At 69.9% G+C, this 56,233-nt stretch carries 53 protein-coding genes, 2 tRNA genes and 1 riboswitch (1 of these 56 cut by a window edge); of the genes, 30 read left to right on the plus strand and 25 right to left on the minus strand.

All coding sequences use genetic code 11. The annotated features are described in order from the left end of the window. The 3 genes from ABZV77_RS15625 to ABZV77_RS15635 form a co-directional block, all read left to right on the plus strand. Positions 1-1,073: AIM24 family protein (locus ABZV77_RS15625; RefSeq protein WP_356256108.1), on the plus strand; the 1,073-nt coding region annotated here is incomplete at its 5' end. An 11-nt stretch (positions 1,074-1,084) separates the two neighbouring features. Next, positions 1,085-1,765 (plus strand): AIM24 family protein, encoded by a 681-nt coding sequence (locus ABZV77_RS15630; RefSeq protein WP_055563679.1) that lies wholly within the window; start codon positions 1,085-1,087, stop codon positions 1,763-1,765. Positions 1,766-1,781: 16 nt separating this feature from the next. After that, entirely contained in the window at positions 1,782-2,537 is a 756-nt protein-coding gene (locus ABZV77_RS15635) for an AIM24 family protein (protein WP_356256111.1), read from the plus strand. 118 nt (positions 2,538-2,655) lie between these two features. On the opposite strand, the gene ABZV77_RS15640 is transcribed toward ABZV77_RS15635, so the two are convergent. Together ABZV77_RS15640 and ABZV77_RS15645 are read right to left on the minus strand one after the other, a co-directional pair. Next, positions 2,656-3,180 (minus strand): NUDIX hydrolase, encoded by a 525-nt coding sequence (locus tag ABZV77_RS15640; protein ID WP_356256113.1) that lies wholly within the window; start codon positions 3,178-3,180, stop codon positions 2,656-2,658. Continuing rightward, positions 3,177-4,652: a zinc-dependent metalloprotease gene (locus ABZV77_RS15645; protein ID WP_356256115.1), complete on the minus strand. Its 1,476-nt coding sequence runs from the start codon at positions 4,650-4,652 to the stop codon at positions 3,177-3,179. The genes ABZV77_RS15640 and ABZV77_RS15645 overlap by 4 nt, the downstream gene beginning before the upstream one ends. Positions 4,653-4,843: 191 nt before the next feature. On the opposite strand from ABZV77_RS15645, the gene ABZV77_RS15650 reads away from it, so the two are divergent. From ABZV77_RS15650 to ABZV77_RS15665, 4 genes are all read left to right on the plus strand, one after another. After that, positions 4,844-5,956, plus strand: a complete 1,113-nt coding sequence (locus tag ABZV77_RS15650; RefSeq protein ID WP_356256118.1) for an SDR family oxidoreductase — start codon at positions 4,844-4,846, stop codon at positions 5,954-5,956. A gap of 102 nt (positions 5,957-6,058) precedes the next feature. Then, positions 6,059-6,523, plus strand: coding sequence for a molybdenum cofactor biosynthesis protein MoaE (locus tag ABZV77_RS15655; protein ID WP_356256121.1), 465 nt, complete (start codon positions 6,059-6,061; stop codon positions 6,521-6,523). A 140-nt stretch (positions 6,524-6,663) separates the two neighbouring features. Further along, positions 6,664-6,834, plus strand: coding sequence for a hypothetical protein (locus ABZV77_RS15660; protein ID WP_356256124.1), 171 nt, complete (start codon positions 6,664-6,666; stop codon positions 6,832-6,834). Between the two features lie 60 nt (positions 6,835-6,894). Continuing rightward, on the plus strand, positions 6,895-7,986 hold the full coding sequence (locus ABZV77_RS15665) for a PDZ domain-containing protein (RefSeq protein ID WP_356256126.1): 1,092 nt from the start codon (positions 6,895-6,897) through the stop codon (positions 7,984-7,986). Between the two features lie 83 nt (positions 7,987-8,069). On the opposite strand, the gene ABZV77_RS15670 is transcribed toward ABZV77_RS15665, so the two are convergent. Beyond that, positions 8,070-8,609 carry a PPA1309 family protein gene (locus tag ABZV77_RS15670; protein ID WP_356256128.1) on the minus strand — a complete coding sequence of 180 codons (540 nt, stop codon included), beginning with the start codon at positions 8,607-8,609 and terminating at the stop codon, positions 8,070-8,072. A gap of 148 nt (positions 8,610-8,757) precedes the next feature. Between ABZV77_RS15670 and ABZV77_RS15675 the strand changes: the two genes are divergently transcribed. From ABZV77_RS15675 to ABZV77_RS15690, 4 genes are all read left to right on the plus strand, one after another. After that, positions 8,758-11,757: a UPF0182 family protein gene (locus ABZV77_RS15675; RefSeq protein WP_356257578.1), complete on the plus strand. Its 3,000-nt coding sequence runs from the start codon at positions 8,758-8,760 to the stop codon at positions 11,755-11,757. 50 nt (positions 11,758-11,807) lie between these two features. Continuing rightward, positions 11,808-11,881: transfer RNA gene (locus ABZV77_RS15680), tRNA-Met, on the plus strand. A gap of 226 nt (positions 11,882-12,107) precedes the next feature. Beyond that, positions 12,108-13,964: a sel1 repeat family protein gene (locus ABZV77_RS15685; RefSeq protein ID WP_356256131.1), complete on the plus strand. Its 1,857-nt coding sequence runs from the start codon at positions 12,108-12,110 to the stop codon at positions 13,962-13,964. 123 nt (positions 13,965-14,087) lie between these two features. Next, a tRNA-Met gene (locus ABZV77_RS15690) sits at positions 14,088-14,161 on the plus strand. Between the two features lie 73 nt (positions 14,162-14,234). On the opposite strand, the gene ABZV77_RS15695 is transcribed toward ABZV77_RS15690, so the two are convergent. From ABZV77_RS15695 to ABZV77_RS15710, 4 genes are all read right to left on the minus strand, one after another. Then, the gene (locus ABZV77_RS15695) at positions 14,235-15,368 is read right to left on the minus strand and encodes an ABC transporter substrate-binding protein (RefSeq protein ID WP_356257581.1); all 1,134 of its coding nucleotides are present in this window, start codon (positions 15,366-15,368) and stop codon (positions 14,235-14,237) included. A gap of 23 nt (positions 15,369-15,391) precedes the next feature. Continuing rightward, positions 15,392-16,306: an ABC transporter permease gene (locus ABZV77_RS15700; RefSeq protein ID WP_356256133.1), complete on the minus strand. Its 915-nt coding sequence runs from the start codon at positions 16,304-16,306 to the stop codon at positions 15,392-15,394. After that, complete coding sequence (locus ABZV77_RS15705; RefSeq protein ID WP_356256136.1) at positions 16,303-17,115, minus strand: ABC transporter ATP-binding protein; 813 nt, start codon at positions 17,113-17,115, stop codon at positions 16,303-16,305. The genes ABZV77_RS15700 and ABZV77_RS15705 overlap by 4 nt, the downstream gene beginning before the upstream one ends. A 175-nt stretch (positions 17,116-17,290) precedes the next feature. Then, the gene (locus ABZV77_RS15710; RefSeq protein ID WP_356256138.1) at positions 17,291-17,707 is read right to left on the minus strand and encodes a Fur family transcriptional regulator; all 417 of its coding nucleotides are present in this window, start codon (positions 17,705-17,707) and stop codon (positions 17,291-17,293) included. 125 nt (positions 17,708-17,832) lie between these two features. Between ABZV77_RS15710 and ABZV77_RS15715 the strand changes: the two genes are divergently transcribed. Continuing rightward, complete coding sequence (locus ABZV77_RS15715) at positions 17,833-19,302, plus strand: catalase (protein WP_356256141.1); 1,470 nt, start codon at positions 17,833-17,835, stop codon at positions 19,300-19,302. A gap of 67 nt (positions 19,303-19,369) precedes the next feature. Here the strand turns inward: ABZV77_RS15715 and ABZV77_RS15720 are convergent, their stop codons facing one another. Then, a complete protein-coding gene (locus ABZV77_RS15720) occupies positions 19,370-19,774 on the minus strand; it encodes a CBS domain-containing protein (RefSeq protein ID WP_356256144.1) in 405 nt (134 codons plus the stop codon). A 192-nt stretch (positions 19,775-19,966) separates the two neighbouring features. Beyond that, a complete protein-coding gene (gene hisN, locus ABZV77_RS15725) occupies positions 19,967-20,767 on the minus strand; it encodes a histidinol-phosphatase (RefSeq protein WP_356256147.1) in 801 nt (266 codons plus the stop codon). Between the two features lie 149 nt (positions 20,768-20,916). Between hisN and ABZV77_RS15730 the strand changes: the two genes are divergently transcribed. Then, positions 20,917-21,522, plus strand: coding sequence for a TetR/AcrR family transcriptional regulator (locus tag ABZV77_RS15730; protein WP_356256150.1), 606 nt, complete (start codon positions 20,917-20,919; stop codon positions 21,520-21,522). 21 nt (positions 21,523-21,543) lie between these two features. On the opposite strand, the gene ABZV77_RS15735 is transcribed toward ABZV77_RS15730, so the two are convergent. The 4 genes from ABZV77_RS15735 to ABZV77_RS15750 all read right to left on the minus strand — a co-directional run bounded on the left by ABZV77_RS15735 (position 21,544) and on the right by ABZV77_RS15750 (position 25,108). After that, complete coding sequence (locus ABZV77_RS15735; protein WP_356256153.1) at positions 21,544-21,867, minus strand: multidrug efflux SMR transporter; 324 nt, start codon at positions 21,865-21,867, stop codon at positions 21,544-21,546. 111 nt (positions 21,868-21,978) lie between these two features. Next, entirely contained in the window at positions 21,979-22,989 is a 1,011-nt protein-coding gene (rsgA, locus tag ABZV77_RS15740; RefSeq protein WP_356256155.1) for a ribosome small subunit-dependent GTPase A, read from the minus strand. 17 nt (positions 22,990-23,006) lie between these two features. Beyond that, complete coding sequence (gene aroA / locus ABZV77_RS15745; RefSeq protein ID WP_356256158.1) at positions 23,007-24,353, minus strand: 3-phosphoshikimate 1-carboxyvinyltransferase; 1,347 nt, start codon at positions 24,351-24,353, stop codon at positions 23,007-23,009. A gap of 32 nt (positions 24,354-24,385) precedes the next feature. After that, the gene (locus ABZV77_RS15750; protein ID WP_356256161.1) at positions 24,386-25,108 is read right to left on the minus strand and encodes a M50 family metallopeptidase; all 723 of its coding nucleotides are present in this window, start codon (positions 25,106-25,108) and stop codon (positions 24,386-24,388) included. A gap of 61 nt (positions 25,109-25,169) precedes the next feature. Here ABZV77_RS15750 and ABZV77_RS15755 point away from each other — a divergent pair, with 61 nt between their 5' ends. The 10 genes from ABZV77_RS15755 to ABZV77_RS15800 all read left to right on the plus strand — a co-directional run bounded on the left by ABZV77_RS15755 (position 25,170) and on the right by ABZV77_RS15800 (position 35,278). Then, complete coding sequence (locus tag ABZV77_RS15755) at positions 25,170-25,985, plus strand: SOS response-associated peptidase (protein WP_356256164.1); 816 nt, start codon at positions 25,170-25,172, stop codon at positions 25,983-25,985. Between the two features lie 12 nt (positions 25,986-25,997). Then, the gene (locus tag ABZV77_RS15760; protein ID WP_356256167.1) at positions 25,998-26,639 is read left to right on the plus strand and encodes an alpha/beta family hydrolase; all 642 of its coding nucleotides are present in this window, start codon (positions 25,998-26,000) and stop codon (positions 26,637-26,639) included. Positions 26,640-26,870: 231 nt separating this feature from the next. Then, complete coding sequence (locus ABZV77_RS15765; RefSeq protein WP_055563701.1) at positions 26,871-27,554, plus strand: sigma-70 family RNA polymerase sigma factor; 684 nt, start codon at positions 26,871-26,873, stop codon at positions 27,552-27,554. Then, positions 27,551-27,862 (plus strand): mycothiol system anti-sigma-R factor, encoded by a 312-nt coding sequence (rsrA, locus tag ABZV77_RS15770; RefSeq protein WP_150216284.1) that lies wholly within the window; start codon positions 27,551-27,553, stop codon positions 27,860-27,862. Before ABZV77_RS15765 ends, rsrA begins: the two co-directional genes overlap by 4 nt. Positions 27,863-27,991: 129 nt before the next feature. After that, positions 27,992-29,350 carry an HD-GYP domain-containing protein gene (locus tag ABZV77_RS15775; RefSeq protein WP_356256170.1) on the plus strand — a complete coding sequence of 453 codons (1,359 nt, stop codon included), beginning with the start codon at positions 27,992-27,994 and terminating at the stop codon, positions 29,348-29,350. Next, a complete protein-coding gene (locus ABZV77_RS15780) occupies positions 29,347-30,618 on the plus strand; it encodes an HD domain-containing protein (RefSeq protein WP_356256172.1) in 1,272 nt (423 codons plus the stop codon). Before ABZV77_RS15775 ends, ABZV77_RS15780 begins: the two co-directional genes overlap by 4 nt. Positions 30,619-30,766: 148 nt before the next feature. After that, positions 30,767-31,747, plus strand: a complete 981-nt coding sequence (locus ABZV77_RS15785; RefSeq protein ID WP_055563704.1) for a hypothetical protein — start codon at positions 30,767-30,769, stop codon at positions 31,745-31,747. A 63-nt stretch (positions 31,748-31,810) separates the two neighbouring features. Continuing rightward, positions 31,811-32,467 (plus strand): peptide deformylase, encoded by a 657-nt coding sequence (gene def, locus ABZV77_RS15790; protein ID WP_356256175.1) that lies wholly within the window; start codon positions 31,811-31,813, stop codon positions 32,465-32,467. Between the two features lie 406 nt (positions 32,468-32,873). Then, on the plus strand, positions 32,874-33,905 hold the full coding sequence (locus tag ABZV77_RS15795) for a multidrug MFS transporter (RefSeq protein WP_356257584.1): 1,032 nt from the start codon (positions 32,874-32,876) through the stop codon (positions 33,903-33,905). After that, the gene (locus ABZV77_RS15800; RefSeq protein ID WP_356256178.1) at positions 33,902-35,278 is read left to right on the plus strand and encodes a cytochrome P450; all 1,377 of its coding nucleotides are present in this window, start codon (positions 33,902-33,904) and stop codon (positions 35,276-35,278) included. Before ABZV77_RS15795 ends, ABZV77_RS15800 begins: the two co-directional genes overlap by 4 nt. Positions 35,279-35,366: 88 nt before the next feature. Here the strand turns inward: ABZV77_RS15800 and ABZV77_RS15805 are convergent, their stop codons facing one another. From ABZV77_RS15805 to ABZV77_RS15835, 7 genes are all read right to left on the minus strand, one after another. After that, entirely contained in the window at positions 35,367-36,380 is a 1,014-nt protein-coding gene (locus ABZV77_RS15805) for a ribonucleotide-diphosphate reductase subunit beta (protein WP_356256181.1), read from the minus strand. Continuing rightward, entirely contained in the window at positions 36,380-38,797 is a 2,418-nt protein-coding gene (locus tag ABZV77_RS15810; RefSeq protein ID WP_356256184.1) for a ribonucleoside-diphosphate reductase subunit alpha, read from the minus strand. The genes ABZV77_RS15805 and ABZV77_RS15810 overlap by 1 nt, the downstream gene beginning before the upstream one ends. A gap of 130 nt (positions 38,798-38,927) precedes the next feature. Further along, a riboswitch (cobalamin riboswitch) is annotated at positions 38,928-39,064 on the minus strand. Positions 39,065-39,187: 123 nt separating this feature from the next. Further along, the gene (gene mctP, locus ABZV77_RS15815) at positions 39,188-40,816 is read right to left on the minus strand and encodes a monocarboxylate uptake permease MctP (RefSeq protein ID WP_356256187.1); all 1,629 of its coding nucleotides are present in this window, start codon (positions 40,814-40,816) and stop codon (positions 39,188-39,190) included. Further along, entirely contained in the window at positions 40,813-41,067 is a 255-nt protein-coding gene (locus tag ABZV77_RS15820) for a DUF3311 domain-containing protein (protein WP_356256191.1), read from the minus strand. Before ABZV77_RS15820 ends, mctP begins: the two co-directional genes overlap by 4 nt. 110 nt (positions 41,068-41,177) lie before the next feature. Further along, the gene (locus ABZV77_RS15825) at positions 41,178-41,354 is read right to left on the minus strand and encodes a YbdD/YjiX family protein (RefSeq protein WP_268775789.1); all 177 of its coding nucleotides are present in this window, start codon (positions 41,352-41,354) and stop codon (positions 41,178-41,180) included. A 17-nt stretch (positions 41,355-41,371) separates the two neighbouring features. Then, positions 41,372-43,522, minus strand: a complete 2,151-nt coding sequence (locus ABZV77_RS15830; RefSeq protein WP_356256194.1) for a carbon starvation CstA family protein — start codon at positions 43,520-43,522, stop codon at positions 41,372-41,374. A gap of 99 nt (positions 43,523-43,621) precedes the next feature. Then, positions 43,622-44,404, minus strand: a complete 783-nt coding sequence (locus tag ABZV77_RS15835; protein WP_356257587.1) for a GntR family transcriptional regulator — start codon at positions 44,402-44,404, stop codon at positions 43,622-43,624. A gap of 287 nt (positions 44,405-44,691) precedes the next feature. Here ABZV77_RS15835 and ABZV77_RS15840 point away from each other — a divergent pair, with 287 nt between their 5' ends. The 4 genes from ABZV77_RS15840 to ABZV77_RS15855 all read left to right on the plus strand — a co-directional run bounded on the left by ABZV77_RS15840 (position 44,692) and on the right by ABZV77_RS15855 (position 49,446). Beyond that, complete coding sequence (locus ABZV77_RS15840) at positions 44,692-45,966, plus strand: extracellular solute-binding protein (protein ID WP_356256196.1); 1,275 nt, start codon at positions 44,692-44,694, stop codon at positions 45,964-45,966. A gap of 146 nt (positions 45,967-46,112) precedes the next feature. Beyond that, positions 46,113-47,105: a sugar ABC transporter permease gene (locus ABZV77_RS15845; RefSeq protein WP_356256199.1), complete on the plus strand. Its 993-nt coding sequence runs from the start codon at positions 46,113-46,115 to the stop codon at positions 47,103-47,105. Next, complete coding sequence (locus tag ABZV77_RS15850) at positions 47,102-47,932, plus strand: carbohydrate ABC transporter permease (protein ID WP_356256202.1); 831 nt, start codon at positions 47,102-47,104, stop codon at positions 47,930-47,932. The genes ABZV77_RS15845 and ABZV77_RS15850 overlap by 4 nt, the downstream gene beginning before the upstream one ends. A gap of 8 nt (positions 47,933-47,940) precedes the next feature. Next, on the plus strand, positions 47,941-49,446 hold the full coding sequence (locus ABZV77_RS15855) for a glycoside hydrolase family 3 protein (RefSeq protein ID WP_356256205.1): 1,506 nt from the start codon (positions 47,941-47,943) through the stop codon (positions 49,444-49,446). A 94-nt stretch (positions 49,447-49,540) separates the two neighbouring features. Here the strand turns inward: ABZV77_RS15855 and nagB are convergent, their stop codons facing one another. Further along, positions 49,541-50,326: a glucosamine-6-phosphate deaminase gene (gene nagB, locus ABZV77_RS15860; protein WP_356256208.1), complete on the minus strand. Its 786-nt coding sequence runs from the start codon at positions 50,324-50,326 to the stop codon at positions 49,541-49,543. Positions 50,327-50,514: 188 nt separating this feature from the next. Further along, entirely contained in the window at positions 50,515-51,273 is a 759-nt protein-coding gene (locus tag ABZV77_RS15865; RefSeq protein WP_356256211.1) for an SDR family oxidoreductase, read from the minus strand. Between the two features lie 94 nt (positions 51,274-51,367). Between ABZV77_RS15865 and ABZV77_RS15870 the strand changes: the two genes are divergently transcribed. Next, entirely contained in the window at positions 51,368-51,985 is a 618-nt protein-coding gene (locus ABZV77_RS15870) for a TetR/AcrR family transcriptional regulator (RefSeq protein ID WP_356256214.1), read from the plus strand. Between the two features lie 334 nt (positions 51,986-52,319). Then, a complete protein-coding gene (locus ABZV77_RS15875) occupies positions 52,320-53,786 on the plus strand; it encodes a PAS domain-containing sensor histidine kinase (protein WP_356257589.1) in 1,467 nt (488 codons plus the stop codon). A gap of 206 nt (positions 53,787-53,992) precedes the next feature. Here ABZV77_RS15875 and ABZV77_RS15880 read toward each other — a convergent pair whose 3' ends face one another. Both ABZV77_RS15880 and ABZV77_RS15885 read right to left on the minus strand, forming a co-directional pair. After that, positions 53,993-54,250 (minus strand): WhiB family transcriptional regulator, encoded by a 258-nt coding sequence (locus ABZV77_RS15880; protein ID WP_016639615.1) that lies wholly within the window; start codon positions 54,248-54,250, stop codon positions 53,993-53,995. Between the two features lie 316 nt (positions 54,251-54,566). Beyond that, a complete protein-coding gene (locus ABZV77_RS15885) occupies positions 54,567-55,535 on the minus strand; it encodes a diacylglycerol kinase family protein (RefSeq protein WP_055563721.1) in 969 nt (322 codons plus the stop codon). 80 nt (positions 55,536-55,615) lie between these two features. On the opposite strand from ABZV77_RS15885, the gene ABZV77_RS15890 reads away from it, so the two are divergent. Continuing rightward, complete coding sequence (locus ABZV77_RS15890) at positions 55,616-56,074, plus strand: hypothetical protein (RefSeq protein WP_356256217.1); 459 nt, start codon at positions 55,616-55,618, stop codon at positions 56,072-56,074. 51 nt (positions 56,075-56,125) lie between these two features. Here the strand turns inward: ABZV77_RS15890 and ABZV77_RS15895 are convergent, their stop codons facing one another. Then, on the minus strand, positions 56,126-56,233 hold the 3' portion of the coding sequence (locus tag ABZV77_RS15895; RefSeq protein ID WP_356256220.1) for an RNA polymerase sigma factor SigF. It continues 918 nt past the right edge of the window; the window shows 108 of its 1,026 coding nt (coding positions 919-1,026); its start codon lies off the right edge, out of view; it ends in the stop codon at positions 56,126-56,128.

Genomic DNA, 56,233 nt, shown 5'->3' on the forward strand with positions numbered 1-56,233 from the left:
GGGCGGGTGCCTGCGGCGGCGCGGCAGCAGCCCCGGCCCCCGCGCAGCACTTCGCGCCGCCGCAGGGCACCACTCCGCCCCCGCCGCCCGCCCCCGTGGACCCGTCGGTGCACGCGGCGCAGACCGTCGTGGCCCCCTTGACCCAGCCGCCGGGCGGTGCTGTGCCGCCCCCGCCGCCCCCGGGCTACGGCCAGCCGGGACAGCCCGCCCCGCAGCAGCCGCAGTTCGGCCAGGTTCCCGGCCAGAGCGCGCCGCCGCCCCCGGGATACGGCCAGCAGCCGCCGGCCCCGATGCCTCCGCCCGGCTACGGTCAGCAGCCCGCAGCCCCGATGCCGCCCGGCTACGGCCAGCAGCCCCCGGGCGGCCAGTTCCCCGGCCAGCCCGCCGCCCCCCAGGGCGCGGCACCCCAGGGCGCCGGTGTGGCCGCGGCCCTCCAGAAGTACCGCGAGGCCCCCACGGGCCAGCGCTGGACGCAGCAGAACGAGAAGCTCGTCCGCGTCGACCTCGGCGTCGCCGAACAGCCGATCCTCGCCCGTCAGGGCAGCATGGTGCTCTACCAGGGCAAGGTCGAGTTCAGCTACAAGGGTGCGGGCTTCGCAGGACGCATCGTGGGCAACGCCACCGGCCAGGAGATGCAGCTGATGCGCTGCTCCGGCCGCGGTCAGGTCTTCCTCGCCGAGGAGGCCACCCACCTGCACCCCATCGAACTCCAGGGCGACGCGATCTGTGTCTCCGCGGAGAACGTCCTCGCCTTCGACGAGACCCTCCAGCACGAGGTGCGCAGGATCGAGGGCCACGGGATTCCCGGCGGCGCGCTGTTCGTCATGCAGTTCCAGGGCACCGGCACGGTCATCGTGAAGACCCACGGCGTGCCCGTCGTGCTGCCCGTCACGCCGACGACGTTCGCGGACTGCCACGCCGTCGTCGCCTGGTCGGCCGCCGCCCAGGCGATCGTCTCCAGCCAGGTCCGGCTGCGCAGCAACGCGTACGCGGGCTCCACGGGGGAGAGCGTGAACCTCCAGTTCCGTGGCGCGCCCGGCAATTTCATCGTCGTCCAGCCGTACGAGGTCTGAGGGAGCCCGTCATGAATCAGCAGCTCGCGGGCTTTGCTCCCGCACCCGTCGCCGCCCGCATGGAGAACCACGGCCATCACATGGTCAAGGTGGCCATGCAGACCGGCAACGACCTCCTCGCGCGCGTGGGCTCGATGGTCGCCTACGAAGGGTTCGTGCAGTACGAGCCGAATCCGCCCGCCGTCCGTCAGGTCGCGCGCGAGTGGATGACCGGCGAGGGCGCACCCCTGATGAAGTGCTCCGGAGACGGCCTCCTCTACCTCGCCGACTACGGAGCGGACGTCGTCCTGATCAACCTGGCGGGCGACTCCCTCTCGGTGAACGGCACCAACCTGCTCGCCTTCGACGCATCCCTCCAGTGGGGCGTCGAGCGGGTCAAGGGCATGGCCAAGTTCGCCGGACAGGGCCTGTGGAACATCAAGATCTCCGGCCAGGGCTGGGTCGCCCTGACGTCCCGCGGCACGCCGATCGTCGTCGACTGCGGCCGCGGCGACGACGAGACGTACGTCGACCCGGACGCCCTGATCGCCTGGTCCCCGAACCTCAAGGTGAAGGGCAAGCGCAGCTTCAAGGCCGGTTCCCTCATCGGGCGCGGCAGCGGCGAGGCCTACCAGATGGGCTTCTCCGGAGAGGGCATCGTCGTCGTACAGCCCAGCGAGGACAGCACCGACCGCCTCCGAGCACGGGGCTGAGGGGGAGCAACACACCATGCAGAGCCCACTTTTCGCGCACGCCGAACAGCAGACCCAGGAGCGCTACTCCGTCCAGAACCCGCAGCTGCTGCGGGTCGCCCTGGAGGGGCACGACGACGTCCTCGCCCGCAAGGGTGCGATGGTCGCCTACCAAGGGCTGATCGAGTTCGACGCCGAGTACCAGAGCCGGGGCAACCAGCGGGCCCGCGCGCACACCGGCGAGGGCCTGGACCTGATGCGCTGCCACGGCCAGGGCACGGTCTACCTCGCCAACCTCGCCCAGTACATCCACGTAGTGGATGTGGAGCAGGACGGGCTGACCGTGGACAGCAGCTACGTCCTCGCGATGGACTCGTCGCTGACCCACCAGGTCATCGCCGTGGACAGCCAGTACGGCATCTCCGGCTCCGGCAAGTACCAGCTCAACATCACCGGCCGCGGCAAGGTCGCCCTGATGACGTCGGGCCAGCCGCTGATGCTGCAGGTCACGCCGGAGCGGTACGTCAACGCGGACGCCGACGCGATCGTCGCGTGGTCCAACGGCCTGCGCGTCCAGATGCAGGCCCAGACCCACTCCTCGGGCGTGTGGCGGCGCCGCGGCAACACCGGTGAGGGCTGGGAGCTCAGCTTCATGGGCCAGGGCTACGCGCTCGTTCAGCCGAGCGAGATGCTGCCGCCGCAGAACGCGGTGGTCGGGCGGGGCGCCCAGGCACAGTTCGGGATGGGCCAGCAGGGCGCCCGGGGAGCCAACCAGGGCAACGTCTGGAGCTAGGCCCCGTCCGGGCAGGAGTGACCGAGGGGCGCGGGGATTTTCTGCGGGCCGCATGTGGCTGGTCGCGCAGTTCCCCGCGCCCCTTCGAGAGCCCCTTCGGGGCGCCTCGAAGCGGTCCCTACAGGCGTGCCCTTGTCGCCTCGACCAGTCGTACGACCGAGTCGTCCGCCACCCCCGCCACCTCGTCGTACGCGAACCAGCGCAGGTCCAGTGACTCGTCGCTGATCGTCTCCACCGCTTCGGCAGGGGCGAGCGCCGCGTACTGGACGTCGAGGTGCTGGGTGCACGGGCCCGGAATCGGGTGCCTGTCCAGGCGGACGGGCCCGCCCGCGAGCAGCGTCAGGCCCGGCACGCCGGACTCCTCGGTCGCCTCGCGCAGCGCGGCCTCGGCCAGCGTCGTGTCGCCCGGCTCGCAGTGGCCGCCCATCTGGAGCCACATCCTCAGCTTCTTGTGCAGGGTCAGCAGGACGCGTCCGCGGGACGGGTCGACCACCAGCGCGCTGGCCGTCACATGGCCGTCCGTGCAGGACTTCCACATGCCGTCGTCGCCGTGCGCGGCCAAGTGGTCCAGATAGGCCTGGCGCAGCTCGGGCTGGGCCTCGTACCCCTTGAGCACGAGGACCGTGTCGTCGTACAGGCTCACTTGCCGTCGGTGTCCTTACCGTCTGGGCCCGCTTGGCCCTCTTCGCCTTCGTCCTTGGTGAGGTCCGGCTTCGTGGAGCCGCCGCCCGCCGCCTCGCCGAGCATCTTGTCCAGCTCGGAGAAGTCCAGCTGCTCGTGGTGCACGAAACCGTCCGGGTCGTCCAGGTCGGAGGCCGTCGGCAGCATGTCCGGGTGCTCCCACAGGCCGTCACGGCCGTCGACACCGCGCGCGTCCGTGAGCGAGGCCCACAGGCGCGAGGCGTCCCGCAGACGGCGCGGGCGCAGCTCGAGGCCGATCAGCGTGGCGAACGTCTGCTCCGCGGGGCCGCCCGTCGCACGGCGGCGGCGCAGCGTCTCCCGAAGGGCGTCGGCGGACGTCAGACGCGGCTTGGCGGCGGCGTGGACCACCGCGTCCACCCAGCCCTCGACGAGCGCCAGAGCGGTCTCCAGACGGGCCAGAGCGGCCTTCTGGGCCGGAGTGTCCTCCGGCTGGAACATGCCCTGCTGGAGTGCTTCCTGCAGCTGTTCCGGGTTCTGCGGGTCGAGCTGGCCGACCACGTCCTCCAGCTTGGCCGTGTCGACCTTGATCCCGCGCGCATAGCCCTCGACGGCGCCGAACAGGTGCGAGCGCAGCCACGGGACGTGGGCGAAGAGCCGCTGGTGGGCGGCCTCGCGCAGCGCCAGGTAGAGCCTGACCTCGTTCTTGTCGACGCCCAGGTCCTTGCCGAAGGCCTCGATGTTCACCGGGAGCAGCGCGGCCTTGCCCGCGGGGCCGAGCGGCAGGCCGATGTCGGTGGAGCCCACGACCTCGCCCGCGAGCACGCCCACGGCCTGGCCGATCTGCTGGCCGAACATGGCGCCGCCCATGGAGCGCATCATGCCGATCAGCGGGCCCGCCATGGCCTGCATCTCCTCGGGCAGCACATCGCCCATGGCCAGGCCGACGCGCTCGGCGACCGGGTCGACGAGCTCCTTCCAGACCGGCAGGGTCGCCTCGACCCACTCGGCCCTGCTCCAGGCCACGGCCGTGCCGGAACCGGAAGGCAGCGACGTCGCGTCGTCGAGCCACAGGTCGGCCAGGCGCACGGCCTCCTCCACGGCGGAGCGCTCGGCCGGACCGACGCTGGCGTCCTTGGTGCCGTCCGCCGTGCCCTGCGACACGGTCTGGCGCGCGATGTCCTTGGCCATGTCCCAGTTCACGGGGCCGCCCTCGTACGAGAGCATCTGGCCCAGCTGCTGGAACGCGGCACCCAGGTCGTTCGGGTTCATGGAACCGAACATCGCGGCGAACGGGTTGTCACCGCCGCCGGCGCCGCCGGCTCCGGGGAACCCCCCGAAACCGAACGGGTTCGCGGGTCCACCTGCGCCCTGGCCCCCGCGCTGTCCCTCTCCAGGGGATTCCTTCTTCTTGCCCTCGTCGCCGTCTTCCGGCTCCTCCGGCGGAAGGCCGAATCCGAATGGGGTGTCACTCACGGGATTCCTCGGCTCGTCAGGCCGCCGGTTTCGTTCCGACGGCGGCTGCCCTACAACACCACCCAGCGTAGACACCGTGACGGGATCGGGCCTCGGTGCTTCGCCGACTCATGGCCTGCGGCAGGATGGATGCCACCTGGTACGTACGCGTCATTCGCGTACCTACTGAAGACAACCGCTGGAGACGCCCGGTGAGTTCCCCAGATCCACAGGTTCGCGCAGCGCGAAACCCGTCAACCCCGGCGCCCGTCCGGGGGCCCGTAGTCGCCGTCACCGGCGCCGCCTCCGGTGTGGGCGCGCTGCTGACCGAGCGCCTTGCCACGTCGGAGGCGATCAAGCAGGTCATTGCCATCGACGAGCGCAGGGGCGACTGCTCGCAGGCCCAGTGGCACATCCTGGACGTGCGGGACCCGGCCATCGCCGAGAAGCTGCGCGGCGCGGACGTCGTGGTGCACCTGGCGCTCGATCTCGACCTGGAGACCGACGGCGCGGCCCGCACCGCGTACAACGTGCGCGGCACCCAGACCGTCCTGACCGCTGCCGCCGCCGCGGGCGTCCACCGCGTCGTGCTGTGCACCTCGGCGATGGTCTACGGAGCGCTGCCAGACAACGAACTGCCCCTCTCCGAAGACGCCGAATTGCGTGCCACGGCCGAGGCCACCGGCGTCGGCGACCTCCTGGAGGTGGAGCGGCTCGCCCGTCGGGCGCCCCGCGCGCACCCCGGCCTGAACGTCACCGTCGTACGGCCCGCGACGCTGGTCGGCGGCACGGACACGGCCCTCACGCGCTACTTCGAGTCGCCGCGGCTCCTGGTCGTCGCGGGCTCGCGGCCCGCCTGGCAGTTCTGCCACGTCGAGGACCTGTGCAGCGCTCTGGAGTACGCCGTCCTGGAGAAGGTCGACGGCGAGCTCGCCGTCGGCTGCGAGGGCTGGCTTGAGCAGGAGGAGGTCGAGGAGCTCAGCGGGATCCGGCGCATGGAGCTGCCCTCGGCGGTCGCGCTCGGCGCCGCCGCCCGGCTGCACCGCATCGGCCTCACCCCGTCACCGGCCGGTGACCTGGCGTACACGATGTACCCCTGGGTCGTCAGCGTCAGCATGCTGCACGACGCCGGATGGCGGCCGCGATGGACCAACGAGGAAGTCCTCACGGAACTGCTGGAGGAGGTCTCCGGGCGGCGCACGGTGGCCGGTCGGCGGCTCGGCCGCAAGGACGCGACGGCTGCGGGTGCGGCGGGCGCGACGGTCGCCCTGCTGGGCGCGGCGGCGGTCGTGCGCAGGGCGCGGAAGGCCCGCCGGAGGATCTGAGGCGCACGGCGCCCCGCCTGTAGGGAGCTCCAAGGGGGGACACGCGCGTGCCGGGGGAAAGGTCTATTCCGTGATGTGCGTGCCGTGCGGCACCATGGCCGCATGGCACGCACCACGATGGACCACCCCGGCGAGCAGGCCGCGCAGGACCCGATCCGCCTGCTCGCGATCCGTGACACCCCGCTCTCCCTGGACGAGGTCTTCCAGGCCGTCGGCGACGACGCGGCAGGTGGCACGGCGCTCTTCGTGGGGACCGTGCGCAACCACGACGGCGGCGCGGACGTCGACGAGCTGGGGTACTCGACCCACCCCAGCGCCGAGGCCGAGATGCGCCGGGTGGCCGAGAAGGTCGTCGCCGAGTACCCCGTGCGCGCCCTGGCCGCCGTGCACCGCGTCGGGGACCTCGCCGTCGGGGACCTCGCGGTGGTCGTGGCCGTCTCCTGCCCGCACCGCGCGGAGGCCTTCGACGCCTGCCGCCAGCTGATCGACGACCTCAAGCACGAGGTGCCGATCTGGAAGCACCAGCGCTTCTCCGACGGCAAGGAGGAGTGGGTCGGGGCCTGTTGAGTCGAGGCCCGGCCCCTGGGGCGCGATTGACCCGTGCGGCTCCGGTTGCGTAACCGGACCCCTGCCGTGAGCGTTGACCATGCGGATGGTTAATCTGCTGATCTGTCAGTTGAGATGGCTCATGGGGTCGGGAGGTCGACATGGCATCACTCGCGTGGTTGCTGATTCCGCTCCTGGCTGCCGTCGGTGCGGGTCTTTGGGGCAGCTGGGCCGCCCGGGCCCGCAAGTCCGGACGGACGGGCGACGTCACCGAACTCAACGGCTACGCGGCGTTCCGCGAGGCGATGGAGAAGTCCCACTCCGGGACGTGACCTCCCCGTACGGCCCGGCCCCGGGGGTGCTCTCACAGGCAGGTCCCGTACTGTCGTTCCATGCCACGCCGCACCGCGACGATGCTCGCCTCCACCTTGATGCTGATCGCGCTGCTCTGCGCCGGAGTCCTCATCAAAGTGCCGTACTCGGAGATGTCTCCCGGACCCACGGTGAACACCCTCGGCGACCACGACGGCGAGCCGGTGCTGCAGATCTCCGGACGCAAGACCTATCCCACGACCGGGCACCTCAACATGACGACGGTCAGGGTCACCAGCGCCGACTACAACATGAACCTCGCGGAGGCCGTCTACGGCTGGCTGGCCCACGACAACATCGTGGTGCCGCACGACACGCTCTACCCGGACGGCAAGACCGAGCAGCAGTCCTCCCAGGAGAACGCCGAGGAATTCAGCCAGTCCCAGGAGAGCGCCAAGGTCGCGGCGCTCAGGCAGCTGGACATCGAGGTGAAGTCCCAGGTCATCGTCGCCACCGTCTTCAAGGGCGACCCGGCGGAGGGCAAGCTGCACGCGGGCGACGTCATCAAGAAGGTGGACGGCAAGCCCGTCAAGGAGATGACGGACGTCGCGAAGCTCGTCACCCAGCGCAAGCCCGGTGAGCCCGTCACGTTCACGGTCGTCCCGGTCAAGGCCGCGGCAGCCGCCGAGAAGGCGGGCAAGGAGGCGACCGAGACCGAGGAAATCAAGATGAAGACGAAGGCCGCGGAGGGCGATCCCAAGCATGCGGTCGTCGGCATCAAGGCGGGCACCGACCACACGTTCCCGTTCACGATCGACATCAAGCTGGCCGACGTCGGCGGCCCCAGCGCCGGTCTGATGTTCGCACTCGGGATCGTCGACAAGCTGACCCCGGACGACCTCACCGGCGGCAATTTCGTGGCCGGTACCGGCACCATCGAGGACAACGGCAAGGTCGGCCCGATCGGCGGCATCGAGATGAAGACCGTCGGCGCGCGCGAGAAGGGCGCCGAGTACTTCCTCACGCCGAAGGACAACTGCACGGCCGCCGCGCGCGACGTTCCCGACGGCCTGCAGCTCGTCAAGGTGGACACCATCGCCGACGCCGTGAAGTCCCTGAAGAAGATCCGCAAGGGCGACACCGCCCACCTGCCGAAGTGCAGCGCGAGCTAGCGCCTGCCTGACGGACGGCCCCGGAACAGCGGTACGCGGGTGGGGAAGCCCCACCCGCGTACTGAACGGAAAAAGACGTACCGCTAGGCGAACGTGGCCGCGAGCGCCTCGGCCAGGCCGGGCACCAGGTCCGAGCCGGTGAGGACCTCGGTCGCCGAGTCCTTCTCGCGCAGCCGCAGCGCGGACTCGCGCGCACCGTCACGGAGCACCGCGACCGTCATGCGGACCTCCTGGCGGTCCGGGTGCTCGGCCACCCACTTCGCGAGCTGCGACTCGCTGAGGCCGTCCGGGACGGACGCCTCGGCGGACGGCGGCAGCATCAGGCGCTCCACCGTGAGGGCGCAGCCCGTCACCGCGTCCGGCCAGGCGATGGTGCCGAGGAACTCGTCCAGCGGCTTGCCCGCGGGAATCTCCTCCTGCTCGATGGGGGTGTAGCCGGCGTGTTCCACGCCGTCGTCGAGGCCGAGCTGTGAGGCGAGGCCGGGTTCCTGGGTGCGCAGTCGCGCCGTGTCGACCAGCGCGAAGAGGCGGGCGGGCCGGTCCCAGCCGAGGCCGGATACGTACTCGTCGATCTCGAGGACCGCCCGAGTGAGGGGGCTCGCTGCCATGGGAGTGTTGGACATAGTCACAATCCTGCCTCGTTAGTCCCGAGAAACGGGAACCGAGTAAAGCGTAGGTAAGTTGCATAGGTGTGGGTCCGCGATCTCGGGGGCCTGACGGACCAACAGCGAATCAACAGCGAACTTCGAGGTGCGCACCTTGGCTTTCCAGATGCCGGACCGCGGCGGAGGCCCGACGGGGCCACGGATCAGAGTGGGCCGACCCTCACGGCGCGTCCGGACCCTGCTCATGACACTGGGGGTGCTGGCCGTACTGGCCATGGCCTTCGTCATGTTCTCCGGGTTCTGGACGGACTGGCTGTGGTATCGGTCGGTCCACTATTCGTCGGTCTTCACGACGACCCTGTGGACCAAGATCGGCCTGTTCTTCGTCTTCGGCCTCCTCATGGCGGCCGCAGTCGGCGTGAACATCTGGCTGGCGCACCGGCTGCGCCCGCCGCTGAGCGCCATGTCGATGGAGCAGCAGAGCCTCGACCGGTACCGCATGGGCATCGCCCCGTACAAGAAGTGGCTGCTCATCGGAGTCACCGCTCTCGTGGGGCTGATCGCGGGCGCATCCGCCGCGGGACAGTGGCGCACCTGGCTCCTGTGGGTCAACGGCGTGTCCTTCGGCCAGAAGGACCCGCAGTTCCACATGGACGTGTCGTTCTTCGCGTTCGACCTGCCCTGGTACCGCTTCCTGCTCGGCTTCGGCTTCGCGGCCACGGTGCTCTCCCTGGTCGCCGCCGCCCTGACGCACTACCTGTACGGCGGGCTGCGGATCACCAGCCCCGGCGCGCGCGCGACCGCCGCGGCCACCGGCCACCTCTCGGTGCTGCTCGGTGTCTTCGTGTCGCTCAAGGCCATCGCGTACTGGCTCGACCGGTACGGCCTCGCGGTGAAGTCCAGCGACTTCAAGGCGACCGGTAACTGGACCGGCCTGCGGTACGTCGACGCGAACGCGTACCTGCCCGCGAAGACGATCCTGTTCTGCATCGCCGTCATCTGCGCGATCCTCTTCTTCGCGACGCTCTGGCGGCGCACCTGGCAGCTGCCGGTGATCGGCTTCGGCCTCATGGTGCTCTCGGCGATCCTCATCGGCGGGCTCTACCCCGCGATCGTCCAGAAGTTCCAGGTCCAGCCGAACGAGCAGGCCAAGGAAGCCCCGTACATCGAGAAGAACATCGAGGCCACCCGCGATGCCTACGGCATCAACGGCGTGAAGCCCGAGGAGTACAAGGGCGGCGGCAGGGTCGACGAGGACCCGAAGAAGAAGCGCGAGAACGCGGACACGGCGGCCAACTACCGGCTGAACGACCCGAACATCGTCTCGCCGACCTTCCAGCAGCTGGAGCAGGAGCGCAGCTACTACCAGTTCCCGAAGACGCTGGACGTGGACCGGTACAACGGCCAGGACACCATCGTCGGCCTCCGCGAGATCGACGTGAACAAGCTCGACAAGCGGAACTGGATCAACGACCACTTCGCCTACACCCACGGCTACGGCATGGTCGCCGCCAAGGGCACGGAGACGAAGAAGGGCTCCAAGGGCGCCCCGGCGTTCACCGAGTCCGGTCTGCCCACCAACGGTGAACTCGGTGAGTACGAGCAGCGGATCTACTACGGCGAGAAGACCAGCCAGTACTCGATCGTGGGCGGGCCCCAGAAGGAGCTCGACTACGAGGAGAACGGCGGCGGTCAGAAGACGTACAGCTACAAGGGCGACAGCGGCGTCAACCTCTCCAACCCGATCAACCGCGCCGCGTACGCGGTGTCCTTCGGAGAGCCGCAGATCCTCTACTCCGGAGCCATCGGCGACGGGTCGCGGATCCTGTACAACCGCACCCCCAAGGAGCGCGTCGAGGCGGTAGCCCCGTGGCTGACGATCGACGGCGACGTCTATCCGACGGTGGTCAACGGCCGCATCCAGTGGGTCGTCGACGCCTACACGACGAGCAACGGCTATCCGTACGCCTCGCGGACGACGCTCGGCGACACCACGGCGGACTCCCTGTCGCAGGCCGACAGCCAGCGCACGGTGATCGCCCAGCAGAACCAGGTCAACTACATCCGGAACTCGGTGAAGGCGACCGTCGACGCGTACACCGGTGACGTCAAGCTCTACACCTGGGACGACAAGGACCCGGTCCTGAAGACCTGGAAGAAGGCGTTCCCGGGCACCGTCAAGGACAAGAGCGAGATCCCGCCGAAGCTCATGGACCACCTGCGCTATCCGCAGGACATGTTCAAGGTGCAGCGCGAACTGCTGACGAAGTACCACGTCACGGACCCCGGCCAGTTCTACAACGCGAGTGACGCCTGGCAGGTGCCGAACGACCCGACGAAGAAGGACGACAGTGCGGTCCCGCCGTACTACCTGTCCTTGAAGTCGCCGGGACAGGCGCAGCAGCAGTTCTCCCTGACGACGACGTTCACCCCGAGCGAGCGACCCAACCTACGGGCGTTCATGACGGTCGACGCCGATGCCAGAAGCAAGAACTACGGCAAGATGCAGTTGCTCAGAGTCCAGGGCGACGTCGACGGACCCGAACAAGTGCAGAACAAGATGAACTCCATGACGGAAGTCGGCAACTTCGTCCGTGACATGAAGGGCGCCGACTCCGACGTCCTCTACGGCAATCTGCTGACCGTGCCACTGGACGACGGTTTCCTTTACGTCGAACCCGTCTACGTACAGGGACGCAAGTCGGCGTATCCCCTTCTGAAGAAGGTCGCCGTGTCGTACGGCACGGAGACCGCCTTCGCGGACACCCTCGGTGAGGGCCTCAACCAGGTCTTCAGTACGGAGGGCGCCACCAAGCCACCGGGCGACCAGGACGGCGACGGGACGACCAAGCCACCGAAGTCGAACGACCCGACGGTGCAGGCCGCGCTCGACGACGCCCAGAAGGCGTTCGAGGACGGCGAGAAGGCCATGAAGGAAGGCGACTGGAAGAAGTACGGCGAGGCGCAGGACCGCCTCCAGGAGGCCCTTGAGCGGGCCGAGGAGGCCTCGTCGAAGGCCGCCGAGAAGAGCGACAAGGCCGCCGACAAGCCCGCCGACAAGAACGCCGACAACGCAGCCGACAAGGCCGCTGACAAGAGCGGCGACAAGGCCGCCGACAAGGAAGCGGACAAGGACGCAGGTCAGAAGGGGGATCAGACCGGATAGTGAGTGGTCGGGCAGCCCCCTCGCGCCGTGGTACGGTTTGAACACAACGGCGCGGGGTGGAGCAGCTCGGTAGCTCGCTGGGCTCATAACCCAGAGGTCGCAGGTTCAAATCCTGTCCCCGCTACTGCAAGGTGAAGGCCCGGATCCTTACGGATCCGGGCCTTCGTCGTGTGTGCCGGTGCCTGTCGTGTGCGGGAGGCCTATGCCAACACACGCGAACGGTGCGCAGGCGGGGGAGAGTTGAGGGATCTGTGTTTGACTTATCTCTCTGTGGGCATGTCGACAAAACGCTGAAGTGACCTCACTGGCTGCGGTATACCGGATGTACCCAGGTTGCAGGTGGTGCGACGATGGACGTTATGGGGGACAAGGCAACTCTGTTGGAGACAGGGCGGTTTGTGCAGCCGGCCGACCGGGAGGATCCCGGGGCGGCCGCCGAGGAGATGCGCCACCGGCTGGCCGCCGAGGCCGGCGACGTGGATGCGATGAGCGTTCTCGGAAGTCTTCTGCTGCGCCGCGGTGATCTCGACGGGGCCGAATCTCTGCTGCGCGCGGCGACCGCCGAGGGCGACCGCGCCGCCGCCAACAACCTCGGAGTCCTCCTGCACCAGCGCGGGTACGCCGACGAGGCGGCCGGCTGGTGGCGGGTCGCCGCCGTCGCCGGGTCCGCCGCCGCCGCGCACGCGCTCGGACGGCACCACCGCGAGCGCGGCGACGAGCCCGCCGCCGAGTACTGGCTGCGCCAGTCCGCCGAGCAGGGCCACACCCTCGGGGCGTACGCGCTCGCCGACCTCCTGGAGCACCGCGGCGACGTCGGCGCGGAGCGCTGGCTGCGGGTCGCCGCCGAGCGCGGCCACCGCGAGGCCGCCTACCGCCTGGCACGCGCGCTCGACCGGCGTGCCACCACGGAGCGCACCGAACGCGCCGAGCGCACTGCCGCGCCCGCGCGCCCAAGCCGCGCCGACCGCGCCGGCCGCGCCGACGATGCCGTGCGGTCGCCCGCCGACGAGGCCGAGCAGTGGTACCGCCAGGCCGCCGCCCGCGGCCACCGCAGGGCCGCGCTGCACCTCGGCGCGATCCTGGAGCGGCGCGGCGAGCTGAAGGAAGCAGGCCGCTGGTACCTCAACTCCGCCAAGGACGGGGAGTCCAGGGCGGCCTGCGCCCTCGGGTTCCTGCTCCGGGACGCGGGCGACGAGGAGAGCGCCGCCGTGTGGTGGCTCAAGGCCGCCCAGGACGGCGACGGGAACGCCGCGAACGCGCTGGGCGCGCTGCACGCCGAGCGGGGCGAGACGCAGACCGCCGAGCGCTGGTACCGCGCCGCCATGGACGCGGGCGACGTGAACGGCGCGTACAACCTCGGCCTGCTCTGCGCCGAGCAGGGCCGCACCGCGCACGCCGACCAGTGGTACCGCCGCGCCGCGTACGCCGGACACCGCGAGGCGGCCAACGCGCTCGCCGTACTGCTGCTCCAGGGCGGCGACGCCGCCGGGGCCGAGCCGTGGTTCTCCAAGGCCGCGGAGGCGGGCAGCGTCGACGCCGCGTTCAACCTCGGGATCCTCTACGCGAGCCGGGACGACGAGCCCGCGGCCCTGCGGTGGTACGAGCGTGCGGCGGCAGCCGGGCACACCGACGCCGCGCTCCAGGTCGGCACCGTGCGGCTGCGCGAGGGCGACGACCAGGAGGCCGAGCGGCACCTGCGGTGTGCGGCGGGCGGCGGCAGCGCCGAGGCGGCGTACCGCCTCGGGACGGTGCTCGACGCGCGTCGCCCCCCGGCGGGCCCGCCGGTCCTCGGCGAGCCCGCGGCGGAGAAGACCGAGTGCGAGGAGTGGTACGAGCGGGCGGCCGAGATGGGGCACCGCCGCGCGCAGGTCCGGGTCGGCATGCTCGCCTCGGCCCGCGGCGACGTCGTCGAGGCCGCGCGGTGGTACCGCAAGGCCGCGGAGGCGGGCAGCCGCAACGGCGCGTTCAACCTGGGGCTGCTCCTTGCCCGCGAGGGCAGCGAGCCGGAGGCCGCGCTGTGGTGGACCAGGGCCGCCGACGCGGGGCACGGGCGGGCCGCGCTCCGGCTGGCTCTGCTCTATGCCCGGCGCGGGCAGCTGGCGCAGGGGCAGCGGTGGGCCTCGCGCGCGGTCGACCTCGGTCCCGCGGAGGTCTCCGAGCGTGCGGGGCGCCTGCGCGAGGCCCTGCACCAAGAGCTCACCGCGTAGGCACGGGCGCCCGTCGCGTAGGCACGGATGCCCGCCGCGCGACGCCCGCCGTGCGACGTCCTGACGCCCGTGGGGAACGGATTTGCGCTGGTCGTAGCGCTGACGTAGAGTTGCATTCAACGGCGCGGGGTGGAGCAGCTCGGTAGCTCGCTGGGCTCATAACCCAGAGGTCGCAGGTTCAAATCCTGTCCCCGCTACTGAAGATCGAGGGCCGGAAACCAATTGGTTTCCGGCCCTCGATTCATTTATGGCCCGGCATCGGCGTGCGGCTCACTTGTGGCCCACCGCCTCCTCGTACAGCTCGCGGTTCACCGCCTTCTTCTCCGGCACCTTGTCGCCCTTGGAGACGCCCGCCGCGCGGTACGCGTCCTGCAGCCGGTCCGTCGTGCCCGCGCGGATCTCCCAGTCCATGCGGAGCGACGGTGTGGACAGCAGGACCTCCTTGTCCGTGCTGATCAGCTTGGCGAGCTCCGTCGCGAAGCCCTTGTCGGCCTTGTAGTCGCCCGCGAAGTACGTGTTCACCGTCCTGATGTACGCGCGCAGCAGCGCGACGCCCGCATCGGGGTCCTTCTTAAGGAGGTTGGGTCCGAAGAGGAGGCCGCCGAGCGGTTCGGCCTGCGGCTGGCCGCCCAGGAACGCGAACCGTTTGTCGCCGTCGACCTTGCGCCACACCGGATCGAGCAGCCAGGCCGAGTCGGTGCCGCCGTTCTGGAGCGCGGTGAGGACGTCCGCCGAGCCGAGCTGCTGGAACTGGATCTCGTCGAGCCCGCCGCCGTGCTTCGCCAGCGTCTTGTCCATGGGGTACGCGATGACGGACCCCTTGCCGATCATCGTGCCGAGTTTGCGGCCCGCCATGGGAACGCGGTCCGCGCTCTCGCCCTTCTTCAGGCGCACCCACAGGCCGCTCTTGGAGCGGGGGTCAGGGGAGAAGTTGCCCGCCGTCCACTTGATGTCGAACCCGCTGGTGATGCCGTTCATCACGGCGGCCTCCGGGGCGGCCCACTGGGCGTCGATGTCGCCCTTGGCGAGGAGGGGGAGCGCGTCGGGGGTGGGCAGCACCTTCAGGGCGACGTCCAGGCCCTCCTTCTTGAACTCGCCCTTCTCCACGGCCATCTGGAGGGGCGCCGCGTACTCGGCGCTCAGGGTGCCGGTCGCGATGGTGAGCTCGCGCTTCTCGCGGAGCGGCTCGGGCGCCGGGGTGCCCGGGTCGCAGCGGGCCGGTTCGCGGTCGGGGGCGAGGTCGGCGGGGTCGGTCCAGCTTCCCTTGCCGCAGCCCGCGACCGGGCTGACGGCGCGGGGCTTCGCGGGTTCGGCGGGCGGCGCGTCGTCCTCCTTCGCGCAGCCCGCCGCCGCGAGCAGCGAACCGGCCATGAGCAGTGCGAGAGCGGTGGTGCGGGTACGCATGGGGCCTCCCGGGGGCAGCTTGGTCACGACTGGCTCCTGCCCCGGTCCCGCGGGGCCCACGGCGTCAGGAACCGGCCCGCGATCCGCACCAGTTCGGAGAAGACGACGCCGAGCACCGCGACGCACACGATGCCGACGAACATCACGTCGTTCTGGAAGAGCGCGCGCGAGTCGAAGATGAGGTGTCCGAGGCCGTCGGCCGCCGCGATCTGCTCCGAGGCGACGATCACGAGGACCGCGACCCCCGCGGCGATCCGCGCGCCGACCAGGACGGCGGGCAGGGACGCGGGCAGCAGCACATGGCGGAACATCTGCCAGGGCGAGGCGCCGAAGACCTGGCCCGCGTCGCGGTGCCCGGAAGGGACGGCGAGGACCGCCGCCATCGTGGAGATCCAGACGAAGAAGAAGACCGTGGCGGCGACGAGCGCGATCTGCGGGCCCTCGCCGAGGCCGAACATGTTGAGGAAGACCGGCAGGAGCGCCAGCTTGGGGACGACGTACAGGGCGTCGAGCGTGGGCTCCAGTGCGGCTCGTACGACGGAGAGGGAGCCCATCAGGAGGCCGAGCGCGTAACCGGCGACCGTGCCGATCGCGTATCCGGCGAGCACGCGCTTCAGCGTGGCCCACACGTCCGGCCACAGCTCGCCGTCGGCGGCCCGGTGCCAGCCGTCCTCCAGGATCGTCTGCGGCGCGGGATAGACGCGGTCGTCGATCCAGCCCTGGACGGCGGCCAGTTGCCACAGCAGGACCAGGGCGGCGGGCACGCCGACGGCGAGCGAAAGCTCCAGGGCGCGGCGGCGGCGATGGGTGCGGACGGGGTGCAGTTCCTGCGGGCCCGGCTTTCTGACCAGTACGTCCTCTCGGGAGGCGGCCCCCGGGGAATCCCCGTTCCCAGAGGCGCCTCGCGGGGCCGGGCTCTTGCCGGTGGTCGTGGTCATGCCGCTGCCTCCGTGCCGACCTCTGCCCGCAGCAGTTCCCACAGCTCGCTCTTGAGCGCGGTGAACTCGGGGGCCGCCCGGACCTCTCCGCTGCGGGGGCGCGGGAACGGCGGGCGGCGTTCGGCGATGAAGCGGCCGGGCCTGGCCGACATCACCAGGACGCGGTCGCCCAGGACGATCGCCTCTTCGAGGCTGTGCGTGATGAACAGGGTCGTGGTCCGGGTGGTCTGCGTGAGGGTGAGCAGCTCATCCTGAAGGATGGTGCGGAGCTGGGCGTCGAGGGCCGCGAAGGGCTCATCCATCAGGAGGACCTCGGGCTCCACTGCCAGGGCGCGGGCGATCGCGACGCGCTGGCGCATGCCTCCGGAGAGGGCTGCGGGATAGGCCCCGGCGAACTCGGCGAGGCCCATGCGGGTCAGCCAGTCCTTGGCCCGGGCGTTGGCCTCTCTGCGGGGGACGCGCTGGATGTCCAGGCCGAACCGCACGTTGGCCTGCACGGTCTTCCAGTCGTAGATGCCGTAGTCCTGGAAGATCATCGCGACGGGCCGCTGGGCGGCCGTGCGGATGCTCAGCTCACCGGAGCTGGGGCGCAGCAGGCCCGCGGCGATGCGGAGAAGGGTCGATTTTCCGCAGCCCGATGGGCCGACGACGCAGGTGAATTCGCCGGGGGCGATGTCCAGGTCGATGGGGCCGAGGGCGTGGACCGCCCCGGCGGCCCGGCCGAAGGTTCTGGTGACTGCGCGGGCGCGGAGTTTGGGGTGGGGCGGGGTCGGAGGGCTCGGCGGGTGTGACGGGTGCGGATCTTCCACGGCTTCTCCTTGCGGAGGGCGGGCGGATGTCGGGCGCCGCAGAGAATATGACGGGCCGTCAGATCATGGAAGGGGTGCGCCGTCGCGCACGGCGGGCATGGCGAAGGGCCCGGCACCTGGAACGGTGCCGGGCCCTTCGAGCCGTACGGAAAGTGCTCGACGTACGAAGAAACGCTTACGCGGCCGCGCAGCTCGGGCACACGCCCCGGTACGTGACCTCGACGCCCTCGACCATGAAGCCGAAGCGCTCCGAGTCGGGGAGGTCGGACAGGGGGTTGCCCGTGGGGTGCACGTCGCGGATCGCGCCGCAGCGGGCGCAGACCAGGTGCTGGTGGGGGCGGTGCGCGTTCGGGTCGTACCGCTTGGCGCGGCGGTCGGTCGAGACCTCGAGGATCTCGCCGAGGGTCACCAGCTCGCCCAGGGTGTTGTAGACCGTCGCCCGGGAGATCTCGGGCAGCTTGTCCGTGGCGCGGGCGTGCACCTCGTCCGCCGTGAGGTGGACGTGGTCCCCGTCGAGGACCTCGGCCACGACTCGCCGCTGCGCCGTCATGCGCCAACCGCGTCCGCGCAGTCGTTCCAACAGGTCACTCATGCAAGCCAGCCTAACAGGCGGGGGACCTAAATCCCGAACGGGTGTGACTTTGGATGCTCACTTGACTTAGACAAAGTCCATCGTAGGATCGAGTACGGCAGATGCCAAGGACAGGACTTGCAGGTATGACGCAGGAGGCGCACGTGACGCAGGGACCGCTCACCACGGAGGCCGGCGCGCCGGTCGCGGACAATCAGAACAGCGAGACCGCTGGTGCAGGCGGTCCGGTCCTGGTGCAGGACCAGGCGCTGCTGGAGAAGCTCGCCCACTTCAACCGCGAGCGGATCCCGGAGCGGATCGTCCACGCGCGCGGCGCGGGTGCGTACGGCACCTTCACCCTGACCCGGGACGTCTCGCAGTGGACGCGGGCCAAGTTCCTCTCCGAGGTCGGCAAGCAGACCGAGACGTTCCTGCGCTTCTCCACCGTGGCGGGCAACCTCGGCTCGGCCGACGCCGTGCGCGACCCGCGCGGCTTCGCGCTGAAGTTCTACACGGAGGAGGGGAACTACGACCTCGTCGGGAACAACACCCCCGTCTTCTTCATCAAGGACGCCATCAAGTTCCCCGACTTCATCCACACGCAGAAGCGCGACCCGTACACGGGCTCGCAGGAAGCCGACAACGTGTGGGACTTCTGGGGCCTGAGCCCCGAGTCCACGCACCAGGTGACCTGGCTCTTCGGCGACCGCGGCATCCCGGCGACGCTGCGCCACATGAACGGGTACGGCTCGCACACGTACCAGTGGAACAACGAGGCCGGTGAGGTCTTCTGGGTCAAGTACCACTTCAAGACCGACCAGGGCATCAAGAACCTCACCCAGGGCGAGGCCGACAAGCTCGCCGGTGAGGACCCCGACTCCCACCAGCGCGACCTGCGCGAGGCCATCGAGCGCGGTGAGTTCCCGTCCTGGACCGTGCAGGTGCAGATCATGCCCGCGGCCGAGGCGGCCGAGTACCGCTTCAACCCGTTCGACCTCACCAAGGTGTGGCCGCACGAGGACTACCCGCCGATCGAGATCGGCAAGCTGGAGCTCAACCGCAACCCGGAGAACATCTTCGCCGAGGTCGAGCAGAGCATCTTCTCGCCCGCGCACTTCGTGCCCGGCATCGGCCCCTCCCCGGACAAGATGCTCCAGGGCCGCCTCTTCGCCTACGGAGACGCCCACCGCTACCGCGTCGGCATCAATGCCGACCACCTGCCGGTGAACCGCCCGCACGCCACCGAGGCGCGCACCAACTCCCGCGACGGCTTCCTGTACGACGGCCGCCACAAGGGCGCGAAGAACTACGAGCCGAACAGCTTCGGCGGCCCCTTCCAGACGGACCGGCCGCTGTGGCAGTCCGTCCCGGTCACGGGCGGTACCGGCAACCACGAGGCGCCCTCGCACGCCGAGGACAGCGACTTCGTGCAGGCGGGCACCCTCTACCGGCTGATGTCGGAGGACGAGAAGGGCCGCCTGGTCGAGAACCTGGCGGGCTTCATCTCCAAGGTCTCGCGCGACGACATCGCGGAGCGCGCGATCAACAACTTCCGTCAGGCCGACGGTGACTTCGGCAAGCGGCTGGAAGCCGCGGTCCAGGCCCTGCGCGGCTGACCAGCACCACTTGTCGTAGGAGAGCGGCGGGCCGGTTCCCTCGGGGGGACCGGCCCGCCGCCGCGTCTCACCCCGCCATCGTGGTCGCCGCGGCGCGTCGTGTCGGGGCCCAGCTGCGGATGATGTCGCGGACGGAGACGATGCCTGCCGGTTCGTCGCCGTCCATGACGACCAGGTGCCGGAAGCCGCCGTGTGCCATGGCGTCGGCGGCGTCCTCCAGCGTCCAGGCCGGTGTGGCGAAGACGACCTCCGTCGTCGTGTGGGTGCCTGCCGTCTCCAGGTCGGGGTTCTGGCCGAGGCCCAGTGAGTTGAGGATGTCGCGCTCGGTGAGAATGCCGAGGCCACAGGTGTCGGGGTCCAGGACGACGGCGGCGCCGACGCGGCGGGCCGCCATCAGCCGGGCCGCCTGCCGGAGGGTGTGGGTGGGGCCGATGGTGAGTACCACCGAGCTCATGGCGTCGCGGACGAGCATGGGCGTGAGCCACCTCCTTGGTGAAACCGAGGCCCCCCGGTGGGCGAAGGATTGCCTCCGCTACCTGCTGGAGAACGGATTCACAAGTTCACAAGTGGGGGGACTCATAGAGTCGCAGCCATGCAGGGGGCCAGCAAGGGGGCGCGTGCGGTCAGTTCGGGTCCAGCGCCTTTTGGCCGTAGCGCGCCAGTTCTAGTAGCGCTGGTTCAGGTAACCGAGCAGCTCGTCGTGGAGCAGGCCGTTCGACGCCGCCGCGTTGCCGCTGTGCGGACCCGGCCTGCCGTCGAGGCCGGTGAAGGTGCCGCCCGCCTCCGCCACCACGATCGCGGTCGCCGCCATGTCCCAGAGCGAGAGCTCCGGCTCCGCGCAGATGTCGACCGAGCCCTCGGCGACCATCATGTACGGCCAGAAGTCGCCGTACCCCCGCGTGCGCCAGACCGCCCGCGTGAGGTCGAGGAAACCGTCGAGACGGCCCTGCTCCTCCCAGCCGGAGAGCGAGGAGTACGCCAGCGAGGCGTCCGAGAGCCGGGAGACCTTGGAGACCTGCAGTCGCGTCGCGGAGGTGAGGGAACGGCCCGTGTAGGCGCCGCCGCCCTTCGCCGCCCACCAGCGGCGGCCGAGCGCGGGCGCCGAGACGACGCCCACCACCGGCTGGTAGCCGCCCTCGCCCGCTTCCGTCAGGGAGATCAGGGTGGCCCACACCGGCACACCGCGTACGTAGTTCTTGGTGCCGTCGATCGGGTCGATCACCCAGCGGCGCGGTCCTGTGCCCTCGACGCCGTACTCCTCGCCGAGGATCGCGTCGCGCGGCCTGGCCCGCTGGAGGTTGCCACGGATCAGCTCCTCGGCGGCCTTGTCGGCCTCGCTCACCGGCGTCATGTCCGGCTTGGTCTCGACCTTCAGGTCGAGGGCCTTGAACCGGTCCATGGTCGCGGCGTCGGCGGCGTCGGCGAGGACGTGGGCGAGACGCAGATCATCGTGGTAGTCGGACATGGAAGAACAGTATCGATCTCGATCGACACGATCCACAGTGCCGTGTCGCCCGGCCCCCGTTGACATGCTCGACATGCTGCCGGAGCTATTGACAGTGCTGCCGAGCGCGTCAACTCTGGCACGGGAGCCGCTCTGACCCGGAGGCGACGATGCCTGCAGCACGGGAATCCTTATTGGACGCGGCGTACACAGCGCTCGCACGACGGCCGTGGCCCGGTGTCCGCATGGTCGATGTGGCGGCCACCGCCGGGGTGTCCCGGCAGACCCTCTACAACGAGTTCGGCAGCAAGGACGGCCTCGCCCGCGCCCTGCTGCGGCGCGAGACCGACGGCTATCTGCACGGTGTCGAGCGCGCCCTCGCCGAGGAGCGCGAGCCCGCCGACCGGCTTGCCGCCGTGGCCGCGTGGACGGTGGGCGCCGCCCGCACCAACGTGCTCGTGCGGGCCGCCCTCACCGGCTGCTGGAGCGAGCGGCTGCCCGCGCCGAGCCGGGCCGCCGGATCCACCTCGTCGGTGCCCGCACAGCGCCGCGCGGACGCGGGGGTGCCCTCGGCGGGGGAGCTGCTCGCCCTCGTACGGGACCGGACGGTGCTGGCGCTCGGCGGCCGGGGCCGGGTCAGGGACCCCGACCTCGCCCGCGCCTGCGAGAGCGCGGTCCGCCTCGCCCTGTCCTACGTCGTCGCACCCGCCGGAAACGGCGACGACCCCGCGGAGCTGGTCCGCGGGGCCATCGGGCGCTGGGTGGCCGCCAAATAGGCGTACGTCACGAGGCGCAGCTCAGTGCGCGGAGCCGGACAGCTGCAGTCCGATCACGCCGATGACGACGAAGGAGATCGAGACGAGCTTGAGCGTGGAGACCAGGTCACCGAGGAAGACCATGCCGTAGATGGCGGTGCCCGCGGCCCCGATGCCCGTCCAGACCGCGTACGCGGGCCCCACGTCCAGCTTCCGCAGCGCGAGCGTCAGCAGACCGAAGCTGCCGAGGGCGAAGCAGGCGAACGCGATCGTGGGCCAGAGCCTGGTGAAGCCGTGCGACAGCTTGAGACAGACCGCGAAGCCGGTCTCGAGAATCCCCGCGACGATGACCAGCAGCCACGCCATGTCCTTGCCTCCCGTACTCGCCCACGTCCCGCGGCCGCTTCGTCTGGCTTGAATCCGGCTTGGTGCGATTATGCATTTACCTTTGCCGTCCCGGCCCAAACAACGAAGAGGTCAGTCGCCCTCGCGTCGCTCCCGCGTGGCGAGCAGCCTGCGCAGTGAGTAGAGGCGGGACGGATCCGCGTGCCCCTCGGCCACCCAGGCGTCCAGCGCACAGTCCTTCTCGTCGTGGCTGCAGCCGCGCGGGCACTCCGCCGTCCCCGGCTCCAGGTCGGGGAAGGCGAGGATGACGCGGGACGGATCCACGTGGTTGAGCCCGAACGAGCGAACGCCGGGGGTGTCGATCACCCAGCCGTCGGAGCCCTCCAGGGGGAGCGCGAGGGCGGAGGTGGTGGTGTGCCTGCCGCGGCCCGTGACCGCGTTGACATGCCCGGTCGTACGCCGCCGCTCCTCCGGTACGAGCGCGTTGACGAGCGTCGTCTTGCCCACCCCGGAGTGCCCGACGAACGCGGTGACCTTGCCGTCGAGCAGCTCGTGGACGCGCGCGAGCTCCGCGCCGTCGGTGAACTCCTCGCGGCTGGTGACCACATAGGGGATGTCGAGGGCGGCGTACGTCTCCAGGAGCTTGTCGGCGGAGGCCAGGTCCGACTTGGTGAGTACGAGGATCGGCTCCAGACCGCCGTCGTACGCCGCCACGACGCACCGGTCGATCAGCCGCGGCCGCGGCTCGGGGTCGGCGAGGGCCGTGACGATGGCGAGCTGGTCGGCGTTGGCGACGACCACCCGCTCGTACGGGTCGTCGTCATCCGCGGTGCGCCGCAGGACGGACGAGCGCTCCGCGATCCGCACGATGCGCGCGAGGGTGTCCTTCTTGCCGGACAGATCCCCGACGACCGCGACCCTGTCACCCACCACGGCGGCCTTGCGGCCCAGCTCGCGGGCCTTCATCGCCATCACGATCCGGTCGTCGACCAGGACGGTAAGCCGGCCGCGGTCGACGGTGAGGACCATGCCCTCGGCCGCGTCCTCGTGCTTGGGCCTGATGTGGGTGCGGGGGCGGTTGCCCTTGCGGTTGGGGCGGACGCGGATGTCGTCCTCGTCGGGGTTCTTGCCGTAGCGACGCATGGTTCTCGATCCGCCCGTCAGTTCCCGAGCATTCCGGTCCAGAGCTCGGGGAAGTCCGGGAGCGTCTTCGCCGTCGTCGCGACATTCTCGATCTGCACGCCGTCCACCGCGAGGCCGATGATCGCGCCCGCGGTCGCCATGCGGTGGTCGTCGTACGTGTGGAAGATGCCGCCGTGCAGTCGGCGCGGCCGGATGTGCAGGCCGTCGGCGGTCTCCGTGACGTCACCGCCCAGCTCGTTGATCTCCTTGGTGAGGGCGGCGAGCCGGTCCGTCTCGTGCAGGCGCAGATGGGCGACGCCGCGCAGCGTCGAGGGGGAGTCGGCGAGAGCCGCGACCGCCGCGATGCCGGGGGTGAGCTCGCCGACCTCGCTCAGGTCCACGTCGATGCCGTGCACCGACCCCGACCCGGTGAACACCAGGCCCTGCTCGGTCAGCTCGCAGGAGCCGCCCATCTCGGTGAAGATCTCGCGCAGCGCGTCGCCGGGCTGCGTGGTGTGCGCGGGCCAGTCGGGGATGGTCACCGTGCCGCCGGTGATCAGGGCGGCGGCGAGGAACGGCTGGGCGTTCGACAGGTCGGGCTCGACGGTCAGATCGCGGCCCAGCAGGGCGCCGGGGGCGACCCGCCACACGTTCGGCTCGCCGCCCGCCTCGGGGGTGTCGACCTGGGCGCCGACCGAGCGCAGCATGTCGACGGTCATCCGGATGTGCGGCATGGACGGCAGGGCGCCGCCCACGTGCCGGACCTCCACGCCCTGGTTGAAGCCGGGCCCCGAGAGCAGCAGGGCGCTCACGAACTGGGAGGACGAGGAGGCGTCGATCTCGACCCGGCCGCCCTCCAGGGCGCCGCAGCCGTGCACGGTCAGCGGCAGCGCGCCGGGGCTGCCCTGCGTGTCGTCGATGCGGGCGCCGAGCACGCGCAGCGCGTCGATGACGCCGTGCAGGGGGCGCTCGTACGAACGGGGGTCGCCGTCGAAGTGGATGGGGCCGTCGGCGAGGGCGGCGACCGGCGGCAGGAAGCGCATGACCGTGCCCGCGTTGCCGACGTCGACCGTGGCCGGGCCGTGCAGGCCCGAGGGGATCACGCGCCACGCCTCGCCGGTGCCGTTCTGACCGCCCGCGACGGAGGAGCTCGACGACACCGTCTCCTCGATGCCGACGCCCATCGCGCGCAGGGCGCCCGCCATCAGCAGCGTGTCGCGGGAGCGCAGCGGGCGGCGCAGCCAGCCGGGCTCGGCGGCCAGCGCGGCCAGGACCAGCGCCCGGTTGGTGACCGATTTCGAACCGGGGACGTGGACCGTCGCGGTGACGGCTCCGCTTGCGTGCGGGGCGGGCCAGAGGGCGGTGTGCGCCGGGGATTCGGTCATGCCCTCACTTTAGGGCCTGTCAGGGACGCCGCTCAGACGTCAAGGAGCCAGCGGGCCCCTCCCATCAGGGAACAGAGCGAGACGGCGTGGAAGAGGAAGAGCCACATGCCCGCCGGGACGTGCGTGAGCCGCGAGAGCTGGTCCGCGTCCGAGTCGCCCGCGCCCCCGCGCCTTCGCTTGGACTGCAGCTCGAAGGCGGGACGTACGCCGCCCAGGAGCAGGAACCACACCACCGCGTACGCGAACGCCGCCTGCACGTCCGTATTGGCCAGCCAGGAGACGATCAGGAACGTGCCGCCGGTGAGGATCACCGTCAGGGCGCCGTACGCGTTGCGGATCATCACCAGCATCACGACGAGCAGGGCGGTCGCGATCCACAGGAACGCCGTGATGCGCCCCGAATCGAGCAGCGCGGCGCCGCCGAGGCCGAGGAGCGGGGGCGCGGTGTAGCCCGCGGCCGCGGTGAGGATCATGCCGAGCCCGGTGGGCTTGCCGCGCGAGACGGTGAGGCCCGAGGTGTCCGAGTGGAGCCGGATGCCGTCGAGGCGGCGCCCGGTGAGCAGGGCGACCAGGCCGTGGCCGCCCTCGTGCGCGATGGTGATGGCGTTGCGGGCGAGGCGCCATATGTTGTGCGGGACGACGACCGCCAGAGCGACGACGCCCGCCGCGATCACCAGCCACTGCTCGGGCGCGGCCTGTGTGCCGAAGACGCGGTCCCAGAGGTCGGTCAGGCTGGCGTTGGCGGTGCTTTCCATTCCGTGGGCCATTGTCTGGACCGGCTCCTCTGGTTGTACGGGGTCTGGCAGTCTGGCACGTATGTGCGGACGGTATGCATCCAGTCGTGGGCCCCAGGATCTCGCGGGAATCTTCGGGATCGAGAAGTGGGAGTCCGAGGAGGCCTTGGCTCCTGATTTCAACGTGGCGCCGACGAAAGAGGTCTACGCGGTCCTCGACCGTCCTCTGAAAGACGCCGAAGACCCCGCTCCGGTTCGCCAGCTGCGCACGCTGAAGTGGGGCCTCGTGCCCTCCTGGTCCAAGACGCCCGAGGGCGGCGCGCGGATGATCAACGCCCGCGCGGAGACCGTCCACGAGAAGCCCTCCTACCGCCGCGCCTTCACCTCCCGCCGCTGCGTCATCCCGGCCGACGGCTATTACGAGTGGGTGACCGCCCCCGAGGAGCGGCAGCTGGAGGTCGAGGGCAAGAAGAAGCGGCCGCGCAAGCAGCCCTACTTCGTGACGCCCGCCGACGGCTCGGTCTTCGCCATGGCGGGGCTCTACGAGTTCTGGCGGGACAAGACCCTGCCCGACGAGCACCCCCTCGCCTGGTGGGTGACGTGCACGGTGATCACCACGGAGGCGGAGACCACGCCCCTCGCGGTCGCCCCCGACGAGGGCCCCGGCACGCTCGCCGAGATCCACCCGCGCATGCCGCTCATGCTGACGCCGGAGCGCTGGGACGCCTGGCTCGACCCGTCCCGCACCGACGTCGAGGACCTGCGCGGCCTCCTGGAGCCGCCGCCGCACGGACTGATGCGGGCCTATCCGGTGTCCACCGCCGTCAGCAACGTACGCAACAACGGACCGGAGCTCCTGAAGGAGCTGGAGGGTCCCGAAGAAGGCACGCTCTTCTGACACCCTGCTCAGGTGACCAAGAGCGAGACAGTCGAGACCGACGCCGGTGCGGCGCGGATCACCTGGCACCCGGCCCCCGGCAGGAGCGCCCGCCTCCTGCTCGCCGTCAGCCACGGCGCCGGTGGCGGCATCGAGGCCCGCGACCTCCAGGCCATCGCCGCCGCGCTGCCCGCGCACGGCGTGAGCGTCGCCCTCGTGGAGCAGCCCTGGCGCGTCGCGGGCAAGAAGCTCGCGCCCGCGCCGAAGACGCTGGACACCGGGTGGCGCGGCATCTGGCCCGCGCTGGAGAAGAAGGGGCTCCCGGTGATCGCGGGCGGCCGGAGCGCAGGCGCACGCGTCGCCTGCCGTACGGCCACCGAGCTCGGCGCCGCCGCCGTGCTTGCCCTGAGCTTCCCGCTCCATCCGCCGGGCAAGCCCGAGAAGTCCCGCGCCGACGAGCTGCTCGGGGCCGGTGTGCCCACCCTCGTCGTGCAGGGCGGCAACGACCCCTTCGGCAAGCCCGTGGAGTTCCCCGACGGCGCGTACGACCTGGTGGAGATCCCCTCCGGCGACCACGGATTCGCCGTGCCCAAGCGCGCGGACATCGGGCAGGACGAGGCAGTGAAGCGCATCACGGACGCAGTCGTCCGCTGGACGGGAATGTTGGGCGGGTGACGTCTGTTGTGGCGGACAGACGGTAAACGCCGTCGGTAGCTGTTCGTACGAGAGGGAGTCCGCCGCATGGGTTCGACCATCTGCCCGAACCGCTCCAGCGCCTCTGACCTGGAGTGGACGGTGCTGAGCGCACCCAAAACCGCATCTATTCGGGCGGCGCGGGGCACGGGTAGTCGTCTATCCTCCGATTCGAGTGGGGCTGCTTTCGGCCTCACCACGTCGTTGGAGGAGGTGGGTCCGGTCACTGGGACCGACGCAGGGACCGAGCACGGCCAGGCGGAGCAGCCCCGAGAGAGCTCGGAGAAGTCCGAGACGGCCGCGGAGCGCACGGCCCGCTTCGAGCGGGACGCGCTGACATTCCTCGACCAGATGTACTCGGCGGCGCTGCGCATGACGCGCAACCCGGCGGACGCGGAGGACCTGGTGCAGGAGACCTACGCGAAGGCGTACGCGTCGTTCCACCAGTTCCGCGAGGGCACCAACCTCAAGGCGTGGCTGTACCGCATCCTCACGAACACGTTCATCAACTCGTACCGCAAGAAGCAGCGCGAGCCCCAGCGCAGTGCCGCCGAGGAGATCGAGGACTGGCAGCTTGCGCGCGCCGAGTCGCACATGTCCACCGGTCTGCGCTCGGCCGAGTCGCAGGCGCTGGACCACCTGCCCGACACGGATGTGAAGCGGGCGCTGCAGGCGATCCCCGAGGAATTCCGCATCGCCGTCTATTTGGCGGACGTAGAGGGCTTTGCGTACAAGGAGATCGCGGACATTATGGGGACACCCATCGGTACGGTGATGTCCCGACTGCACCGGGGCCGTCGCCAACTGCGCGGCATGCTGGAGGACTACGCCCGTGAGCGCGGGCTCGTCCCGGCGGGTGCCGGGGAGTCGAACGGAACGAAAGGCTCGGGCTCATGAGCTGCGGAGAGCCGCACGAGACTGACTGCAGTGAAGTCCTGGACCATCTCTATGAGTTCCTTGACCACGAGATGCCGGACAGCGACTGCACCAAGTTCGAGACGCACTTCGAGGAGTGCTCTCCGTGCCTGGAGAAGTACGGCCTGGAGCAGGCGGTCAAGAAGCTGGTGAAGCGCTGCTGCGGCCAGGACGACGTTCCGGTCGACCTGCGGGCCAAGGTGATGGGCCGCATCGACCTCATCCGCTCCGGGCAGGCCGTGCCCGAGCAGGACATCACGCAGGACACCACGGCCGCCTCCGAGGCCTGAGCACTTCACTCGGGTTCCGCGCGGCCCGTTCTCCCCTCCCATCACTCGAACGTGCTAATTAACGGCACCCGGGTGCTGGCAGGGGGAGCGCCGTTCTAGTCTCCGGACCGGAACGGGGAGGAGAACTCCATGCGGTCGGTGCCGGTGCGGGCCCGCGTCTACATCCTGTGCGTCGCCCTGGCCGGCGTGGTCTGCGCGGTGCCCGCCCCCGGCGCGCGCCCCTCCTGGCCCGCCGTCGCGTTCCTCGCCGTCCTCTACGCCGGGTGCGAGCAGATCACCCGCTGCCGCCTGGTCGGCCGCCGTGTCCCGCGCGGCCTCGGCACCTTCTTTCCCGTGCTGCTCGCCGGGGTGTTCCTGCTGCCGCCGTCGGCCGCCGCCCTCGTCGCCGTGCCCGGCGCCCTGCTCGCCCGCGTCGACCGGCACCCCCGGTGGGTGCGCCGCATCTGGCGCGCCTCCCAACTCGCCCTGGCCGCCTGGGCGTCGGCGCGCGTGTACGTCGCGCTCGGCGGGCCCGCGGCCACCTCGGGCCCCGACTTCCCGTACGTACTCGGACCCGCCGGGGCCGCCGTGCTCGCCTTCTCCGCGGTGCTCACCGTGCTGGACGGCGGCGTCCTCGTGACTGCCGAGCGCGTCCCCGCGCGGACCGCCTGGCGGGGCCTCTTCGCGCGCTCGCTCGCGCCCGTCACCGTGCACGGACTCGCCGGTCTGATGATGGCCGTGCTCTGGACCAGTCCGTACGGCCCCACATCCGCCCTGCTCGTGCTCCTGCCGATGGGCGTCTCCTGCTGGGCCTTCGCGCAGTACCACCGCGAGCGGGCCGCCCATCAGGCCACCATCCGTGCGCTCGTCCAGGCCGTCGACATCAAGGACAAGTACACCCGCGGGCACAGCGAGCGCGTGGGCCGCGCCTCCGTGCTGATCGCGCGCGAGCTGGGCATGGACGACGAGCGCGTCGAGGTGCTCCGGTTCGCCGGGATCCTGCACGACGTCGGCAAACTCGGCGTACCCACAAGGCTGTTGAGGAAGGACGGGCCGCTGACGCCCGAGGAGCGGCGCATCATCGAGCTGCATCCCGAGTACGGCCACGAGATGGTGCGCGGCATCGGGTTCCTCGGCGAGGCACGAGCGGCGATCCTGCACCACCACGAGCGGATCGACGGCAGCGGCTATCCCTACGGACTCACCGGGCCGCAGATCCCGGAGTGCGCGCGGGTGGTGGCGGTCGCCGACGCCTTCGACGCCATGACGTCCACCCGGTCCTACCGGCGGGCCAGGCCCGTCGAGGTCGCCGTCGCCGAGCTCAACCGGTGCGCGGGGGCGCAGTTCGACCCCGAGATGGTCGGGGCGCTGGCCCGCGCCCTCGACCGGTACGGATGGCACCCCGAGGTCACGGCGGACGTGCCGGACCAGGGCGCCCCCGACCAGGGCGCGGCCGTGCCGTCCCCCGCCCTGCCCGCGCCCGCGGCGGCCCGCCCGGCGGCCCGGTGAGGGCCCCGTCGCGCCTGCCCGCCGTGGTCGCCTGCCTGGCCGGACTGCTCGCCCTCGCCTCCCTCGTCTGGACCCTCTGGCACGGCATCACCGAAGGCCGGGCCGCCCTTGCCTTCGGCGTCCTGATCACTCTCGGTGAGCTGGTCCGGTGGGGGAGCGGCAGGGACAGGGAGCCCGCGCCGCTCGGCGCCGCGGGAGCCCTCGCGTACGCCCTGCTGGGCGAGAACTCCGGGCAGGCCACGCACCACGGGGTGCTGCAGGTGCTCGCCGTGGTCGTCGCGGCGGCCCTCGTCGGCGCGGTGCCGAACGTGGCACTGGGCCGGGGCCCCACGCTCGACCACATGGCGCGGCGCGTGCTGACCGTCGGGTTCGCCGCCGCCTGCTTCCAACCTCTGTACAACTCCGGGAAGTTCGGCGAGTGGGTGGGGCACGGGCCGTACTTCGCGCTCGTCATCGTCGCCCTGCTCGTCCTCACCGCGCTCTGCGACGCCGTCCTCGCCGCCGTCACGGCGCACGCCCGCACCCGGTGGCCGTTCGGGCCGCTGCTGCGGGAGGAGCTGCGGGCGATGCTCGGCATCGGCTCCGCGGTGTGCGCGAGCGGCGCCGTGATGGCGCTCGCGGTGGCCGTGGCGGGGCTGTGGGCGCTGCCCGTGTTCAGCCTCCCGCTGCTGCTCACCCAGCTCTCCTTCCGGCGGTACGCGGCGGTCAGGGCGACCTACCGGCAGACCATCGCCTCGCTGGCCAGGGCCACCGAGATCGCCGGATACACCCCGCAGGGCCACGCACACCGCGTGGCCGGGCTCAGCCGGGCCGTGGGGCGTGACCTCGGTCTCGGGGAGTCGGACCTCACCGTCCTGGAGCATGCGGCGCTCATGCACGACATCGGCCAGCTCTCCCTGGTCGACCCCGTCCCCGCGGGCGCCACCGCCGCGCTCTCGGAGGCGGAACAGCGCCGAATAGCCCTGCTCGGGGGCGCCGTCGTCCGGCAGACCGGGGTGGACGCCGCCGTCGCCGTCGTCGTGGAGCGGCAGGCCGACCCGTACCGCGAACAGCCGCTCACCGCACGTATTGTGCGCACGGCGAACGCGTACGACGAGATGGCGCGGGGAGAAGGCCCCTCAGGGGCGCTGGGCGGCCCGCTCAACGCCTTGGAGAGGCTCCGCCTGGCCACGGGCCACGACTACCAGCCGGAAGTCGTGGAGTCCCTGGCGAGGGTCCTGTCGAGGGACGGCCTCACCCACGGCCTTACCTCGCGTCCCGCTGGGTAACCCATGGGTAATGAGCGGCCGTCCGACCGTCCGTGGTTGGATGCGAAGAAGACAGGAAAAGGGGCGCACGGGGGTACGGCCCCCGACGCCGCGCCCCGACGAGAAGCTACCTACGGAATACGTGGCAGGCGGGAATCAGGCGGGAATCGTGAGGATCTTCGGCAAGGGACGGCACCGGCCCTCCGCCTCATGGCGGCAGGCGACCGACCGCGCGTTCACGCTGATCGGCGACGGCCGGTACGAGGACGCGGGGGCACTGCTCACGCGCGCGGCGGATCTCGAACCCTGGCTGTCCGAGTCCTGGTTCAACCTGGCCCTGCTGCACAAGTTCCGGCACGACTGGGAGCAGGCGCGGGCCGCCGGGCTGCGCGCCGTCGCGCTCCTCGACCGCTCCGCGGGCGCCCCCGACTGGTGGAACGTCGGCATCGCGGCGACCGCGCTGCAGGACTGGCCCCTTGCCCGCCGCGCCTGGCAGGCGTACGGCCTGCGGGTGCCCGGCGGTGTGGCCGCCTCCGGCGAGCCCACGGGCATGGAGCTCGGCAGCGCGGCCGTGCGGCTCTCCCCGGAGGGCGAGGCCGAGGTCGTGTGGGGCCGCCGCCTGGACCCGGCCCGCATGGAGGTCCTGTCCATTCCGCTGCCCTCCTCGGGCCGCCGCTGGGGCGAGGTCGTGCTGCACGACGGCGTCCCGCACGGCGAGCGGACGACGGGGGACGGGCACTCGTACCCCGTCTTCGACGAGATCGAGCTGTGGGCACCCTCACCCGTGCCGACCTGGGTGGTCCTCCTGGAGGCGGCCACCGAGGACGACAGGGACGCGTTGGAGCGGCTCGCGGCCGACGCGGGCTTCGCGGCGGAGGACTGGTCGTCCTCCGTGCGGCTGCTCTGCCGGATGTGCTCCGAGTCCCGCATGCCGAGCGACGAGGGCGACGGGGAACACCTCGATCCGCACGACCACAGCGAGCCGGGTCACCCGGGCCCGCTCGGCCACCGCAGCCCGGGCGCGCTCTGGGTGCCGGAGCGCGAGTGCGGTCTCGCGGCGCCCGCGGCGCTGGTCCGCGGCCTCCTGGACGGCTGGGTGGCGGACAGCCCGGACTCCCGTGACTGGCGGGATCTCGAAGAGGTCTGCTGACACTTCGCCGTAGGCTGTACCGGCACAAACTCGTGAGGGTTCCAAGGAAGGCGTACGGCGGACATGGCGCAGGACACTGAGCAGCAGGCCATCGACGGGGACGGGGTGCTCCCCGTCGACGACGAGGGCTTCGTCATCGACACCGAGGACTGCGAGGAGCGGGAGACGGCCCACCGCGAGCGCGGCACGTCCCGGCCGATCACGGTCGTCGGCAACCCCGTGCTGCACAAGGAGTGCAAGGACGTCACCGCCTTCGACGACGACCTTGCCGCGCTGATCGACGACATGTTCGCGACCCAGCGGGTGGCGAACGGCGTGGGTGTGGCCGCCAACCAGGTCGGCGTCGACCTGAAGGCCTTCGTCTACGACTGCATGGACGACGACGGCGTGCGCCACGTCGGCGCGATCTGCAATCCGGTGCTCCAGGAGCTGCCCGCCGAGCGGCGCAGCCTCGACGACTCGGGTGAGGGCTGCCTCTCGGTCCCGACGGCGTACGCCCCGCTGGCCCGCCCGGACTACGCCGAGGTGACCGGCCAGGACGCGAAGGGCAATCCGATCAAGGTCCGCGGCACCGGCTACTTCGCGCGCTGCCTGCAGCACGAGACGGACCACCTGTACGGCTACCTGTACATCGACCGCCTCTCCAAGAGGGAGCGCAAGGACGCACTGCGGCAGATGGAAGAGGGCACCCCGCGCTACCCCGTGGTGGCCAATGACTGACCTCCGCGGCGCCTGAGAGGCGCGGGAACCGTGTGACGCGAGCGGCCCCTGGTTCAGGAACTCACCCCTGACCAGGGGCCGTTGGCATGCCCTGCCCTGAGCCGCTCGCCTGTGCGAGCAAATCAAGCTGCCGGTGATCCATATTCAGTCACGTAAGGGGATGTTCTCGGCACTGGGGGGTAGTGAATGGCGCAAATCTGTTCCCTGAACGGTCAGTTGTGGTGCTGAATGGAAAGCGCGGGGATACGCAACGGCGCGCGCCCGGTACGGCGGGAGGGGCGCGAGTCCTCAGGCGGCTGAAAGGGGTTTGTTCGTGCGTGCATATTCCGGGAGCACTTCACAGGCACATCCGCACACGCGACCACGTTCACCGGCGGTATCCGTACCGCCGGCACTGGCCGTTCCCATGATCGAAGCCGCGTTCCCTCGCCGGCTCCATCCGTATTGGCCAAAGCTTCAGGAGAAGTCCAGGACCTGGCTGCGCGAAATGCGGCTCATGCCGCCGGACAAGGTCGAGCGGTACGCGGACAGCCTCTGCTACACGGATCTGGTGGCGGGCTACTACATTGGCGCGCCGGACGAGTTGCTGACCGCGATAGCCGACCTCAGCAGCTGGTTCTTCGCGTGGGACGACCGGCACGACCGGGACTCGGTGCACGGCAGGGCGCCACAGTGGCGGCAGCTCTGCCGGGGCCTGCACGGCACCCTCAACGAACCCCGGCAGTACCTGCACCACAAGGACCCGTTGGTCGCGGGGTTCGCGGACTGCGTGCTGCGCCTGTACTCGTTCCTCGGCCCCAGCTGGAACGCCAGGTTCGCCCGGCACTTCCACCCGGTGATCGACGCGTACGACCAGGAGTTCAGAAACCGGCGCTGCGGGACCGTGCCGACGGTCGAGGCGTACATCGAACTGCGCCGGCTCACGTTCGCGCACTGGGCGTGGATCGACCTCCTCGAACCCACCGCGCGGTACGAGCTGCCCGACCCGGTGCGCAAGCACCCCGCGTACCGCAGGGCGGCCCGGGCGACCCAGGACTTCTCGGCCTGGTACAACGACCTGTGCTCACTCCCGAAAGAACTCGCGGGAGACGAGCTGCACAATCTCGGAATCAGTCTCATCCAGCACGAGGGAATGAGGCTCGAAGAGGCGGTGCGGGAAGTGCACAGGCGCGTCAGTGATTGCGTCACTGAATTCATGCAGGCGGAAAGGGAAGTACTGCATTTCGCCGATGAATTGGCGGACGCAAGTGAGCGTGACAGGGAACTCGCGGACGCGGTGAAATCATGCGTCTTCAACATGCGGAACTGGTTCTCTTCCGTTTACTGGTTCCATCACGAATCCGGGCGCTATCGGGTGGACAGCTGGGACGACAGGTCCATGCCCCCGTATGTGACGGAAGAAGCCCTGGCGGAAAACGAACTGGTAGGTGAGGAATGAGCGTCGAATCCGCAATACCCGCTCCCCCCGCGTCGGGCCCCGACCCGTTGCGCAATCCACCGCTCGTCCGCGGCGGCGCCCCGTTGCTCGGCCACGCATGGAACCTGGTGCGTGATCCGCTCGGCTTCCTCTCCGCCCTGCGCGACCATGGGGATCTCGTCCGGATCAGGCTGGGACCCAGGACGGCGTACGTGGTGTGCGATCCGGAATTGGTCGGCGCCCTGCTCAAGAACCCCGAGTACGTCGTCGGCGGGCCGCTCTGGGACACCCTCGAAGTGCTCCTCGGCAAGGGCGTGGCGACCAGCAACGGCAAGCTGCACCGGCGCCAGCGCCGCATGATGCAGCCCGCGTTCAGGCCCGAGCGGATCGCCGACTACGCCAAGGTGATGGAGGAGGAGGCCCGCGCCACGGCGGCCCGCTGGCAGCCGGGCGCCACGGTCGACGTGAGCGCCGAGATGTTCCGCACGGCCGTGCGCATCGTCTCGCGCTCGCTCCTGGAGGTCGACTCGATAGCGGACAAGGCGGACCGGATCGCCGACTCGCTGCACACCGTGTTCGACGGGCTCTACCGCCGGATGGTGCTCTCGGTCGGCCCGCTCCACCGCGTGCCGACCCCCGCCAACCGGCGCTTCGAGAGCGCGCTCGCCGACCTGCACGCGCTCGTCGACGAGATCGTCGCGGAGCGCCGCGCGGCCGGGCCCGGCGGGCCGGACGATCTGCTCGCCGAATTGCTGCGGGCCAGGGACGAATCCGGGGAGCTCATAGCCGACCAGGAGATCCACGACAACGTGGTTTCGCTCGTCGTGGCGGGTGCGGAGAATGTGGCGTCGACGCTGGCCTGGACGTTCCATCTGATGACCGAACACCCGGCGCAGGAAAGGAGGTTGGTTGAAGAGGTAAATGCCGTGGCCCCGGATCGCGCGATCACATTCGCCGATCTCAAGGACCTGCCGCACCTCCGCAATGTCGTCACCGAGGCGATGCGCATACGGCCGGCCGCTTGGATATTCACGCGCCGGTCCGTGGCCGAAACCGAGCTGGGCGGCTATTCGATTCCGGCGGACGCCGACATCGTCTACAGCGTGTACGCGATGCAGCGCGACCCGCGTTCCTTCGAGCGGAACCTGGAGTTCGACCCCGACCGCTGGAATCCGGAACGGGCGCGCGACGTGCCGGAGTTCGCGATGATGCCGTTCAGCGTGGGCAACAGGAAGTGCCCCGGCGACCACTTCAGCCTGGCCGAACTCGCCCTGATCCTAGGAACGGTGGCCCCCAAGTGGCGCCTGGAGCGCGTCGAGGAGACCGACGCCCGCACCCAGGTCGGCATCACCCTGCACCCCAAGCGGCTCGTCCTGCGGGCCACGCCGCGCTGAGCGTCCCGGGACAGCAAGGCGCCCGCCCGCCCCGTCCGGCAGAACGGGTCGGGCGGGCGCAGGCGTCCGGAACTCGTCCGGAACTCGCCTAGAACTCGTCGTCGAAGGAGACCGAGCCCTCGACCGCGACCTGGTACGCGGAGGGCCGCCGCTCGAAGAAGTTGGTCAGCTCCTGGACGCCCTGCAGCTCCATGAAGGAGAACGGGTTCTCCGAGCCGTAGACCGGCGCGAAGCCGAGGCGCTGCAGCCGCTGGTCGGCGACGCACTGCAGGTACTCGCGCATCGAGTCGGTGTTCATGCCGGGCAGGCCGTCACCGCACAGGTCGCGGGCGAACTGCAGCTCGGCCTCGACGGCCTCCTTCAGCATGTCCGTGACCTGCTGCTGGAGCGCGTCGTCGAAGAGCTCGGGCTCCTCCTTGCGGACCGTGTCCACCACGTCGAAGGCGAAGCTCATGTGCATCGTCTCGTCGCGGAACACCCAGTTGGTGCCGGTGGCCAGGCCGTGCAGCAGACCGCGGCTGCGGAACCAGTAGACGTACGCGAAGGCACCGTAGAAGAAGAGCCCCTCGATGCACGCGGCGAAGCAGATGAGGTTCAGCAGGAAGCGACGGCGGTCGGCCTTCGACTCCAGCCGGTCCATCTTCTCGACGGAGTCCATCCATTTGAAGCAGAACTCCGCCTTCTCGCGGATGGAGGGGATCTCCTCGACCGCGTCGAAGGCCGCCGCGCGGTCCTCGGGGTCGGGCAGATAGGTGTCGAGCAGCGTCAGATAGAACTGGACGTGCACGGCCTCCTCGAAGAGCTGACGGCTCAGGTAGAGCCGCGCCTCGGGGGAGTTGATGTGCTTGTAGAGCGTCAGCACCAGGTTGTTCGAGACGATCGAGTCGCCGGTCGCGAAGAACGCGACCAGACGGCCGATCATGTGCTGCTCGCCGGGCGAGAGCTTGGCGAGGTCGGCGACGTCCGAGTGGAGGTCGACCTCCTCGACGGTCCAGGTGTTCTTGATCGCGTCCCGGTAGCGCTCGTAGAAGTCGGGGTAGCGCATGGGGCGCAGGGTCAGCTCGAAGCCCGGGTCGAGCAGGTTCTTCTCGGTGGAGCTCATTACTGGCAGGCCTCGCAGGACTCGGGGTTTTCCAGGGAGCAGGCGACGGCGTCTTCGGCCGTGACCTGCGCGGGGACGGGGGCCGCGGCGGCGGTGTTCGAGCTCCCGGCCGCGCGGGCGATGCGCGTCGCGGGGCGCGAGCGCAGGTAGTACGTGGTCTTCAGGCCGCGCTGCCAGGCGTACGCGTACATCGAGGAGAGCTTGCCGATGGTCGGCGTCTCCAGGAAGAGGTTGAGCGACTGCGCCTGGTCGAGGAACGGGGTGCGGTCGGCGGCCATGTCGATCAGGCCGCGCTGCGGGATCTCCCACGCCGTGCGGTACAGCGCGCGGACGTCCGCGGGCACCCACTCGAAGTCCTGGACCGAGCCGCTGGACTCGCGCAGCGCCTCCCGGGTCTTCGCGTCCCACAGGCCGTGCCGCTTCAACTCCTCCACCAGGTAGCCGTTCACCTGGAGGAACTCGCCGGACAGCGTCTCGCGCTTGAAGAGGTTGGAGACCTGCGGCTCGATGCACTCGTAGACACCGGCGATGGACGCGATGGTCGCGGTCGGCGCGATGGCGAGGAGCAGCGAGTTGCGCATGCCGGTGACGGCGATACGTTCCCGCAGCGCCGCCCAGCGCTCCGGCCAGGTCAGCTCGGCCACGGCCTTCGGGTAGTGGTCGGGGTGCAGCACGCCGCGCGCGGTGCGGGTCTTCTCCCAGGCGGGGAGCGGACCACTGCGCTCGGCGAGGTCCGCGGACGCCTCGTACGAGGCGAGCATGATGCGCTCGGCGATGCGGGTGGAAAGGGCGCGCGCCTCGGGGGAGTCGAAGGCCAGCTTGAGCTGGAAGAAGACGTCCTGGAGGCCCATCGCGCCGAGGCCCACGGGGCGCCACTTGGCGTTGGAGCGCCCGGCCTGCTCGGTCGGGTAGAAGTTGATGTCGACGACGCGGTCGAGGAAGGTCACCGCGGTGCGGACGGTCTCGTCGAGCCGCTCCCAGTCGATGTCCTGCGCGGCCGGGTCGACGAAGGCGCCGAGGTTCACCGAGCCGAGGTTGCAGACGGCGGTCTCCCCGTCGTCCGTCACCTCCAGGATCTCCGTGCAGAGGTTGGAGGAGTGCACGGTGTGGCCGGGCTCCGCCGTCTGGTTGGCGGTGCGGTTGGCCGCGTCCTTGAAGGTCATCCAGCCGTTGCCGGTCTGCGCGAGGGTGCGCATCATGCGGCCGTAGAGGTCCCGGGCCGACATGGTCTTCTTGGCGAGCCCGGCGGCCTCGGCCTTGCGGTAGGCGGCGTCGAACTCGTCGCCCCACAGGTCGACGAGCTCGGGCACGTCGGCCGGTGAGAACAGCGACCACTCCTGGTCGGTGGCGACGCGGCGCATGAACTCGTCGGGGATCCAGTGCGCGAGGTTGAGGTTGTGCGTGCGGCGCGCGTCCTCACCGGTGTTGTCGCGCAGCTCCAGGAACTCCTCGATGTCGGAGTGCCAGGTCTCCAGGTAGACCGCGGCCGCGCCCTTGCGCCGACCGCCCTGGTTCACGGCGGCGACGGAGGCGTCCAGGGTCTTCAGGAACGGCACGATGCCGTTGGAGTGCCCGTTCGTGCCGCGGATGAGGGAGCCGCGGGAACGGATGCGGGAGTAGGAGAGGCCGATGCCGCCCGCGTGCTTGGAGAGCCGTGCGACCTGGTGGTAGCGGTCGTAGATGGAGTCGAGCTCGTCCAGCGGGGAGTCGAGGAGGTAGCACGACGACATCTGCGGGTGGCGGGTGCCGGAGTTGAAGAGCGTCGGCGAGGACGGCAGGTAGTCCAGGCGGCTCATCAGGCCGTACAGCGCGGCGACTTCGTCGAGCGCGCGGGCGCTCTCGTCCTCCGCCAGACCGGCCGCCACGCGCAGCATGAAGTGCTGCGGGGTCTCGATGACCTGGCGGGTGATCGGGTGGCGCAGCAGGTAGCGGCTGTGCAGGGTGCGCAGGCCGAAGTAGCCGAAGCGGAAGTCGGCGCCGTCGGCGAGCGCGGTGTCCACGAGCGCGTCGAGCCGGGCCGCGTGGGCGCCCACGAAGTCGGCGGTGCGGTCGGCGATCAGGCCCTCACGGTGGCCGACGGCGATCGACTCGGTGAAGGAGCGCACGCCCTGCGAGGCGGCCTCGGCGGCGATGGAGAGGGTGAGCAGCCTGGCCGCGAGCTTCGAGTACGTGGGGTCCTCGGAGATGAGCCCCGCGGCCGCCTCGGTCGCGAGCTCCCGCAGCTCCGCCTCGTCGGCCCTGGCCGAACGGCCGCGCAGCGCCGCGGCGGCGACCCGGCCGGGGTCGGCGTCGGGGAGGTCGGCGGTGAGGTCGGTCAGGGTGCGCAGCAGCGCGGTCCCTGGCGCGTCGGTACCCTCGGTGCTGTCGATGGGCTGCGGTGACAGCGCTGACGCAGGTTCGGCAGGCGCGATGGTCACGTGGAGCTCTCCCTCGCTCGGCTCTGGGCCTGGGGGAGGGGACGGCACACACGGGCGCACCCGGACAGGGCGGCGTACCGCGTCCACCGGCCCATTCCACGAGGCCCGGACGGTCGGCACCCGGGTCGGTCGACACGGGTGCACTGCCGGCAGGTCTTCGGACTCCGCGTACGACAAATGCGTACACGTCTACCGTTGCGGGACAGTTCCGGACTTGCACCGGATTCCCCTGCGGCGACAGCGAGCACGAGCATACATCTTGTGTCGGCTTACTGAAGCAGGCCCACATCTTGTGTCGGATCGCAGAGCTGTACGACGAAGGGCCGCCGGTTTCCCGGCGGCCCTTCGTCGTACGCTGTGCCGTGCGGCAGACGTGCGGCAGCGGTCGGCTCAGTGGCCGGAGCCCGCCGTCGCCTTCGGCAGTTCCTCCATGACACCGGCGTCACCGGCGTCCGCCGTGTAGTCCTCCGGAGACGTCTCGTCGACGCCCTCGGGGGCCTTCAGCGCCTTCAGGGCGAAGGTGAGGACCACGGTCACGACCACGTTCAGGACGAACGCGGTGAGGCCGATGTAGCCGATCTCGCCGATGCCGGGGATCTCGTCGGACGAGCCGCCGAAGTGCTTCTGCGTCGGCGACGCGACGCCGTACGCGGCGACCGTGCCGTAGACCATGCCGACCGCCCAGCCCGCGAGCAGCGCCCAGCGGTGGAACCACCGCGTGAACAGGCCGCCGACCAGGGCGGGCATCGTCTGCAGGATCCAGATGCCGCCGAGCAGCTGGAAGTTGATCGCGACCGTCTTGTCCATGGTGAGGACGAAGGCGAGCGCGCCCACCTTCACCAGGAGCGAGACCAGCTTGGAGACCTTGAACTCCTGTGCGGGTGTCGCGTCCGGCTTGAGGAAGTCCTTGTAGATGTTCCTCGTGAAGAGGTTCGCGGCCGCGATCGACATGATCGCCGCGGGTACGAGCGCGCCGATGCCGATGGCGGCGAAGGCGACGCCGGTGAACCAGTCGGGGAACATGTTCTCGAACAGCTGCGGGATCGCCAGCTGCCCGTTCTCGACCTTGACCCCGGCCGCGATCGCCATGAAGCCGAGCAGCGCGAGCAGGCCCAGCATCAGCGAGTAGAGCGGCAGGATCGTGGTGTTGCGGCGGATCACGTTGCGGCTCTTGGAGGAGAGCGTCGCCGTGATCGAGTGCGGGTACATGAACAGCGCGAGCGCGGAGCCGAGTGCGAGCGTGGCGTACGTCCACTGCCCCGCCTCGCCCGGCGCGAGACCCGCGACAGGCTTGCCCGCCGCGTCGTTCGCCGCCGAGAACTTCTCGTTCGCGGCCTGGAAGATCTCGTCGAAGCCGCCGAGCTTGATCGGGATGTAGATGATCGCGACGGCGATGACGAGGTAGATCAGACCGTCCTTCACGAACGCGATCAGCGCGGGCGCGCGCAGACCCGACGAGTAGGTGTACGCGGCGAGCACCGCGAACGCGATCAGCAGCGGCAGGTCCTTGATGAACCAGTTGGTGTCCGGGCCGCCGCCGATCCCCATGACGTCGAGGACGGCCTGGATGCCGACCAGCTGGAGCGCGATGTACGGCATCGTTGCGAGGATGCCGGTGACGGCGACCGCGAGCGAGAGGCCCTTGGAGCCGAAGCGCCCGCGCACGAAGTCGGAGGTCGTCACGTAGCCGTGCTTGTGCGAGACCGACCACAGGCGCGGCAGGAAGGTGAAGATCAGGGGGTAGACGAGGATCGTGTACGGCACGGCGAAGAAGCCCGCCGCGCCCGCCGCGTAGATCGCCGCGGGGACGGCCACGAACGTGTAAGCGGTGTAGAGGTCGCCGCCGAGCAGGAACCAGGTGACCCAGGTGCCGAACGAGCGGCCGCCGAGGCCCCATTCGTCCAGGCTCTCCTCGTTGTCCGCCTTGCGCCAGCGGGCGGCCAGGAAGCCCATGACCGTGACGGCGACGAAGAAGAAGATGAAGACCGCGAGGGCGACGCCGTTGACTCCGTCGTTCATGACCGCGCCTCTTCCTTGCGGGCGCGCTGGTCACGCTGCCACAGCTTGTACGCGATCATCGTGAGCGCCGTGGAGATGAGCACCCAGAGCATCTGGTACCAGTAGAAGAACGGGATGCCGATGAAGGTGGGATCGATCTTCGCGTACGAGCCCACCCAGAGCATTGCCACGAAGGGTGCGACAAGGCAGGCTGCGATGACCACGCGGACCGGCGTGACCACCGGTCTGCTCACTTCAGGCGCATCTGACATATCGCGGCTCCGTTCCCTCACTTATCCCATGCTTAACGTGCGGGAAATCTAAGCCACAGTCTCGCTGTATGGAACCCCCGTCCGGATAACGGACGTGACAAGTTGCCTGTTCAGCAGCAGCGGAACCCCTGACGGGGGTCTGACTCCGCCCGGTCTGTCCGCATGCGTTCAAATGCGCGGCGGCTGGGAACAGTTGCCGCCGGATGCTCCTTGCGTACGTGCGCCACATACCGGTCGTACGCCGACTCGTCGGTCAGCTCATGGACGTACCACCGCATCCACCGCATCCCGCGCAGCACCCAGGTCACGGCGCCACCTCCCGTCGCTCCGCCTGCCTCTCTGCCTGCCTCTCCTCCTCCTTCTCCTCCCGGGTCGCGAAGAGCCCGGCCGGAGCGGTCAACTTCGACTCCACGTACGGCGCTTCGCTCAGCCGTGAGGCGCCGGGGTTGCGGACGTGCTTCACGCACACCCGTGCCGCGTCCACGATCACGACGACGATGAGCAGGGCGAGCGCCGCCGAAAGGACGCCGTCCACCGTGGAGTTGGTGACGACGGTGTGCATGTCGTCCATCGTCTTGGCGGGCGGCAGGATCTTGCCCTCGTCGATGGCGTCCTGGTAGTTCGCGCGCTGCTGGAAGAAGCCGACGCGCGGGTCGTCGGAGAACACCTTCTGCCAGCTCGCGGTGAGCGTCACCGTCGCGTCCCAGACGAGCGGAATCCCGGTGATCCAGGCCCACTTGAGCCGCCCGGACTTCACGAGCAGCGTGGTGCAGACGGCGAGGGCGACGGCGGCGAGGAGTTGGTTGGCGATGCCGAAGATCGGGAAGAGCTGGTTGATCCCGCCGAGCGGCTCGTGCACGCCCACCCACAGGAAGTAGCCCCAGAGCCCCGTGACGGCGGCGCTGGTGAGCACGAGCCCCGGCTTCCAGCTCATCCGCCGGAAGGGCTTGTAGATGTTCCCGAGCATGTCCTGCAGCATGAAGCGGCCCACGCGCGTGCCCGCGTCGAGCGCGGTCAGGATGAACAGCGCCTCGAACATGATCGCGAAGTGGTACCAGAAGGCCCGCATCGAGCCGCCGGTGACCTTGGAGAAGATCTCCGAGACGCCGACCGCGAGCGTGGGCGCGCCGCCGGTGCGCGAGAGCAGCGAGGACTCCTCGACGTTCTGGGCGGCCTGCGCGAGGTCGGCCGGTGAGATGGAGTACCCGAAGCCCGCGACGGCTCTCGACGCCTCCTGGACGGTGTCGCCGACGACTCCGGCCGGGGCGTTCATCGCGAAGTACAGACCGGGGTCGATGATCGATGCCGCGACGAGCGCCATCACCGCGACGGACGACTCCATCAGCATGGAGCCGTAGCCGATCATCCGGACCTGCGTCTCCTTCTGGATCATCTTCGGCGTCGTGCCCGAGGAGATCAGCGCGTGGAACCCGGACAGGGCGCCGCAGGCGATGGTGATGAAGACGAAGGGGAAGAGCGAGCCCGCGAAGACCGGTCCGTCGCCGCGCGAGGCGAAGTCGGTCACCGGGTCCATCTTCAGCGTGGGCAGGGTGACGACGACACCGACCGCGAGGAGCACGATGGTGCCGATCTTCATGAACGTGGAGAGGTAGTCGCGCGGCGCGAGCAGCATCCACACCGGCAGGATCGAGGCGATGAACCCGTACGCCACCAGCCAGATGACCAGCGTCGACGGCGCGAGCGTGAAGGTGTCCGCGAGCGAGGACTCGGCGACCCAGCGCCCGCCGACGAGCGCGAGCAGCAGCAGCGCGATGCCGATCAGCGAGACCTCGCTGACCCGTCCCGGCCGCAGCACCCGCAGGTAGAAGCCCATCAGCAGGGCGATCGGGATGGTCATCGCGATGGAGAAGGTGCCCCACGGCGACTCGGCGAGCGCGTTGACGACGACCAGCGCGAGCACCCCGAGCAGGATGATCATGATGGCGAAGGTGGCGAGCAGCGCGGCGGCCCCGCCGAACGGGCCGATCTCCTCGCGCGCCATCTGCCCCAGCGACTTGCCGTCGCGCCGCGTCGAGAAGAACAGCACGACCATGTCCTGCACGGCGCCCGCGAAGATCACGCCGACGATGATCCAGATGGTGCCGGGCAGGTACCCCATCTGGGCCGCGAGGACCGGCCCCACCAGGGGCCCCGCGCCCGCGATCGCCGCGAAGTGGTGGCCGAGCAGCACCCGGCGGTCGGTCGGGTGGAAGTCGATGCCGTTGTCGAGCCGCTCGGCCGGGGTGGCCCGCTTCTTGTCGACCTTCAGGACCTTGTACGCGATGAACTTGGAGTAGAAGCGGTACGCGACGGCGTACGAGCCGAGGGCCGCCGCCACCATCCAGGCGGCCGACACCTCCTCGTCGCGTGCGAGGGCCAGGACGGTCCAGCCCGCGGCGCCGATCAGCGCGACGAGGGACCAGATGACGATGGATCGGGGATTCGCTCTGCGCACCGGGTCGTCCTCCCGTTCACCATGCGATGAGATTCATCGTGCGATGACGGGAGGAACGTAGAGCAGTGCGGTGGGCCCGCGCCAGACCTCGGGCGGGTGTCAGTCCGTGGGCCGCTTGAGGCGGGCGACGAACTTGTACCGGTCGCCGCGGTAGACGGAGCGCACCCACTCCACCGGCTGGCCGTTCCCGTCCAGCGAGTGGCGGGACAGGAGCAGCATCGGCAGACCGACGTCGGTGCCGAGCAGGCCCGCCTCGCGCGGGGTCGCCAGGGAGGTCTCGATGGTCTCCTCGGCCTCCGCGAGGTGCACGTCGTACACCTCGGCGAGCGCGGTGTAGAGCGAGGTGTACTTCACCAGGGAGCGGCGCAGGGCGGGGAAGCGCTTGGCTGAAAGGTGCGTGGTCTCGATGGCCATCGCCTCGCCGTTGGCCAGCCGGAGCCGCTCGATGCGGAGCACCCGGCCGCCCGTGGTGATGTCGAGCAGGTCGGCGAGGCGGTCGTCGGCGGTGATGTAGCCGATGTCCAGGAGCTGCGAGGTGGGCTCCAGGCCCTGGGCCCGCATGTCCTCCGTGTACGAGGTGAGTTGCAGGGCCTGCGACACCTTCGGCTTCGCGACGAACGTGCCCTTGCCCTGGATGCGCTCCAGACGGCCCTCGACGACCAGTTCCTGGAGGGCCTGGCGCACCGTGGTGCGGGAGGTGTCGAACTCGGCGGCGAGCGTGCGCTCCGGGGGGACCGGGGTGCCTGGCGGCAGCGTTTCGGTGATATCCAGCAAGTGCCGCTTCAGGCGGTAATACTTGGGCACGCGCGCGGTGCGGCCGACGCTCGGGCCTTCCGGAGGCGCGCCCACATCGGTCCCCGTGCTCCCCGCTTCGGTGCCCATGGTCTGCCTTCCCGGCTCCTGTGCTGCTGCCGTCACCGGCTCCTCCGTCTGTCGCGGCTCACATCGTGGCACGGTACGGGCCGAGCAGACTCTGCCTGCTCAGGTGTCGGTCCGATAACGGAGGCGACAGCCCTTCTTATACACCCTTGACACCCCTAAAGGTCTAGGCCAAGCTCCCCGTACTGGTCTACACCATTAAAGACCAGGTTCCAGTCCCACGGGCAGATCTCGGTCCATTTGGTCGCTGCGGGTGGGGGGTTGACTGGCATCCCTTGAGGAGGGTGAACGTGAAGCGCAAGCTCATAGCGGCCATCGGTGTCGCGGGCATGTTGGTCTCGGTCGCGGCCTGTGGCAGCGACGACGACGACAAGAAGTCCGGGGGAGCCGACGGCTTCAAGGGTGAGACCCTGACGCTCTGGGCGATGGACGGTTCGACGCCCGACAAGTGGCAGAAGGACGTCACGGCCGCCTTCGAGAAGAAGACCGGCGCGAAGCTGAAGTTCGAAGTCCAGCAGTGGAACGGCATCCAGCAGAAGCTGACCACCGCCCTCTCCGAGGAGAACCCGCCGGACGTCTTCGAGATCGGCAACACCCAGACCGCCGCGTACGCCAAGACCGGCGGCCTCGCCGAGCTCGGCGACCTCAAGGAGACGCTCGGCGCCGACTGGACCGAGTCGATGAACAAGGCCTCGGTCATCGACGGCAAGCAGTACGCCGCCCCGTGGTTCGTCCTCAACCGCGTCGTGATCTACAACAAGAAGATCTGGGCCGACGCCGGGATCAAGGACACCCCGAAGACCCGCGACGAGTTCCTCAAGGACCTCAAGCAGATCGGCGCGAAGACCGACGCCGAGCCGCTCTACATGCCGGGCCAGTTCTGGTACCACTTCGTCGGCCTGACCATCGGTGAGGGCGCCGAGCTGGTCAAGAAGGACGGCGACAAGTACGTCTCCAACCTGACGGACCCGAAGGTCACGAAGGCCATGAAGACGTACCAGGAGTTCCAGAAGCTCTCCAAGGCCCCCAAGAACAAGGACGAGGCCACGCCGCAGCAGGGCGAGGTCTTCGGCAAGGGCAAGACCGGCGCCTTCATCGGCATGCCGTGGGAGGCCGACCTGGCCATCAAGACGGACAAGAAGATCGCGAAGGACATCGGCTACTTCACGATCCCGGGCGCCACGGCGGAGAAGCCCGAGGGCGTCTTCCTCGGCGGCTCCAACCTCGCCATCGCCGCGACCAGCAAGAAGCAGGAGCTCGCCAAGGAGTTCCTGAAGATCGCGCTGTCGGACAAGTTCGAGGGTCAGTTCGCCAAGGAAGGCGGCGTCATCCCGAACAAGAAGTCGCTGGAGTCCTCCCTCGCGGACAACCCGGCCGCCAAGGCCATGACGCCCGCCACCCCCGGCGGCGGCATCACCCCGCTGATCCCGGAGTGGGGCGCGGTGGAGAACCCGCCGAACCCGATCAAGAACTACATGACCGCGGTGCTCAACGGTAAGTCGCCTGCCGACGCCGCCAAGCAGGTCGAGGGCGAGCTCAACAAGCGCCTGTCGCAGAAGCAGTAAAGACGCGTCCTCTTGCCGGGGGTGGCGGGTGACGTGACCCCGCCGCCCCCGGCGTACCCATGAGTTCTCCGCGTTCTCCGCGCTGACCTCTGCGTTCTCGGCGCTCTCCAGAGCGCTTCGCGTTGCCCACGAAAGAGATGGCGAGCATGACCGTGCAGAAGACCGAACGGCCGCCCTCCGGCCCGACGGAGGTGCAGACGAAGCAGGACGGCGGGCCACGACGCGACGGCCCGCACACATCCGCAGGACGTCTCGCAGGCCTGACGCCTTATCTGCTCCTTGCCCCCGCGATCATCGTCACCCTGCTGCTGCTCGGCTGGCCGCTGGTCAACAACGGGATCCTGTCGTTCCAGAACCTCAACATGCGGCAGTTCATTCTGCACTTGACCGAGTGGAACGGATTCGACAACTACAAGGAGATCCTCACCGGCGAGGACTTCTGGCGGGTCACCGGCCGCTCGGTCGCCTTCACCGCCGTCAACGTCGTGCTGATCATGTTCCTCGGCACGCTGGTCGGACTGCTCCTGGCGCGCCTCGGCCGGAAGATGCGCACGTTCCTCATGGTCGGGCTCGTCCTCGCCTGGGCGATGCCGGTCGTCGCGTCGACCACCGTCTACCAGTGGCTGTTCGCGCAGCGCTACGGCGTCATCAACTGGGTGCTCGCCAAGATCGGCTTCGAGTCGATGGCCGACCACGACTGGCTCGCCTCGCAGTACTCGACCTTCTTCGTGGTCCTGCTGCTGATCGTCTGGCAGTCGATCCCCTTCGTGGCGATCAACCTCTTCGCCGCCACGACCACCATTCCCAAGGAGCTGTACGAGGCCGCGGCCCTGGACGGCGCCGGTGCCTGGAAGCAGTTCACCCAGGTCACGCTGCCGTACCTGCGGCCCTTCCTCTACGCCACGACGTTCCTGGAGATCATCTGGGTCTTCAAGGCGTTCGTACAGGTCTTCACCCTCAACGAGGGCGGGCCCGAGCGGCTCACCGAGATCCTTCCCGTCTACGCCTACATCGAGGGCATGGGCAACCAGCACTTCGGGATGGGCGCCGCGATCGCGATGCTCACCATCGTCATCCTGCTGGCCATCACCTCGTACTACCTGCGGATCGTGCTCAAGCAAGAGGAGGACGAGCTGTGAAGCGCTCGCTGCTGGGCCGTCTGTGGCCCAACCTGACCGCGGTCGTTCTCTTCGTCCTCTCGGTCTTCCCCGTCTACTGGATGTTCGCGACGGCCTTCAAGCCGTCCGGCGACATCATCGCCGAGGACCCGGTCTGGTTCCCGACCGACGCCACTCTTGAACACTTCAAGAAGGCGATGAACGCCGACCACTTCTGGACCATGGTCGGCAACTCGGTGACCGTCACGGTCCTCGCCGTGGTCTTCTCGCTCATCATCGGCGTGACCGCGGCGTTCGCCCTCGCGCGCATGCGCTTCAAGGGCCGCCGCGGCTTCATCATCGGCTTCATGCTCGCCCAGATGGCGCCCTGGGAAGTCATGGTCATCGCGATCTACATCATCGTGCGCGACGCGGACATGCTGAACAGCCTGGTCCCGCTGACCCTCTTCTACATGGTGATGATCCTGCCCTTCACCCTCCTCACGCTGCGCGGCTTCGTCGCCGCCGTGCCCAAGGAGCTGGAGGAGTCCGCCATGGTCGACGGCTGCACCCGTATGCAGGCGTTCCGCCGGGTGATCCTGCCGCTGCTCGCGCCGGGCCTGATGTCGACCTCGCTCTTCGGCTTCATCACCGCCTGGAACGAGTTCCCGATGGTCCTCGTGCTCAACAAGGAAGCGGACTCCAAGACCCTGCCGGTGTGGCTGTCCAGCTTCCAGACCGCCTTCGGTGACGACTGGGGTGCCACCATGGCGGCCGCCTCGCTCTTCGCCATCCCGATCCTCATCCTCTTCGTCTTCCTGCAGCGCAGGGCCGTCAGCGGCCTGACCGACGGCGCAGTGAAGGGATAACTCCGCACATGACGACTCTTACGCACGCCGGTGACACGCTCACCCGCAACGCCCTCGCCGTCCTGCAGCCCGGCTTCGACGGCACCACCACCGCACCGGACTGGCTGCGCCGCCGGATCGGCGAAGGCCTCGCCTCCGTCAGCCTGTTCGGCCGCAACGTGCAGACCGCGGAGCAGGTGGCCGCGCTCACCGCGCAGCTGCGCGCCGAACGCGACGACCTGCTGATCGCCATCGACGAGGAGAGCGGCGACGTCACCCGCCTGGAGGTGCGCACCGGCTCCTCCTACCCGGGCAACCACGCACTCGGCGCCGTCGACGACCCCGCGCTGACCCGCGAGGTCGCCGCCGACCTCGGCCGCCGCCTGGCCGCCTGCGGCATCAACTTCAACTGGGCGCCGTCGGCCGACGTCAACGCCAACCCGGACAACCCGGTCATCGGCGTACGCTCCTTCGGCTCGGACCCCGACCTGGTCGCCCGGCACACCGCCGCCTACGTCGAGGGCATGCAGTCGGCGGGCGTCGCCACCTCCGCCAAGCACTTCCCGGGGCACGGCGACACGGCGATCGACTCGCACCACTCCGTGCCGGTCATCGACGTCGACCGGGACGTCCTGAACTCCCGTGACCTGGCGCCGTTCCGCGCGGCGCTCGCCGCGGGCACGCGGGCCGTGATGAGCGCCCACGTCCTGGCCCCGGCCCTGGACCCGGACAACCCAGGAACGCTCTCCCGCCGCATCCTGACCAGCCTGCTCCGCGAGGAGTTCGGCTACGACGGGCTCATCGTCACCGACGGCATGGACATGCAGGCCATCGCAGGGACGTACGGCTTCGAGCGCGGCTGTGTCCTCGCCATCGCCGCGGGCGCCGACGCGATCTGCACGGGTGGCGGCCCCTCCGACGAGGGGACCGTGCTGCGGCTCCGGGACGCCATCGTCGCGGCGGTGCGCTCCGGCGAGCTGCCCGAGGAGCGGCTCGCCGACGCGGCCGACCGCGTACGGTCTCTCGCCGGCTGGGCCGTGACGGCGAGGGGGTCGGGCGCGGCCGAGCATTCGGGGGGCGCGCCCGACACCGGCATCGGTCTGATCGGAGCCCGCCGTGCGCTGACGGTCACCCGCGGCGAGACGTACGCGGCCCCGGTCACCGAGGCCCCCTACGTCGCCACCTTCTCCCCGCTCCCGAACATCGCCGTCGGCAACGAGACCCCCTGGGGCGTCACCGACGAGCTGGAGCGCCGCTTCCCCGGCACCGCGTCGGCCACCTACTCCGGCGAAGGCTCGGGCAGCAAGGCCCTCGCGGCGGCGGGCACGCGCCGCATCGTGGCCGTCGTCCGCGACGCACACCGCCACGCGTGGATGGCCGAGGCCCTGCAGACCATCGTCTCGGCCCGCCCCGACACGGTCGTGGTCGAGATGGGCGTCCCCCAGTCCGCCCCGATCGGCGGCCTCCACATCGCGACGCGCGGCGCGGCACGGGTGTGCGGCCAGGCGGCGGCGGAGGTCATCGTCGAGGGCTGACCCGCCCACCCGCACCAAACGAAAGGGGCGCCCCCGGCCGGGGGCGCCCCTTTCACTGTTCGTCGCGTCTGCAGAGTGCCTCTACAGGTTGCTTCTACAGACCCTGCCAGTCCGGCTTGTTCGCATACGTGTGCCGGAAGTAGTCCGCGAGCTTGAGCTTCGAGGCCGCCGCCTCGTCCACGACGACCGTGGCGTGCGGGTGCAGCTGCAGCGCGGAGGCGGGCACGACCGAGGCGATCGGTCCCTCCACCGTCGCGGCCACCGCATCCGCCTTGCCCTCACCCGTGGCGAGCAGCACCAGGTGCCGCGCCTCCAGGATCGTCCCGATGCCCTGGGTGATGACGTGGTGGGGGACCTGCTCGATGTCCCCGTCGAAGAAGCGCGCGTTGTCCACCCGCGTCTGCTCGGTCAGGGTCTTGATGCGCGTACGGGAAGCGATCGACGAGCACGGCTCGTTGAACCCGATGTGCCCGTCCGTGCCGATCCCGAGCAGCTGGAGGTCGACACCTCCGGCCTCGGCGAGCGCCTTGTCGTACGCCACGCACGCCGCCTGCACGTCCTCGGCGCTGCCGTCCGGACCCATGAAGGAGGCCTCGGCGAGACCGAGGGGCTCGACGACCTCACGGAGGACCACGGAGCGATACGACTCGGGGTGCCCGGCGGGCAGCCCCACGTACTCGTCGAGCTGGCAGATGCGCGCCCGCGAGGCATCCACGGAACCGGCGGCGACCTTGGCCGCCAGCGCTTCGTAGATGGGCAGCGGGGTGGAGCCGGTGGCGACACCGAGCAGGGCGTCAGGCTTACGGCGCACCAGGGCGGCCATGGCCTCCGCGATGAGCTCGCCGCCTGCCGTGGCGTCCGGGACGATGACAACTTCCACGCTGGGCCTGCCGATCTGGAGAGGGGCTCAAGAGTGTTGGTGGTATAGACCAATCTAGCAGAGCTGCGCCGCCAGAACAGCAGTGCTGCACCGCCAGAACGGCCGATTCCACCGCTCTCCGATCCATGCTCGGCTCTCGTCCCCGCCGCCGCCCGTCGAACCGTCCGCGGCGCCCGCGAAGCCCCTGGTCACACGCCCAGGACCGACCCTCCCGTCGCGTCGATGTACTGACCGGTGATCCACCGGGCGTCCTCCGAGGCCACGAAGGAGACGATGTCCGCCACGTCGGCGGGCTGGCCTATCCGGTCGAAGGTCGAATACCCCGCCATGTCCGCCTGCTGGGCCTCGGGGATCCCGTCCATCATTTCGGTCTCGATGATGCCCGGCGCGACGGCGTTGACCGTGATCCCGCGGGGGCCGAGCTCCTGCGCCAGCGTGTGCGTCAGCACGTTCACCGCGCCCTTCGTCATCGAATACGCCACGGTGACCGGGAATGCGATGCGCGTGACGCCCGACGAGATGTTGATGATCCGGCCGCCGTCGCGGAGCCGGTCGAGTCCCTTCTGGACGACGAAGAACAGCGCCTTCGCATTGACCGCGAACACGCGGTCGTAATCCTCCTCCGTCACCTCTCCCACGTGGCTGTACAGGCCGATGCCCGCGTTGTTCACCAGGATGTCCAGGCCGTCCGCGTGCCGGTCGAACTCCGCCCAGAGCGCCTCGGCGTCTCCGGGCACCCCCAGCTCGGCGCCGAACGCGAAGGCGGAGCCGCCCGCGGCCTCGATCGCCGCCACCGTCTCCTTCGCGGCCGCCTCATTGCTGCCGAAGTGCACGGCGACCCGTGCGCCATCCCGCCCGAGACGCTCGGCGATGCCCCGCCCGATGCCCCTGCTGCCGCCTGTGACCAGCGCCGTCTTCCCCGCGAGCCTGCCCGTGACTGCATCCATGCCGGACGCCCCCTCTTTCTCTAGTGGTCGCTACAGAAAGAACGCTACCCCACCCCCGAGCTCTTTTTCTAGTGCCCGCTATACAATTCACTCCATGGCGACGAAACAGCGCGGGCGCCCCCGCTCCTTCGACCGTGAGACGGCCCTCGAACAGGCGATCCGCACGTTCTGGGAGAACGGGTACGAGGGGACGTCCGTCTCCGACCTCACGCGCGTCATGGGCATCGGGGCCCCGAGTCTCTACGCGGCCTTCGGCGACAAGCGCACCCTCTTCGACGAGGTCGTCGTGCGGTACGGGGCGACCCACGGAGTCTTCGGCCCCCGCGCCTTCGACGAGGAGCCGACCGCTCGCGCCGCCGTGTCGCGGATGCTGCACGAGGCCGCGGCCGAGTTCACCGACCCCAGCCACCCCCGCGGCTGCCTCGTCATCACCGCGGCCACCAACTGCACGACGCCGGAGGTGGAGGAGGCCCTGCGGGAGCGTCGGAACGCGAACGTGGCGGACATCGAGTCCCGCGTCCGCGCGTCCGTCGCGGCGGGGGAGCTGCCCGACCGCACCGACCCCGCCGCCCTCGCGCGTTACACGGGGGCGGTCTTCCAGGGAATGTCGCAACAGGCCAGGGACGGCGCCACCAGGGAAGATCTGGAGGCGGTGGCCGATCTCGCCATGCTGGCGTGGCCGCAGGCCCGGCCGACCGGGAGCGATGACTGACCGTCGGCTCCAAAAAGTGGAGGACGTCGGCTCCGAATGTCGGAGAAAGAGACAACAACAAACATCTGTAGACGCATAGACATGGGAGAATGGTCTAGTCCACAATGCGTGGGTAAAGCCTCCGCTCTCCCCGCACAGGAGAGTGGACCGAGGAACCGGCGCTCTCTGCCCTGACCGCGTCGGATCCTCAAGATCGGCTGTTCAGTACCGCACATTCTGGCGGCCGATGCACCTGAAGGGCTGCGGTGCCGTGGGCGGGCTGAGGGTCCCGCCCTGGCGCCGCGGCTCGACGGGAGCCGCCGGACGCGAAAGGTACGCTCCACACGTGCCCTCCATGAACGACCTCGTACGCCAGCACACCGCTCTCGGTGACTCCGATCTCGAGTGGCTGCATCTGCTGGTCTCGGAGTGGCAGCTGCTCTCCGACCTCTCCTTCGCCGACCTGGTGCTCTGGGTTCCCACCCTCGACGGCACCCGCTATGTCTCCGTGGCGCAGATGCGGCCCAACACCGGCCCCACCTCCTACCAGGACGACATGGTCGGCCACCTCGTCCCGCGCGGCCGCCGCCCCCTCCTCGACGCGGCCCTGGACGAGGGGCGCATCGTGCGCGAGGGCGACCCGGAGTGGCGCGAAGAGGTTCCGGTGCGCGTCGAATCCATCCCCGTACGCAGGGAAGGCCGCGTCCTCGGTGTCATCGCCCGCAACACGAACCTGCTGACGGTCCGCACCCCTTCGCGGCTTGAGCTGACCTACCTCCAGTCGGCGTCCGACCTGGCGCAGATGATCGCCGCCGGGTCGTTCCCGTTCCCGGGCCAGCAGGTCGACATGGACGCCTCCCCGCGCGTGGGTGACGGTCTGCTGCGACTCGATGCCGACGGCGTCGTGCAGTACGCGTCGCCGAACGCGCTCTCCGCGTACCACCGCCTCGGTCTCGCCTCCGACCTCGTGGGGCACCACCTGGGCCGGGCGACGGCCGAACTCGCCCCGTCCCGCGGCCCGGTGGACGAGGCGCTGGCGAAGGTCGCGAGCGGCTGGGCGCCGCGCGAGTTCGAGATCGAGGGCGGCGACGGGGTGATCCAGCTGCGCGCGATCCCGCTCAAGCCCAAGGGGCCGCGCATCGGTTCGCTCGTACTCCTGCGCGATGTCACCGAACTGCGCCGCCGCGAGCGGGAGTTGATCACCAAGGACGCCACCATCCGGGAGATCCACCACCGGGTGAAGAACAACCTCCAGACGGTCGCTGCGCTGCTGCGGCTGCAGGCCCGGCGCATCGACTCCGCCAAGGGCCGCGAGGCGCTCGAAGAGGCCGTACGGCGCGTGGGTTCCATCGCCATCGTCCACGAGACGCTCTCCCAGAACCTGGACGAGCGCGTGGAGTTCGACGAGATCGCCGACCGGGTGCTCGCGATGGTCGCGGAGATCTCGCCCGGCAAGGTCATCGGCCGGCGCACCGGCCGCTTCGGGATTCTGGACGCCGAGGTCGCGACGCCGCTGTCGATGGTCCTCACGGAGGTGCTGCAGAACGCCCTGGAGCACGGGTTCCGGGAGGGGGACACCGGCACGGTCGAGGTGTCGGCGGTGCGCGGCGGCACCACCAAGGAGGCGCGGCTGCTGATCACCGTCCAGGACGACGGGATCGGCCTGCCCGAGGACTTCGACCCGCACCGCTCCGGCAATCTCGGCCTGCAGATCGTCCGGACCCTCGTCGAGGGCGAGCTGAGCGGCACCTTCGACATGGTCCGGGCGCCGGAGCGCGGCACGCGGGTGATCCTGGACATCCCGGTCCGCGGCGACAAGTAGCGGCGGAAATCGCGAGGGACCTGGCGGCGACGGAAAAGGTCGCGGCGGCAAACAGACGAAAGCAGTGAGCCCCGGACCGATTGGTCCGGGGCTCACTGCTCACGTTGCGTTGCGCATCGGGGGTACTGCGCGGCTGCGGCTCGGGGGCGGGAGTTGCGTACTCGCTGTACGCGCCGCCAAGCTCAGGCTCGTGTGGGGTGTGGGCGTCAGGCGCTGGCCTGGCGTGCACGGTTGCGAGCGGCGCGGCGCTTCATTGCGCGGCGCTCGTCCTCGCTGAGGCCACCCCAGACGCCGGAGTCCTGGCCGGACTCGAGCGCCCACTGCAGGCACTGCTCCATGACGGGGCAGCGGCGGCAGACGGCCTTGGCTTCCTCGATCTGCAGCAGCGCAGGACCGGTGTTGCCGATGGGGAAGAAGAGCTCGGGGTCTTCCTCGCGGCAAACGGCGTTGTGACGCCAGTCCATGGCTGCTACCTCTCCTTGGTATTACATGCAGGTTGCTTGTGAATGTGAACGCTTTCACGAATCCCCCCGCACGGGAAGGGCCGACGCCCAGTTGCCTGGTGTGGACCTGTGGTGGAGGAGGGGTTCTGGCTCTCTGTGGGGCCGATGTTGCGGGCCGTCCCGATCGCCATGTAGAGATTCGCAAACCTCGGCGGCGGATACAACCCCTTCAGGAAAGTTTTTTTTGATTCCTCAGTGTCGGCTGGGTCACAGCCGTACTTCTATGGGGTGGACCCTGGCCTAAACGTTCGAGTGAAAGGACTTTAGGCCCTTCCACTCACACAATCACACGCAGTGCCCGGCGTACGCCTGTGAACGTCACGCTCGTCCGTAGCCCCAAGTGGTCACCGTCCATCTGGAGGGGCAGAGGAACCTTTGAATGCAAGGTGAAGTCTGTGAGGTCGTGGAGCGTAACTGCGTGCTTACCGTGCGGTCCCCGCTCCGGCGTGGACGTCAGGAGCTGGGTGCCGTACCGGGCCACCGCGGCCGTGGAGAGCTTCTTCAGACCCAGCACGTCCAGGGCCGTGTCGAAGGAGGCCTGCGGGGATGCGTACAGCGGGCGATTGCCCAGGTAGGAGTACGGAGAGGTGTTGCAGACTATCGACATCACCAGGTCGGTCACCGGGTCCTCGCCGGGCCGCTCCAGGGTGATCATTCCGTGCCTGCGGTGGGGCTCGTCGATGAACTGGCGCAGCACCTGGCGCACATAAAGGGCGTGTGTCGAGCGTCGGCCGAGCTCGCGCTGCTGTTCGACCCTGCCCACCACGCCGCCGTCGAAGCCGAGGCCCGCGCAGAACGTGAACCAGCGCGAGGGCACGGCCTCGTCCTCGGTGCCCGGCGTGCCGCCCGCGATGCCCAGGCCCACCGTGCGCTCACTGCCCTCGCGCAGGGCGTCCAGCAGGGCCCCCGTGGCCTCCACGGCATCGTTGGGCAGCCCCAGGGCGCGCGCGAAGACGTTGGTGGAGCCGCCGGGGACGACGGCGAGGCGGGGGAGGCGGTCCGGATCGGGGCCGTGGTGCAGCAGGCCGTTGACGACCTCGTTGACGGTGCCGTCGCCGCCGAGGGCGACGACCAGCTCGATGTCCTTGCTCTCCGCGGCCTGCCGGCCGAGGTCCCTGGCGTGCCCGCGGTACTCGGTGGTGACCGCGTCGAGCTTCATCTCGCTCGCCAGCGCGTGGACCAGCACATCACGCGTACGCGCACTGGTGGTGGTTGCCGCCGGGTTGACCACGAGAAGTGCACGCATGCGAAGCAGACTACCTAGCGCTCTTTACACGGCCTAGACCGAGGTGCCGGGGCGGACGCACCCGGAGCTACTCTGCTGGGGTGAGTACTGAGCGGAAAACCACCCCCGAAGCCCCGGAGTCGCCCGAGCCGGGCCCGCGACCCGCGCGGGTGACCGCCGCCGCGGCCCTGGTCGCGCTGGAGGGCCTCGCCCTCGTCGCCGGGGGCGTGTACATGCTTGCGCTGGGCATCACCGGATCGCCCGACGACGCCAAGCAGGCCTGGACGGGCGGCATCACGCTGATCGTCCTCGCGCTGCTCCCGCTGCTCGCCGCGCGCGGGCTGCTGAAGCTGCGCCGGTGGAGCCGCGGTCCCGCGATCATCACGCAGATCATGGCGCTTCCGGTGGCCTGGCAGATGCTGCAGGCCGACAGCGCGGCGATCCCGGCCGGCATCGTGCTCGCGATCTGCGCGGTCGTCTCGCTCGTCCTCGTGGTCAATCCGGCGACGACCGAGGCCCTCGGCATCCAGGGCCCCGGCAACGTCCAGGATCAGAAGTAGTACGGCTCAAAAGCGCTGGTACCGCTCAAAAACGGCCACTACGGAGAGTGATCACTCCTCGACGAGGAGCTTCTCCCGCAGCTGCGCCAGCGTGCGCGCCAGCAGACGCGAGACGTGCATCTGGGAGATGCCGACCTCCTGCGCGATCTGGGACTGGGT

This window comes from Streptomyces sp. NPDC004732, from assembly GCF_040609235.1.
Classification (GTDB): domain Bacteria; phylum Actinomycetota; class Actinomycetes; order Streptomycetales; family Streptomycetaceae; genus Streptomyces.

What these genes read in the sequence shown, in the direction of transcription:
- ABZV77_RS15630 (WP_055563679.1), top strand. Translation starts at nt 1,085, where the DNA reads ATGAATCAGCAGCTCGCGGGCTTTGCTCCCGCACCCGTCGCCGCCCGC.
- ABZV77_RS15635 (WP_356256111.1), top strand. Translation starts at nt 1,782, where the DNA reads ATGCAGAGCCCACTTTTCGCGCACGCCGAACAGCAGACCCAGGAGCGC.
- ABZV77_RS15655 (WP_356256121.1), top strand. Translation starts at nt 6,059, where the DNA reads ATGGCACGCACCACGATGGACCACCCCGGCGAGCAGGCCGCGCAGGAC.
- ABZV77_RS15660 (WP_356256124.1), top strand. Translation starts at nt 6,664, where the DNA reads ATGGCATCACTCGCGTGGTTGCTGATTCCGCTCCTGGCTGCCGTCGGT.
- ABZV77_RS15665 (WP_356256126.1), top strand. Translation starts at nt 6,895, where the DNA reads ATGCCACGCCGCACCGCGACGATGCTCGCCTCCACCTTGATGCTGATC.
- ABZV77_RS15670 (WP_356256128.1), bottom strand. Translation starts at nt 8,609, where the DNA reads ATGTCCAACACTCCCATGGCAGCGAGCCCCCTCACTCGGGCGGTCCTC.
- ABZV77_RS15675 (WP_356257578.1), top strand. Translation starts at nt 8,758, where the DNA reads ATGCCGGACCGCGGCGGAGGCCCGACGGGGCCACGGATCAGAGTGGGC.
- ABZV77_RS15685 (WP_356256131.1), top strand. Translation starts at nt 12,108, where the DNA reads ATGGACGTTATGGGGGACAAGGCAACTCTGTTGGAGACAGGGCGGTTT.
- ABZV77_RS15695 (WP_356257581.1), bottom strand. Translation starts at nt 15,368, where the DNA reads ATGCGTACCCGCACCACCGCTCTCGCACTGCTCATGGCCGGTTCGCTG.
- ABZV77_RS15700 (WP_356256133.1), bottom strand. Translation starts at nt 16,306, where the DNA reads ATGACCACGACCACCGGCAAGAGCCCGGCCCCGCGAGGCGCCTCTGGG.
- ABZV77_RS15710 (WP_356256138.1), bottom strand. Translation starts at nt 17,707, where the DNA reads ATGAGTGACCTGTTGGAACGACTGCGCGGACGCGGTTGGCGCATGACG.
- ABZV77_RS15715 (WP_356256141.1), top strand. Translation starts at nt 17,833, where the DNA reads ATGACGCAGGAGGCGCACGTGACGCAGGGACCGCTCACCACGGAGGCC.
- ABZV77_RS15720 (WP_356256144.1), bottom strand. Translation starts at nt 19,774, where the DNA reads ATGCTCGTCCGCGACGCCATGAGCTCGGTGGTACTCACCATCGGCCCC.
- hisN (WP_356256147.1), bottom strand. Translation starts at nt 20,767, where the DNA reads ATGTCCGACTACCACGATGATCTGCGTCTCGCCCACGTCCTCGCCGAC.
- ABZV77_RS15730 (WP_356256150.1), top strand. Translation starts at nt 20,917, where the DNA reads ATGCCTGCAGCACGGGAATCCTTATTGGACGCGGCGTACACAGCGCTC.
- ABZV77_RS15735 (WP_356256153.1), bottom strand. Translation starts at nt 21,867, where the DNA reads ATGGCGTGGCTGCTGGTCATCGTCGCGGGGATTCTCGAGACCGGCTTC.
- rsgA (WP_356256155.1), bottom strand. Translation starts at nt 22,989, where the DNA reads ATGCGTCGCTACGGCAAGAACCCCGACGAGGACGACATCCGCGTCCGC.
- aroA (WP_356256158.1), bottom strand. Translation starts at nt 24,353, where the DNA reads ATGACCGAATCCCCGGCGCACACCGCCCTCTGGCCCGCCCCGCACGCA.
- ABZV77_RS15750 (WP_356256161.1), bottom strand. Translation starts at nt 25,108, where the DNA reads ATGGAAAGCACCGCCAACGCCAGCCTGACCGACCTCTGGGACCGCGTC.
- ABZV77_RS15755 (WP_356256164.1), top strand. Translation starts at nt 25,170, where the DNA reads ATGTGCGGACGGTATGCATCCAGTCGTGGGCCCCAGGATCTCGCGGGA.
- rsrA (WP_150216284.1), top strand. Translation starts at nt 27,551, where the DNA reads ATGAGCTGCGGAGAGCCGCACGAGACTGACTGCAGTGAAGTCCTGGAC.
- ABZV77_RS15775 (WP_356256170.1), top strand. Translation starts at nt 27,992, where the DNA reads ATGCGGTCGGTGCCGGTGCGGGCCCGCGTCTACATCCTGTGCGTCGCC.
- def (WP_356256175.1), top strand. Translation starts at nt 31,811, where the DNA reads ATGGCGCAGGACACTGAGCAGCAGGCCATCGACGGGGACGGGGTGCTC.
- ABZV77_RS15795 (WP_356257584.1), top strand. Translation starts at nt 32,874, where the DNA reads ATGATCGAAGCCGCGTTCCCTCGCCGGCTCCATCCGTATTGGCCAAAG.
- ABZV77_RS15800 (WP_356256178.1), top strand. Translation starts at nt 33,902, where the DNA reads ATGAGCGTCGAATCCGCAATACCCGCTCCCCCCGCGTCGGGCCCCGAC.
- ABZV77_RS15805 (WP_356256181.1), bottom strand. Translation starts at nt 36,380, where the DNA reads ATGAGCTCCACCGAGAAGAACCTGCTCGACCCGGGCTTCGAGCTGACC.
- mctP (WP_356256187.1), bottom strand. Translation starts at nt 40,816, where the DNA reads ATGAACGACGGAGTCAACGGCGTCGCCCTCGCGGTCTTCATCTTCTTC.
- ABZV77_RS15820 (WP_356256191.1), bottom strand. Translation starts at nt 41,067, where the DNA reads ATGTCAGATGCGCCTGAAGTGAGCAGACCGGTGGTCACGCCGGTCCGC.
- ABZV77_RS15825 (WP_268775789.1), bottom strand. Translation starts at nt 41,354, where the DNA reads ATGCGGTGGATGCGGTGGTACGTCCATGAGCTGACCGACGAGTCGGCG.
- ABZV77_RS15835 (WP_356257587.1), bottom strand. Translation starts at nt 44,404, where the DNA reads ATGGGCACCGAAGCGGGGAGCACGGGGACCGATGTGGGCGCGCCTCCG.
- ABZV77_RS15845 (WP_356256199.1), top strand. Translation starts at nt 46,113, where the DNA reads ATGACCGTGCAGAAGACCGAACGGCCGCCCTCCGGCCCGACGGAGGTG.
- ABZV77_RS15855 (WP_356256205.1), top strand. Translation starts at nt 47,941, where the DNA reads ATGACGACTCTTACGCACGCCGGTGACACGCTCACCCGCAACGCCCTC.
- ABZV77_RS15865 (WP_356256211.1), bottom strand. Translation starts at nt 51,273, where the DNA reads ATGGATGCAGTCACGGGCAGGCTCGCGGGGAAGACGGCGCTGGTCACA.
- ABZV77_RS15870 (WP_356256214.1), top strand. Translation starts at nt 51,368, where the DNA reads ATGGCGACGAAACAGCGCGGGCGCCCCCGCTCCTTCGACCGTGAGACG.
- ABZV77_RS15875 (WP_356257589.1), top strand. Translation starts at nt 52,320, where the DNA reads ATGAACGACCTCGTACGCCAGCACACCGCTCTCGGTGACTCCGATCTC.
- ABZV77_RS15880 (WP_016639615.1), bottom strand. Translation starts at nt 54,250, where the DNA reads ATGGACTGGCGTCACAACGCCGTTTGCCGCGAGGAAGACCCCGAGCTC.
- ABZV77_RS15885 (WP_055563721.1), bottom strand. Translation starts at nt 55,535, where the DNA reads ATGCGTGCACTTCTCGTGGTCAACCCGGCGGCAACCACCACCAGTGCG.